Origin of the sequence: Pseudoalteromonas sp. J010 (assembly GCF_003934235.1) — a bacterium.
In the GTDB taxonomy this organism is placed as follows: Bacteria; Pseudomonadota; Gammaproteobacteria; order Enterobacterales; family Alteromonadaceae; genus Pseudoalteromonas; species Pseudoalteromonas peptidolytica.
On record NZ_RDBW01000003.1, the window covers coordinates 57,672 to 115,342 of the forward strand.

At 42.9% G+C, this 57,671-nt stretch carries 55 protein-coding genes and 1 riboswitch (2 of these 56 cut by a window edge); of the genes, 21 read left to right on the forward strand and 34 right to left on the reverse strand.

Annotated features, from left to right (window positions below):
- Positions 1–107, reverse strand: partial view of an IS982 family transposase gene (locus tag EAG18_RS02775; protein ID WP_125250885.1) — the 5' portion only. The gene continues 760 nt to the left of window position 1, outside the view; the window shows 107 of its 867 coding nt (coding positions 1–107); the start codon lies at positions 105–107; its stop codon lies beyond the left edge, outside the window.
- Positions 108–470: 363 nt separating this feature from the next.
- Between EAG18_RS02775 and EAG18_RS02780 the strand changes: the two genes are divergently transcribed.
- From EAG18_RS02780 to EAG18_RS02800, 5 genes are all read left to right on the forward strand, one after another.
- A complete protein-coding gene (locus tag EAG18_RS02780) occupies positions 471–926 on the forward strand; it encodes a hypothetical protein (RefSeq protein ID WP_275557214.1) in 456 nt (151 codons plus the stop codon).
- A gap of 222 nt (positions 927–1,148) precedes the next feature.
- Positions 1,149–1,427, forward strand: a complete 279-nt coding sequence (gene ybeD, locus EAG18_RS02785; RefSeq protein WP_099641858.1) for a DUF493 family protein YbeD — start codon at positions 1,149–1,151, stop codon at positions 1,425–1,427.
- Positions 1,428–1,446: 19 nt separating this feature from the next.
- Positions 1,447–2,100 carry a lipoyl(octanoyl) transferase LipB gene (gene lipB, locus EAG18_RS02790; protein WP_125250886.1) on the forward strand — a complete coding sequence of 218 codons (654 nt, stop codon included), beginning with the start codon at positions 1,447–1,449 and terminating at the stop codon, positions 2,098–2,100.
- Positions 2,097–3,062: a lipoyl synthase gene (lipA, locus tag EAG18_RS02795; protein ID WP_125250887.1), complete on the forward strand. Its 966-nt coding sequence runs from the start codon at positions 2,097–2,099 to the stop codon at positions 3,060–3,062. Before lipB ends, lipA begins: the two co-directional genes overlap by 4 nt.
- Before the next feature lie 176 nt (positions 3,063–3,238).
- A complete protein-coding gene (locus EAG18_RS02800) occupies positions 3,239–4,441 on the forward strand; it encodes an aromatic amino acid transport family protein (RefSeq protein WP_185745540.1) in 1,203 nt (400 codons plus the stop codon).
- A gap of 25 nt (positions 4,442–4,466) precedes the next feature.
- On the opposite strand, the gene EAG18_RS02805 is transcribed toward EAG18_RS02800, so the two are convergent.
- The 3 genes from EAG18_RS02805 to pomA form a co-directional block, all read right to left on the reverse strand.
- A complete protein-coding gene (locus EAG18_RS02805) occupies positions 4,467–4,970 on the reverse strand; it encodes a hypothetical protein (protein ID WP_125250889.1) in 504 nt (167 codons plus the stop codon).
- 511 nt (positions 4,971–5,481) lie between these two features.
- Entirely contained in the window at positions 5,482–6,411 is a 930-nt protein-coding gene (locus EAG18_RS02810; RefSeq protein ID WP_125250890.1) for a flagellar motor protein MotB, read from the reverse strand.
- A gap of 2 nt (positions 6,412–6,413) precedes the next feature.
- Positions 6,414–7,181: a flagellar motor protein PomA gene (gene pomA / locus EAG18_RS02815; RefSeq protein ID WP_125250891.1), complete on the reverse strand. Its 768-nt coding sequence runs from the start codon at positions 7,179–7,181 to the stop codon at positions 6,414–6,416.
- A gap of 234 nt (positions 7,182–7,415) precedes the next feature.
- Between pomA and xseB the strand changes: the two genes are divergently transcribed.
- From xseB to dxs, 3 genes are all read left to right on the forward strand, one after another.
- Positions 7,416–7,655, forward strand: a complete 240-nt coding sequence (gene xseB, locus EAG18_RS02820) for an exodeoxyribonuclease VII small subunit (protein ID WP_125250892.1) — start codon at positions 7,416–7,418, stop codon at positions 7,653–7,655.
- A complete protein-coding gene (ispA, locus tag EAG18_RS02825) occupies positions 7,655–8,554 on the forward strand; it encodes a (2E,6E)-farnesyl diphosphate synthase (protein WP_125250893.1) in 900 nt (299 codons plus the stop codon). The genes xseB and ispA overlap by 1 nt, the downstream gene beginning before the upstream one ends.
- 165 nt (positions 8,555–8,719) lie before the next feature.
- Positions 8,720–10,582 carry a 1-deoxy-D-xylulose-5-phosphate synthase gene (gene dxs / locus EAG18_RS02830; protein ID WP_125250894.1) on the forward strand — a complete coding sequence of 621 codons (1,863 nt, stop codon included), beginning with the start codon at positions 8,720–8,722 and terminating at the stop codon, positions 10,580–10,582.
- Between the two features lie 191 nt (positions 10,583–10,773).
- On the opposite strand, the gene EAG18_RS02835 is transcribed toward dxs, so the two are convergent.
- The 14 genes from EAG18_RS02835 to EAG18_RS02900 all read right to left on the reverse strand — a co-directional run bounded on the left by EAG18_RS02835 (position 10,774) and on the right by EAG18_RS02900 (position 26,586).
- Positions 10,774–13,854: a ligand-binding sensor domain-containing diguanylate cyclase gene (locus EAG18_RS02835; protein WP_125250895.1), complete on the reverse strand. Its 3,081-nt coding sequence runs from the start codon at positions 13,852–13,854 to the stop codon at positions 10,774–10,776.
- Positions 13,855–13,878: 24 nt separating this feature from the next.
- On the reverse strand, positions 13,879–14,361 hold the full coding sequence (locus EAG18_RS02840) for a phosphatidylglycerophosphatase A (protein WP_125250896.1): 483 nt from the start codon (positions 14,359–14,361) through the stop codon (positions 13,879–13,881).
- 8 nt (positions 14,362–14,369) lie between these two features.
- Positions 14,370–15,332, reverse strand: coding sequence for a thiamine-phosphate kinase (gene thiL / locus EAG18_RS02845; protein ID WP_125250897.1), 963 nt, complete (start codon positions 15,330–15,332; stop codon positions 14,370–14,372).
- Positions 15,333–15,375: 43 nt separating this feature from the next.
- Complete coding sequence (nusB, locus tag EAG18_RS02850) at positions 15,376–15,786, reverse strand: transcription antitermination factor NusB (protein ID WP_125250898.1); 411 nt, start codon at positions 15,784–15,786, stop codon at positions 15,376–15,378.
- Positions 15,787–15,797: 11 nt separating this feature from the next.
- Entirely contained in the window at positions 15,798–16,262 is a 465-nt protein-coding gene (gene ribE / locus EAG18_RS02855) for a 6,7-dimethyl-8-ribityllumazine synthase (RefSeq protein WP_125250899.1), read from the reverse strand.
- Positions 16,263–16,378: 116 nt separating this feature from the next.
- Complete coding sequence (gene ribBA, locus EAG18_RS02860) at positions 16,379–17,491, reverse strand: bifunctional 3,4-dihydroxy-2-butanone-4-phosphate synthase/GTP cyclohydrolase II (protein ID WP_125250900.1); 1,113 nt, start codon at positions 17,489–17,491, stop codon at positions 16,379–16,381.
- A 28-nt stretch (positions 17,492–17,519) separates the two neighbouring features.
- Positions 17,520–18,176 (reverse strand): riboflavin synthase, encoded by a 657-nt coding sequence (locus tag EAG18_RS02865; protein WP_125250901.1) that lies wholly within the window; start codon positions 18,174–18,176, stop codon positions 17,520–17,522.
- Position 18,177: 1 nt separating this feature from the next.
- Entirely contained in the window at positions 18,178–19,290 is a 1,113-nt protein-coding gene (gene ribD, locus EAG18_RS02870; RefSeq protein ID WP_125250902.1) for a bifunctional diaminohydroxyphosphoribosylaminopyrimidine deaminase/5-amino-6-(5-phosphoribosylamino)uracil reductase RibD, read from the reverse strand.
- Positions 19,287–19,736, reverse strand: coding sequence for a transcriptional regulator NrdR (gene nrdR / locus EAG18_RS02875; protein WP_010372109.1), 450 nt, complete (start codon positions 19,734–19,736; stop codon positions 19,287–19,289). Before nrdR ends, ribD begins: the two co-directional genes overlap by 4 nt.
- A gap of 85 nt (positions 19,737–19,821) precedes the next feature.
- Entirely contained in the window at positions 19,822–21,078 is a 1,257-nt protein-coding gene (glyA, locus tag EAG18_RS02880) for a serine hydroxymethyltransferase (RefSeq protein ID WP_125250903.1), read from the reverse strand.
- A 257-nt stretch (positions 21,079–21,335) separates the two neighbouring features.
- Positions 21,336–22,619, reverse strand: coding sequence for a threonine synthase (gene thrC, locus EAG18_RS02885; protein ID WP_125250904.1), 1,284 nt, complete (start codon positions 22,617–22,619; stop codon positions 21,336–21,338).
- Positions 22,619–23,557: a homoserine kinase gene (gene thrB, locus EAG18_RS02890; RefSeq protein ID WP_125250977.1), complete on the reverse strand. Its 939-nt coding sequence runs from the start codon at positions 23,555–23,557 to the stop codon at positions 22,619–22,621. Before thrB ends, thrC begins: the two co-directional genes overlap by 1 nt.
- Before the next feature lie 8 nt (positions 23,558–23,565).
- Complete coding sequence (gene thrA, locus EAG18_RS02895) at positions 23,566–25,980, reverse strand: bifunctional aspartate kinase/homoserine dehydrogenase I (protein WP_125250978.1); 2,415 nt, start codon at positions 25,978–25,980, stop codon at positions 23,566–23,568.
- A 240-nt stretch (positions 25,981–26,220) separates the two neighbouring features.
- Entirely contained in the window at positions 26,221–26,586 is a 366-nt protein-coding gene (locus tag EAG18_RS02900; protein WP_125250979.1) for a response regulator, read from the reverse strand.
- Between the two features lie 193 nt (positions 26,587–26,779).
- On the opposite strand from EAG18_RS02900, the gene EAG18_RS02905 reads away from it, so the two are divergent.
- The 3 genes from EAG18_RS02905 (at position 26,780) to EAG18_RS02920 (ending at position 31,160) form a co-directional block, all read left to right on the forward strand.
- On the forward strand, positions 26,780–28,540 hold the full coding sequence (locus EAG18_RS02905; protein ID WP_125250905.1) for a HAMP domain-containing sensor histidine kinase: 1,761 nt from the start codon (positions 26,780–26,782) through the stop codon (positions 28,538–28,540).
- A gap of 459 nt (positions 28,541–28,999) precedes the next feature.
- Complete coding sequence (gene rdgC, locus EAG18_RS02915; RefSeq protein WP_125250907.1) at positions 29,000–29,914, forward strand: recombination-associated protein RdgC; 915 nt, start codon at positions 29,000–29,002, stop codon at positions 29,912–29,914.
- A gap of 373 nt (positions 29,915–30,287) precedes the next feature.
- On the forward strand, positions 30,288–31,160 hold the full coding sequence (locus EAG18_RS02920; RefSeq protein ID WP_254879456.1) for an EamA family transporter: 873 nt from the start codon (positions 30,288–30,290) through the stop codon (positions 31,158–31,160).
- Positions 31,161–31,210: 50 nt separating this feature from the next.
- On the opposite strand, the gene EAG18_RS02925 is transcribed toward EAG18_RS02920, so the two are convergent.
- On the reverse strand, positions 31,211–32,050 hold the full coding sequence (locus EAG18_RS02925) for an HDOD domain-containing protein (RefSeq protein ID WP_125250909.1): 840 nt from the start codon (positions 32,048–32,050) through the stop codon (positions 31,211–31,213).
- Between the two features lie 668 nt (positions 32,051–32,718).
- Between EAG18_RS02925 and EAG18_RS02930 the strand changes: the two genes are divergently transcribed.
- The 3 genes from EAG18_RS02930 (at position 32,719) to EAG18_RS02935 (ending at position 35,195) form a co-directional block, all read left to right on the forward strand.
- Positions 32,719–34,419: a Zn-dependent hydrolase gene (locus EAG18_RS02930; RefSeq protein WP_125250980.1), complete on the forward strand. Its 1,701-nt coding sequence runs from the start codon at positions 32,719–32,721 to the stop codon at positions 34,417–34,419.
- A 169-nt stretch (positions 34,420–34,588) separates the two neighbouring features.
- Complete coding sequence (locus EAG18_RS22300; protein WP_275557215.1) at positions 34,589–34,738, forward strand: hypothetical protein; 150 nt, start codon at positions 34,589–34,591, stop codon at positions 34,736–34,738.
- A complete protein-coding gene (locus tag EAG18_RS02935) occupies positions 34,695–35,195 on the forward strand; it encodes a hypothetical protein (protein WP_275557216.1) in 501 nt (166 codons plus the stop codon). Before EAG18_RS22300 ends, EAG18_RS02935 begins: the two co-directional genes overlap by 44 nt.
- Before the next feature lie 128 nt (positions 35,196–35,323).
- On the opposite strand, the gene EAG18_RS02940 is transcribed toward EAG18_RS02935, so the two are convergent.
- On the reverse strand, positions 35,324–35,716 hold the full coding sequence (locus tag EAG18_RS02940) for an HIT domain-containing protein (protein WP_125250910.1): 393 nt from the start codon (positions 35,714–35,716) through the stop codon (positions 35,324–35,326).
- Positions 35,717–35,828: 112 nt separating this feature from the next.
- Between EAG18_RS02940 and EAG18_RS02945 the strand changes: the two genes are divergently transcribed.
- The 5 genes from EAG18_RS02945 (at position 35,829) to EAG18_RS02965 (ending at position 44,604) form a co-directional block, all read left to right on the forward strand.
- Positions 35,829–38,060, forward strand: coding sequence for a S9 family peptidase (locus EAG18_RS02945; RefSeq protein ID WP_125250911.1), 2,232 nt, complete (start codon positions 35,829–35,831; stop codon positions 38,058–38,060).
- A 415-nt stretch (positions 38,061–38,475) separates the two neighbouring features.
- Positions 38,476–40,116: a methyl-accepting chemotaxis protein gene (locus tag EAG18_RS02950; protein WP_125250912.1), complete on the forward strand. Its 1,641-nt coding sequence runs from the start codon at positions 38,476–38,478 to the stop codon at positions 40,114–40,116.
- A gap of 152 nt (positions 40,117–40,268) precedes the next feature.
- Positions 40,269–41,315 (forward strand): glutathione synthase, encoded by a 1,047-nt coding sequence (gshB, locus tag EAG18_RS02955; RefSeq protein WP_185745541.1) that lies wholly within the window; start codon positions 40,269–40,271, stop codon positions 41,313–41,315.
- Complete coding sequence (locus tag EAG18_RS02960) at positions 41,305–43,278, forward strand: flavohemoglobin expression-modulating QEGLA motif protein (RefSeq protein ID WP_125250913.1); 1,974 nt, start codon at positions 41,305–41,307, stop codon at positions 43,276–43,278. The genes gshB and EAG18_RS02960 overlap by 11 nt, the downstream gene beginning before the upstream one ends.
- A gap of 540 nt (positions 43,279–43,818) precedes the next feature.
- Complete coding sequence (locus EAG18_RS02965) at positions 43,819–44,604, forward strand: hypothetical protein (RefSeq protein WP_125250914.1); 786 nt, start codon at positions 43,819–43,821, stop codon at positions 44,602–44,604.
- A 96-nt stretch (positions 44,605–44,700) separates the two neighbouring features.
- Here the strand turns inward: EAG18_RS02965 and EAG18_RS02970 are convergent, their stop codons facing one another.
- Together EAG18_RS02970 and yaaA are read right to left on the reverse strand one after the other, a co-directional pair.
- The gene (locus EAG18_RS02970; RefSeq protein ID WP_125250915.1) at positions 44,701–44,979 is read right to left on the reverse strand and encodes a hypothetical protein; all 279 of its coding nucleotides are present in this window, start codon (positions 44,977–44,979) and stop codon (positions 44,701–44,703) included.
- Entirely contained in the window at positions 44,976–45,752 is a 777-nt protein-coding gene (yaaA, locus tag EAG18_RS02975; RefSeq protein WP_125250916.1) for a peroxide stress protein YaaA, read from the reverse strand. Before yaaA ends, EAG18_RS02970 begins: the two co-directional genes overlap by 4 nt.
- 262 nt (positions 45,753–46,014) lie before the next feature.
- On the opposite strand from yaaA, the gene tal reads away from it, so the two are divergent.
- Together tal and EAG18_RS02985 are read left to right on the forward strand one after the other, a co-directional pair.
- Entirely contained in the window at positions 46,015–46,965 is a 951-nt protein-coding gene (gene tal / locus EAG18_RS02980; RefSeq protein ID WP_125250917.1) for a transaldolase, read from the forward strand.
- Positions 46,966–47,378: 413 nt separating this feature from the next.
- Positions 47,379–47,570 (forward strand): DUF3545 family protein, encoded by a 192-nt coding sequence (locus tag EAG18_RS02985; protein ID WP_125250918.1) that lies wholly within the window; start codon positions 47,379–47,381, stop codon positions 47,568–47,570.
- A 39-nt stretch (positions 47,571–47,609) separates the two neighbouring features.
- On the opposite strand, the gene ung is transcribed toward EAG18_RS02985, so the two are convergent.
- The 12 genes from ung to nqrE form a co-directional block, all read right to left on the reverse strand.
- Positions 47,610–48,278 (reverse strand): uracil-DNA glycosylase, encoded by a 669-nt coding sequence (ung, locus tag EAG18_RS02990; RefSeq protein ID WP_125250919.1) that lies wholly within the window; start codon positions 48,276–48,278, stop codon positions 47,610–47,612.
- The gene (locus tag EAG18_RS02995; protein ID WP_125250920.1) at positions 48,262–49,122 is read right to left on the reverse strand and encodes a cobalamin-binding protein; all 861 of its coding nucleotides are present in this window, start codon (positions 49,120–49,122) and stop codon (positions 48,262–48,264) included. The genes ung and EAG18_RS02995 overlap by 17 nt, the downstream gene beginning before the upstream one ends.
- A complete protein-coding gene (gene cobO / locus EAG18_RS03000; protein ID WP_125250921.1) occupies positions 49,122–49,718 on the reverse strand; it encodes a cob(I)yrinic acid a,c-diamide adenosyltransferase in 597 nt (198 codons plus the stop codon). Before cobO ends, EAG18_RS02995 begins: the two co-directional genes overlap by 1 nt.
- Position 49,719: 1 nt before the next feature.
- The gene (locus EAG18_RS03005) at positions 49,720–51,192 is read right to left on the reverse strand and encodes a cobyric acid synthase (RefSeq protein WP_125250922.1); all 1,473 of its coding nucleotides are present in this window, start codon (positions 51,190–51,192) and stop codon (positions 49,720–49,722) included.
- On the reverse strand, positions 51,189–51,407 hold the full coding sequence (locus tag EAG18_RS03010) for a hypothetical protein (protein WP_125250923.1): 219 nt from the start codon (positions 51,405–51,407) through the stop codon (positions 51,189–51,191). Before EAG18_RS03010 ends, EAG18_RS03005 begins: the two co-directional genes overlap by 4 nt.
- Positions 51,400–52,425, reverse strand: coding sequence for an iron ABC transporter permease (locus tag EAG18_RS03015; RefSeq protein ID WP_125250924.1), 1,026 nt, complete (start codon positions 52,423–52,425; stop codon positions 51,400–51,402). Before EAG18_RS03015 ends, EAG18_RS03010 begins: the two co-directional genes overlap by 8 nt.
- On the reverse strand, positions 52,422–53,219 hold the full coding sequence (locus tag EAG18_RS03020) for an ABC transporter ATP-binding protein (protein WP_125250982.1): 798 nt from the start codon (positions 53,217–53,219) through the stop codon (positions 52,422–52,424). The genes EAG18_RS03015 and EAG18_RS03020 overlap by 4 nt, the downstream gene beginning before the upstream one ends.
- A 119-nt stretch (positions 53,220–53,338) precedes the next feature.
- Positions 53,339–53,491, reverse strand: a riboswitch (cobalamin riboswitch).
- A 365-nt stretch (positions 53,492–53,856) separates the two neighbouring features.
- The gene (nqrM, locus tag EAG18_RS03025; protein WP_010372193.1) at positions 53,857–54,069 is read right to left on the reverse strand and encodes a (Na+)-NQR maturation NqrM; all 213 of its coding nucleotides are present in this window, start codon (positions 54,067–54,069) and stop codon (positions 53,857–53,859) included.
- Between the two features lie 177 nt (positions 54,070–54,246).
- Positions 54,247–54,486: a DUF1496 domain-containing protein gene (locus tag EAG18_RS03030; RefSeq protein WP_275557219.1), complete on the reverse strand. Its 240-nt coding sequence runs from the start codon at positions 54,484–54,486 to the stop codon at positions 54,247–54,249.
- A gap of 355 nt (positions 54,487–54,841) precedes the next feature.
- On the reverse strand, positions 54,842–55,873 hold the full coding sequence (locus EAG18_RS03035; RefSeq protein ID WP_125250926.1) for an FAD:protein FMN transferase: 1,032 nt from the start codon (positions 55,871–55,873) through the stop codon (positions 54,842–54,844).
- A 96-nt stretch (positions 55,874–55,969) separates the two neighbouring features.
- Complete coding sequence (gene nqrF, locus EAG18_RS03040; RefSeq protein WP_125250927.1) at positions 55,970–57,196, reverse strand: NADH:ubiquinone reductase (Na(+)-transporting) subunit F; 1,227 nt, start codon at positions 57,194–57,196, stop codon at positions 55,970–55,972.
- Between the two features lie 21 nt (positions 57,197–57,217).
- Positions 57,218–57,671 carry the 3' portion of an NADH:ubiquinone reductase (Na(+)-transporting) subunit E gene (gene nqrE, locus EAG18_RS03045; protein WP_088529916.1) on the reverse strand. Its footprint extends 155 nt past the window's final position, so 454 of the gene's 609 nt are visible here — the last part of the coding sequence; its start codon lies off the right edge, out of view; its stop codon occupies positions 57,218–57,220.

Consider the following 57,671-nt stretch of genomic DNA (forward strand, 5'->3'; position numbering starts at 1 on the left):
CTTTCTCTTTTTATTTGACCTTGCTCTATCTGGTAGGCGTGCCATTGCGGCAAAAAAACTTTGCAAAAATCATCGACATCACAAAACAACTCAACTAACTTATTCATGCCTGTTCCTTACTAGGTCACTTTCTTTTTTGGTCGAAAGATCTGATCTTGGAACAGGCATATAGTTCCCTAGTTTTTAAATTCTTATCCCGAGCTGGGGTTAATTAAGTAATTACTTTGAAGCGAGAGGATCAACTCGATAACAAGAAAAAATTTAACATAGTTAGCGTCTGGTTTTCCCCTCAAGTTGAATGAGTATTAAAACCAAATGGTATGATGCGTACAGGAGCTTTTTCAATGAACTACATAGATCGTATATACCTACAGCCAAACCTACCAAGAATCAAGCTGCTTGTTGCTGTATTACTGCTTTTCTCCGCGATTTTATACCAGTCAAGTCAACTTCTATATCTTGGTTTTTATATGGCGTTAATTGTACCTGCTTGGGATTTATTATCTGTAGTGGCAAAAGAACAAGGAGCTTGTGCAAAAGTTACGCTCATAGCTTACTGTAAACAACGCTGGATACAGTTGCTGCTTATGCTAACTTTTGCTTGTATAGGTATTGCCGGATTGCACCTTAAATACCCACTACTTACGCTTTTTAATATTGCATTCAGTCTGTTATTGGCTGTTCATGTTATTAAAGTTGTGTATAAAATAAGAGAAATGTCGGTTATTGACGCGATAAAAGAGAGATTAAAAACCAAGTCGAGGTTTATTTTTTCCGTTAACCTGCTAATCATTGTGGTTATGTGTTCCATACCATTTCTAACCATGTCTTTAGGAACGTGGGCTGCTAGTTATATGGTTATTTTCAGCTGCTACATACAATACTTAAACCATATCATTAGTGAGAATATTTTTGCTGCTGATTAAAGTAGTTTACAGATCTCACAATAACCCCATTTTATGTAAGTGAACGCCCAAGGATGAGGCGTTTTTTTTTGCGCTAAAAATGATAGAATGCGGCAATATCGTAGTGCCCGTAGGGTTTCGGTGTTTTTAGATAACCGAGGAATATCGATGAGTCTTAAATTTAAGCGAATTGGTATAACTCGGCAAAAGCACATGCAAGTAGTTTGTTGTGAGGATGCCGTCATGGTAAAACCAGTAAAAAACACTAAGTTTGATGAATACTTAGAATTTCCTTGCCCATTTACATTCAAAATTATGGGTCTAGCCAATGTCAATTTGACGGATCAAATCCTAGCTAAGTTGCAAGTAATTGCACCAGGTGATTATGCACCTAAAGTAAAGCCAAGTAGTAAAGGTAATTATGAAGCGGTTTCTATTGTTGCTACCGTCACTAGCAAAGAACACATAGAACAGATTTATACCGAGATCGGTGGCATAGAAGACGTCCGTTACATACTGTAACCAGTAAGGATCCCCTATAATGGAACCACGTAAGTTAATCGTGCGTCAATTAGGCCTTCGTGAGTACGAGCCTATCTGGCATAAAATGCAATCTTTTACCGATGAGCGGGACGATAGCACGGCAGATGAACTTTGGCTGGTGGAACATGAACCTGTGTTTACCCAAGGTCAAGCTGGTAAAGAGGAGCACCTGTTAGCACCTGGAGATATTCCCGTTGTTAAAGTTGATCGAGGCGGCCAAGTCACATACCACGGCCCTGGTCAACAAATGCTCTATGTTTTACTGAACTTACGACGCTTGAAAATTGGGGTGCGAGAGCTTGTTACTTGGTTAGAACAGAGCATTATCGACTCACTTAAAGAGTACGGGATAGATGCTTACGCTAAAGCCGATGCGCCAGGCGTATATGTCAACGATAGCAAAATTGCATCATTAGGACTGAGAGTCCGCCGAGGCTGCTCATTTCATGGTCTAGCCCTTAACGTAAATATGGATTTAAGTCCATTTTTACGAATCAACCCATGTGGTTATGCTGGTATGAATATGGTGCAAAGTAGCGAAATCAATGRACCTCAAACCGTCGCTGATGCGGGGGCTGGTCTGGTAAAACACATGCTAGAGCGTATTAAAGCCGAGTATGTTGAATACACTGAAGGGTTTGAAAACGAATGAGTAAACCAGTCAAAATGGAGCCAGGGGTAAAGCTCCGCGATGCTGAAAAAATGGCATTGATCCCTGTAAAAGTCATGCCAACAGAACGCGAAGAGATGCTAAGAAAACCTGAATGGTTAAAGATCCGCTTGCCTAAATCAAGTGAGCGTATCGACGGGATTAAGCAGGCAATGCGTAAGCATGGGTTACATTCTGTATGTGAAGAAGCATCTTGCCCGAACCTGTCTGAATGCTTTAACCACGGTACAGCCACCTTTATGATTTTAGGTGCTATTTGTACTCGTCGCTGCCCTTTCTGTGATGTTGCCCATGGTCGTCCATTAAAGCCAGACGCACAAGAACCTGAAAAGCTCGCGCTGACTATCAAAGACATGAAATTAAGCTATGTCGTTATTACTTCAGTTGACAGAGATGATCTTCGTGACGGCGGCGCGCAACACTTTGCCGACTGTATACGTGAGATCCGTAAGCATAATCCAGGTATTACAATCGAAATTCTGGTGCCAGACTTTCGGGGTCGTATGGACAGAGCACTAGAAATTTTAAGTGAAACACCGCCAGATGTCTTCAACCACAACCTTGAAACTGCTCCAAGGCTATATAAATTAGCGCGTCCTGGCGCCGATTATAAGTGGTCATTAGAATTGCTACGCCGCTTCAAAGAAGCTCACCCTGAAGTGAGAACAAAATCTGGACTCATGGTTGGACTTGGCGAGGAAATCTCTGAGATAGAGGAAGTATTAAGAGACTTACGCGAGCATAATGTAGACATGTTGACGGTAGGCCAATATCTACAGCCATCAAAACACCACTTACCAGTAAAGCGTTATGTCCCGCCAGCAGAGTTTGACGGTTTAAAAGCTTATGCTGATGAGATTGGTTTTAGTCATGCCGCCTGTGGTCCATTTGTACGCTCAAGCTACCATGCAGATCAGCAAGCTGCAGGAAAAGAGGTAAAATAAATTAGCCTCTGTCGCTGCAACTCAATGCTTGCAGCGACTATCTCCTTATCATTTTACAAGTCAGACCCATACAGTCAGTCATTTCAGTTCTTATCACCATTAACAGCAAAACGGTTTCATTTCCATGCTATTCGTTATATCTTGCCTCACCAGATAATAATAATGAGAGGCTAAACGTGCTTAAGAATAAAACTTTGGGTAGCATGCTAATTGTCGCTGGCACCACCATTGGTGCGGGCATGCTAGCACTTCCTATTGCATCAGCAGGGCTAGGGTTTTCTACCGCTATCGTATTGTTAATGATAACTTGGTTACTCATGACATATACCGCATTACTCATGCTTGAGGTGCATCAATATGCAGACCAAGACGCGACATTAAACACACTGGCAAAAAGCCTACTTGGTAAAACAGGTCAATATGTCGCTAACTTCTCAATGGTGTTTTTGTTCTACGCTTTGTGTGCAGCCTATATTGCAGGGGGAGGCGCACAACTTCAAACAAAACTAGTTGGCGTACTTGGTGAGGAGATCACCCCACAATTAGGCTCTGTATTACTGGCTGTAATTATTGCCACAATAGTTACTTTAGGTACCAGCACCGTCGATAAACTCAATCAGCTACTGTTTTCAATTAAAGTCATCGTATTGGCAGGCTTATTTTTTATTCTTACCCCTTATGTGCACGGGCAGCACCTAATTGACATGCCAATTGAACAAGGTCTAATTATTGCCGCAATCCCAGTGATTTTCACTTCATTTGGATTTCATGGCTCGATCCCATCTATCGTCAAATATGTGGGTGTAGATATTCATCAATTGCGAAAAGTAATGATGTTTGGTGCATCTTTGCCACTTATTATCTATGTATTTTGGCAGTTATTAAGTCAGGGAGTCATGGGACAAGCAAGCTTAATGGCAAGTGATGGACTACCGGGGTTTGTAGCCAGTATTTCATCGATAGCACACAACGACAACGTTCAGGTATTTGTCACTGTGTTTGCCGACCTTGCACTCGCAACGTCATTTTTAGGTGTCAGCTTGGGCTTATTTGACTTTTTTGCGGATGCGTTAAAACGAAAAGATACCAAGAAAGACCGCATTAAAACGGCATTTATTACGTTTTTACCACCGCTTGGGTTTGCACTATTTTATCCTGAAGGGTTTATCATGGCACTTGGTTACGCAGCCATTGCGCTTGTGGTATTGGCGGTATTTCTACCAGTTGCTATGGTATGGAAACAGAGAAAAGTTAGAGGTAATGACGGATATCAGGTTAAAGGTGGTACGCTTGGACTAGGACTTGCCGCAATTTTCGGTGTGATGATCATCACCTCTCAGCTAATGCAAATGGCTGGCCTTATTCCTAGTTTGGGGTGAGTATTTTTCAATAGCTGGCCGAACACTATCGGCTAGCTCCTGCTTTTTCCATATCATCGCTAATGTCATGAAGCTTCCAAAACATAATTATTGGAGCAAAAGCCAAACACAAAGTCACCATATTGGTGATGGGTATGATAGTTGCGTATAAATAAGTTGAATAACTCAAATCCATTAAATGGTAATCAGTTAATCTAAACAGTTGTAAAATAGGCGCGGGTAAAACAACGAGCTGGGCTAATATACTCTGCCACATATACATTTTATCTTTTACAGCCCAATACGCAACAATCCCCATAAATAGGATGTCATTCAAGGCCCAGTATACGTAACGGATGACTTGGTGCTCATCAATAGAGCGAACAAAGTCGCTCGAGAACGTACCCACAATATAAAAAATCGCAACAAGTAGTGAATATCTAAGCGCCTTTTTATCTTTTAACACAAAGCAAAGAAAAACAGAAAGCAAAGCAATCCACACACTGTTATGTGCAAAAAATATACGAATAGGTTCCCAAGCTTCTAACATAGCTAAACGCTACTCTGGCTTCTTTTCTACAGAACCATCATCGGCGTCACCACCATCGCCGTTACCACCTGGCAATCTATAATTTTGAGGTTTTTTTATTGAAATCATTCTATTTCTCCTTTAAGTAGAACCAAACGGAACAATAGCGAATTCACGGATAAAAAGCAACGAACTGTAATGCTAAGTTAACCGAATACGAACTCTATTTAATAAGTAAAATAGCGATAAACATTTGCTTCCAAATAAGCAACTTATACAAACTGATACTCAATAAAACAAAAAGGGACGCTTTATTGTAGCCTCCCTCTTGTTATGTTTTATGTGCTTTATTAACTAGCGAGTTGGTCTGAAACCCCAGCCCCATGGACGAGAATTCTCATCACCACCTGCGCCATTATCGCCAGGGAGTCTAAAGTTTTGAGGTTTTTTTACTAGAATCATTCTATTTCTCCTTTAAGTAGAACCAGCAGGAACAATAGCGAATTCCCTGTAATTTGGCAACAAACTCTCACTAATTTTCCCTCACTCCAATGGGATCAGACTCTTTTGGTTTTCCCTGTAAAATAGAGATTTCAACGCGCCTATTGCGGCGTCTATCGAGGTCACTATCATTCGGTACTAGCGGTCTGGTATCGGCATGTCCTACGACTAACATTCTATTTTTATCAAAGCCTCGTACTTTTTCCATTACAGTCGCCACGGCTACGGCCCGAGTTGCTGACAGATCCCAATTGTTAGAGTATAGCTCATTCGTTACCCTAAAATCGTCAGTGTGACCCGATACCGTGATCTCTCCTGGCACATCCTTTAACAGCTCTGCTATTTCTTCAATTACAGGCTCAAATTTAGGCTGCAAAAATGCACTACCCGCAGGGAAAGAGCCATTCTCTTGAATGCGAATGATGATTTGTTGTCCTAAAGACTCTAGTTCGATAGCACCGTCCATGATTTGCTTTTCAAGTTGCTGCGCTATTTTTTTGACTAACTCATTTACCTGCTCTTGCTCTGCTGAAGCAATTGCTTGAGTCGATGCCATTTCTTGCGCTGTACTGGCTGATTCACCACCGCGCTTATTACCACGCTGCTCCTGCCTTCCCCCCGCAGACGCTTCGTCTCCAGCTTGGAACTCAAGCATTTGTTGTGTCATTTCGACGGTTTGCTGCTGGATTGTTTCAATTGGGGTAGGCTCTGGTTTTCCTGGTGTGAATTCCATTGCAATCACACTCGTACCTTTAGGTATATCTTTGACTTCAATTTTATTTTGCACGCCGAATGCAAACTTCATAGAGCCTGCAATTTGTTTAAATTTGAGTACATCCATCTCGGAAAAGGCGAGCAGTAATACAAAGAAGCACATGAGCAGTGACATCAAGTCAGCAAATGTTCCCATCCAAGCGGGCAAACCTGGCGGGGGACATTTACATTCGTTCTCATCAGACATGATTATTCCTCAGCTTCTGAACCACGTTTTGACTCAGGTAGATAGTTTTTCAAAATGCCTTCGATAACTTTAGGGTTTTGGCCATCTTGAATGCCTAAGATAGCATCAAGTATTAACCGTTGATTACGCTCCTCTTCGTCTTTACGTAATTCGAGTTTTACCTGTATTGGAATAGCCACTACATTCGCTAAGAATGCACCATACAGCGTTGTTAAAAGTGCAACAGCCATCGCTGGCCCTATCGCTTTCGGGTCATCCATATTTGATAACATGGCTACTAAGCCGATAAGTGTACCTATCATCCCCATTGCAGGGGCTATATCGGCAAGCGATTTGAACAGGCCAGCGCCAAGTTCATGGCGAGATGAGGTAAGTGCAATGTCTTTTTGCAAGGTGGCTCTCACAACATCAGCATCATGACCATCAACGAGCATATCCACGCCTTTGCGCATAAATTGATTTGGAATTTCAGCTTCTTCAAGCGCAAGAAAGCCGCCTTTACGCGCTGAATCAGCAAGTTCTACCGCTTTTTCAATCAGTTCTTCAGGTGTTTCAATTTTAAACATGAAGGCCTTTCCGGCCACTTTCCCAATCCCGAAAAATTGTCCAAGTGTAAAGTTAGACAATACAATGAAGATTGAACCACCAAATACGATAACGACGGACGGCGTGTTATAGAACATAGCGATCTGGCCATCACTACTTAATACCATAGACATTACAATCAGACCTATGGCACCCAGGATCCCTATTACCGTTGCTAAATCCACATGTCCTCCGAGGGAAGTTATTTGTGATAAATCACGCAGTTATTGTTGTTTGAGTTATCGGCAAGTTTTTCTACAACTTAACACTATTATATTAAAAAGTGTTTAAAATGCGAGTTTATAGCAGATCTTGCAAAGCTGATACGCTCCGTTATCAAAAACTCGCTGGATTTTTTGACCTTAGCCCTCAATCCCCCTAAAATTGCGTCACTTTTACTTTTCGAGTCAACGTGACATATGGCAGTAAAAAAACCTGATAACTTAAGCTTTGAAGAAGCAATGCAAGAGTTAGAACAAATCGTAGCAGAGATGGAAAACGGCAGTTTAGCGCTAGATCAAGCCCTCAAGCAATTTGAGCGTGGAATAAAACTTGCCAAAGCATCGAACCAAAAACTTCAGCAAGCTGAGCAACAAGTCGCAATTTTGATGGGCGAAGGTGAGCAAGCGCAATTACAGCCATTTGATAACGAAGCCTAATGTCAGCAAAATTAAAAGAACAACTACAGCATGCTAAAACGCGGGTAGAAACCAAGCTATTACGCAGCTTTGATAACCTGCTAGACACAGAAGAAAATGTCTTAGCGGCAACTCGCTACAGCGTAGAAAATGGTGGCAAGCGTTTACGGCCTTTTCTAGTCTACTGTACCGGAGAACTCTTTGGTGCAGCAGCAGCAGATCTCGATAACGCAGCTGCGGCCATAGAGTGTATTCACAGCTATTCTTTGGTACATGACGATTTACCAGCGATGGATGATGATGAGCTAAGGCGCGGTCGACCTACGTGCCATATTCAATTTGATGAAGCTACCGCAATATTAGCGGGCGATGCGCTACAGACGCTAGCTTTTGAGCTGCTAAGTACACCAAACTTTACCGTCAGCCCACAGTCCCAGTTACAGATGATAAGTGCCCTAGCAAAAGCTTCAGGATTACAAGGGATGGTGGGCGGTCAAGCGCTAGACATTGCCGCAACCGACCGCACCGTAACACTCACAGAGCTTGAGCGTATACATAAGCTCAAAACAGGTGCGCTTTTAAGTTGCGCAATTGAATTAGGTATGTTGTGCACACAACCAGAGCGCCTCACTGATGAAACGCGTCAAGCAATGCGAACTTACGGTCAAGCCATTGGACTTGCATTCCAAGTGCGGGATGACATCCTAGATGTCGAAGGCGATACGGCTGTACTTGGCAAACCTCAAGGCTCAGATGTAGAACATAATAAATCGACTTATCCAGCATTACTTGGTTTAACGCAGGCCAAAGAAAAAGCCGAACAGTTAATACATGAGGCGCTCAACGCGCTAGAAACGATCGATGGTGATACAGAAGTGCTTGCCGATTTAGCAAAATACATCATAGATCGAGAACATTAAGTGTGCGTATAACCTGTATACGCCAAGCTAAGAAAATGTTCACAAGTACTTTGTAAAAACTGGCTAACATAATATTATGACCAGTTAGTAAAGCATTTTAATAATTATGAAGTGAGCTGCGTAACGAACTTACGCTGAGATTCACTTAGGACTCTGATAAATAACATGAAACTTGATAGTAGCAAGTATCCTTTACTCGCGTTAATTGACGAGCCAAGTCAGCTTCGTCAATTACCCCAGCACAAGTTAACCGCCTTTAGTGATGAGCTTCGCGAATATTTGCTGAACTCAGTCTCTCAAAGTAGCGGTCATTTTGCATCTGGCCTAGGCACTGTAGAGCTTACCGTGGCCTTGCATTATGTATATAACACACCAAATGATAGATTGGTGTGGGATGTAGGTCATCAAGCATATCCTCATAAACTACTGACAGGTAGAAGAGAGAGGATGCACACTATTCGTCAAAAAGACGGGTTACACCCTTTCCCGTATCGGGAAGAAAGTGAATACGATACTTTTAGCGTTGGTCACTCAAGCACCTCTATTTCTGCTGCACTTGGTATGGCGATTGCCGCCGAAAAAGAAGGGATTGGGCGTAAAACCGTCGCTGTAATTGGTGATGGCGCGATGACCGCAGGAATGGCATTTGAAGCCATGAACCACGCAGGTGATGTCAACCCTGACATGCTCGTTATTCTCAATGACAACGAGATGTCGATCTCCGAGAATGTAGGTGCACTGAATAACCATTTCGCTAAAATTCTATCTGGAAGTTTTTATACCAATATTCGTGAAGGCAGTAAAAAACTGCTGTCTGGCGTCCCCCCGGTCAAAGAGCTAGCAGGTCGTATGGAAGAGCACCTGAAGGGTATGATAATCCCAGGCACCTTCTTTGAAGAGTTAGGTTTTAACTACATTGGTCCAATTGACGGGCATGACGTAGATACCCTAGTAGATACGCTGCGCAATATGCGCAACTTAAAAGGACCTCAGCTACTTCACGTTAAGACCCAAAAAGGAAAAGGCTATAAACCAGCAGAAGCCGACCCTATCGGTTATCATGCAGTGCCTAAGTTTGACCCTAGCGTACACAGCTTACCTAAATCAAAACCAAGCGCACCGACCTTCTCAAAGGTATTTGGTGATTGGCTATGTGATATGGCAGCACAAGACAATAAACTGATGGCAATCACACCTGCAATGCGTGAAGGCTCAGGTATGGTCCGTTTTTCAAAAGAATATCCAGCTCAGTATTTTGACGTTGCTATTGCTGAACAGCATGCAGTTACATTGGCAGCAGGCTTTGCATGTGAAGACTTAAACCCAGTTGTGGCAATTTATTCAAGCTTCCTACAACGGGCGTATGATCAGCTTATTCATGATGTTGCTTTACAGAATCTACCTGTACTATTTGCAATTGATCGCGCTGGCGTTGTTGGCGCTGATGGTGAAACACATCAAGGCGCTTACGATCTCAGCTTTTTACGTTGTATTCCAAATATGGTGATCATGGCACCAAGCGACCTAAATGAATGCCGTCAAATGCTCTATACCGGTCACCGCCTTAATCAACCAGCAGCGGTCAGATACCCAAGAGGAAGTGCAGGCAGTGCTGAAATTGCAACTGAAATGACCGAGCTAGAAATTGGTAAAGGCAAACTAGTCAGAACAGGTGAAAAGCTTGCCATTTTAAGCTTTGGAACGTTACTTGAGAGCGCTGCAGTGGTTGCTGAGCAGCTTAACGCGACTTTGGTTGATATGCGCTTTGTTAAGCCATTAGATACTGAGTTAATTGAGGAGTTAGTGGTCACTCACGAACGTTTTGTGACGCTTGAAGATAACGCTATTGCTGGTGGTGCAGGCTCGGCCGTTAGTGAGTATTTGGCAGCTCAAGGACACTTGAAGCCAATTAAATTACTTGGTTTACCTGACGAGTTCATTAAGCATGGTTCACAAGCTGAAATCCACGCTGAGCTTGGTCTGAGTAGCGAGGGTATTGCCCAACAAATTAACGACTGGCTTAAATAAACAGCCAGAGGCTACTTCTCAAATTTATGCGTTAATAGCCTATTGCAAACAAATTTAACGCGATAATAAAAAAGGCTTCTATCAAGAAGCCTTTTTTGATCTTATACCAATTACCTTAATTAAGTGGTCTATTTTGAGGCGAGAAAAGCAGTAATAAAGGCGTAAATCATCCTTAACGTAAGGGTTAAGGGTTATCTCATCCACACATTTACTTCAGCCAGTCCATTGCTTTGCAATAACTGTAATTGTGACTCGATATTTGCACTTTGCTCAAACTCGAACGCATCAAGCTGTTCATCAAAAATAATTGTTGCAGCGCCATCACCACCACGCTGTTTAACCTGATGTAAGGCAATATCGGCCAGATTCACCGATGATTCCCAACCAATCACTTTGCCGCCGAGTAACGGCAATGGATAGTACGACCACCCCATAGACACGGTCAGATTAGTGGTTTTACCGTTAGGTAAGCGATATTCTGTCTCAGCAATTGCTTTACACAAGTCACTCACATACTCTTCAATATAATCCCTGCTGAAGTCTCGCAGCAGCAATAAAAATTCATCTCCACTCCAACGTACAACATAATCAGATCCTTGAGTCCGAGTATTAAGTAACGTGGCCAACTGCTGCAAGCAACTATCACCACCAATTGGGCCGTAGGAGTCATTGATTTTACTGAAGTCATCAATGTTCATAATCATCAACACTAGGCTTTTATTCTGCGCCTGTAGTGACTGAGCATTACGTTGATAATGCTCTACATCTTTTGGTAGCTGATCAAACAAGAAGCGGCGGCTTCGCAGCCCTGTTAATTCATCAGAGTGACTCACCAACTTCAGCTGTGTATTCACTTGATTGAGTTTTTCATTCGCTTTTCTAAGCTCCGTGGTACGCTCAGCGATGAGACTTTCTAACGCCGCCTGCTTTCTTCTTTCCTGTGCTCTGAACACCCAGAAAATTAAATAAAACATGAAGATAAAGGCACATGTAATAAATAGCCTAAAGTAAATTGTCTCATCAAAACGACGCGGTAGTGTAACCGGTAACGCCAGTGTTTTTGCTTGCTCCCAGTCTTGCCCTTGACGTTTCGCTTCTAAAATAAACGTAAAGTTTCCTGGTGGTAAATTAGTATAAATTGCTTCTCGACGAGACTGCGCATCACGCCACTGATTATCATGCCCTTCAAGCATATATCTAAACTCGATGCTTTGCGGTGCATAGAAATCAATGGCCGTATAGTTAATCGTCAAATCTCTTTCTGACGTATCGAGTGAAATAACCTGATTCAATGAATCAGCACTAAACACTCTATCGTGGGTTGTGAGCGATTCCAAACGAGGCTGTAATCCTCCCCCTCCGAATAGCTGTACATTTTTAGGGATCTCTACCACACCTTGCAAACTTGGATAAAAAATCGCAGATTCAGTTTCCACAACCGCATCATGCCCAAGCCCAGAGCAGCACTGACTCGGCCTACCATCAAGCTGCTTGTCAAACGGACTTATTACTTGCTCAACTTGCAAACTCTCTATCACATGAGAAAACTGTGCCACAGGCATCCTGTAAACACCTTTCATCGTACTTACCCAAATTAGTTTATTGAGTTTGTCAAAATGTAACGAAAAAATGGAGCCGTATGGCAGGCCGTTGGAGGCATCTAATTGATACCAATCTCCAGCCGATGTTCGATAAAATAGCCCATCATTTAGTGAGCCAACTAACGTCGTCACAGTGTCTAGGTGCAAAATACTCGTGACATAAGCTGAATCGAGAGACGTTTGTGAGCCTATTTTTTCAATGCCCTTGTCATTGTACCTGTAAGCCCCTTTGTTAGTACCAAGAAAGCCATACCTTGGAAAATCTTCAACAAAAGTCACAAACTGGCTGCCTAAGAAGGCATTGTACGCAAAGGGTGTAATACCTTTATAATCGAGTCTATACAATCCTCGCCCCGTACCAAACCACATGCCACCTCGGTTTGAAGGGCTGAGCGAAAAAACAGGATTCTGTCTCAGCTCTCGCTCATTAATTTTTTGCAAAGTACCATTTTCGTATAGTAGTGCACCGCGATCGGTGCCCAAAATTAACCTGTCGCCAATAAATTCTAAGTCATGAATCACCGAGCGGTTTAATTGGGCACTGGTTAATACCGGTTGATAGCTATCTTTTAAACTGATAATTCCCAACCCCTCACGGCTAGCCACCCATAATTTTCCGTTAGGCCCTTGAGTAATGGCGGAAATAGCTTGGTTAGTTTTTAAGCCTATATGATGACGCTCAACTTTCCCCGCATGGGCAAGCCATAACCCTTCATTTAGACTAGCAAGCCAGATATTATTATCTTTGTCCAAAAAGATGTCGGCAAACCAAATACTTTGATCTAACTGAATGGGTTCTACAGCCTGCCACACACCATTATTTTGGCGGTACAATAAACGCCCATAGGTAGAAACCCACAGCCCACCTTCCTTATCATTAAGAAACTTATAGACCGCATTGTTTCCTACTTCTTGATAGCGCCGAAGTACTTCATCAAAATCAAGAAAGTAAGCTCCCAACTCTGAGGCTAAATAGAGCTTGCCATCGACCCAAGCTAAATCGTGGATAATCGTTTGAGCCAGTTGCTCTGGCATAGAGACCTTACTGGCCAGTTCAAGCCTTACGCCATCGCCGTTTCGATTACTAGATTCACTGATTTTTAGTAAGTGACGTTCGTTCACTAACCAAATGCCATCAGGAACTAATGCCATTTTGGTAACTGAGCCAACAATCTGATTGATCTGAGTTACATCTAATGTACTTTGCTCGATATGATTTGCTGCAAGCGTAAGCTTTTTGGCGGATACATAGTACAACCCATTTGCTGCAATCCAAATACCACCATCTTTATCTTGTAATATATCTCTTACTGGGCCTTGTAGGTCAAAGCGTCTGGCTTCCAACGTTTTTGGATTAAGTCGAAGTAAGCCACGGCGGGTGCCAACCCAAAGCATACCAAAACGATCAACGATGAGCTTATTGATGGCATTACTATTTAAAAAGTCAGCATTTTGGGTGTTAAAATTTTGAAATTGGTGACCGTCAAAGCGACTCAAGCCAAATTGTGTACCAAGCCAGATGTAACCTTGATCATCCTGAACCACACTTTTGACACTCTGTGATGGCAATCCACTTTGGATATTCCACTGTTTAACGACGTAATCATCAATTGCCGCATGAGTCATAAACGGTAACAGCAAAGTGAAAATGAAAAACAATAGCCTTATCATCTTTATTCCATCACATCAGTATTATTAGACTAAGATGCCAGTTTTAAACAAAGCTTGCACGCAAATCAATGAAAAAACACCAGCTAATACATCATCTAACATAATTCCAGACCCACCATGTAAGCGTTTATCTAGCCATCTTATTGGTCCGGGCTTAAAAATATCGAAAAAGCGGAACAATATAAAACCAACAACTAAAGATTGCCAGCTTATCGCCGCACCAATCATAGTGATATAGAAACCTGCGACTTCATCCCAAACGATTGCGGGATGATCATGTACATTAACATCGGTTGCAGTTTTGCCRCATAGCCAAATACCAAGCAAAGTCATCACTATTGCCACCAAGCACTGCAACCAAACAGGTGCACTTTGGGTAAGCAAAATAAATGGTAATGCGGCAAAAGTCCCTACCGTGCCGGGCGCTTTTTTTGCCAGCCCTAACCCAAAGCCTAACGCCAAAAATTGGTGTGGCTTCTTTAAATTAAATTTGTACTGCTTAGCCAAACCTACTCCTAGCTAAAGTGCTCAAAACCTTGGCCACTTAATTGATAAGGTTGACCTTTATTAACCAATTGAACTTCACCATTATGCGCCGTAATTTGGCCAATACAAACAGGTTCAACACCATATTGTTTTAGCCGAGTTTCAACTGCATTTTTATTGTTATCATTAACGGTAAATAATAACTCATAATCATCTCCAAAACTGAGCGCTAACCGCAGTCGAGCAGCTTCATCTAGACTAGCACGTAAAGCATTCGACATTGGGACTTTATCTACGTGAATTTTGGCACCGACTAATGAGGCCTTTAAAATATGCTGTAAATCAGCCAATAAGCCGTCGGAGATATCTATTGCTGATGTCGCCAAACCACGCAACACTTGTCCTGCGGCCACACGTGGGGCTGGATAATGAAACTTATCAAGTGCTGCTTTATAATGCAGAGGATCCAGCATCAACTCCTGTTTGCGAGCTTCGATCGCTAAACCCGCATCGCCCAACGATCCGGTGACATATATCCAATCACCAACACGCGCGCTCGAGCGTTTTAAGGCTTTACCATTTGGCACTATCCCTTTTGCACACACAGTAATAGTCAGCGGCCCTTGTGTCGTGTCGCCACCGATTACTTGTACATTGTAGTACTCTGCAATTTCATGCATGCCTTCTGTAAAAGCTTCTAGCCACTCCATATCAGCTGTCGGTAATGTCAGCCCCAAAGAGAGCCAGGTTGGTTCCGCTCCCATTGCTGCCAAATCACTAAGATTCACTGCAATGACCCGATGTCCTAATGCTCTTGGAGGAATGTCTTCAAAGAAATGAACGCCAGAAACCAGCGTATCAGTAGTCACTGCTAGTTGGTGACCAGTAGGTACAGATACCAGTGCACAGTCGTCTCCAATGCCAAGTTCCACATCTCGACGAATAATACCACGTCCCTTAAAATAACGATTGATTAGCTCAAATTCTTTCATACACAAAAAAGCCGGCCTAAGCCGGCTATTCCTATCGTAAAACTTATTTACGAATAAACTTAACCGCTTTGTCCAGCACACCATTGACAAACTTGTGGCTCTCTTCTGCGCCAAACATTTTTGCCAACTCTATGCCTTCATTGATCGCCACTTTATATGGTACATCTTCACGGAACTTAAGTTCATAAGCACTAACACGTAGCACAGCCAACTCAACCATATCTAATTCTTCAAGTGGACGTGCTAAATGTGGTTTGACAGCTTCATCAAGCTGCTTTTGATTAACCACTACGCCACGAGCCAAGTCTTTAAAGTACTCAACATCCACTTTAGATACGTCATTTTCGATCAACATCTGCTGTTCGATGTCGGCAATTGGGTTACCACTTAACTGCCAAGAATAAATAGCTTGTAAAGCAAGTACACGTGCTTTGCGTCTAGCTGCTGGTTTCACTGAGATTCCTCTTAAATTTGCTCTAGCACGTTCACCATTTCTAGTGCACCAAGGGCAGCTTCACCGCCTTTGTTACCCATTTTAGTGCCCGCGCGCTCTATAGCTTGCTCAATGCTCTCAGTAGTTAACACCCCAAAAGCAACTGGAATATCATAATCTAATGAAACACAAGCCAAACCTTTGTTTGACTCATTCGCCACTAAATCGAAGTGTGGCGTACCACCACGGATGATCACACCTAAGGCAATGATTGCATCATGCTCTTTTTTCATTGCTATGCGCTTTGCTGCTAGTGGTAGTTCAACCGCTCCCGGTACATACACTACCGTGATGTCCTCATCACTAACACCACCAGTACGCTTTAACTCATCTACCGCACCCTCAAGTAGGCTGCTACCAATGAAATCATTAAAACGTGAAATGACAATGGCAAATTTTTTGCCAGGAGCGTACTTATTACCTTCGATTACTTTCATTAGATGTTCCTAATCTGTATGAGCAATTGCCAAATTGAGGCGCATGATAGCACAGTAATATGGTAATCGCCTACTATCTGACTATAGGCGATTACAATCAATTTGGCTTTTTGGAATTAATTTGGTTCGACGTATTCAACGACTTCTAAATGGAAGCCTGATAGAGCATGGTACTTTTTCGGTAGACTCATTAGGCGCATCTTCTGAATACCTAAATCAGCCAAGATTTGAGAGCCAATACCAACGGTACGTGATGTGCCTTGGAATTTACGATAATTAACTTGCTCTCCAGCATCTTCTGCGGCAAAAGCTTTCACCAAGGCTTCCATATCTTCGCTGCGCTCTTGTTTACCAAGGATCACTAGAACCCCATCATTTTCAGCGATATGCTTCATAGCGCTTTGCAGCGTCCAACTTCTATCCGCGCTGCGATCAGAATGGAGAATATCGTTAAACGTGCTTTGTAGATGCACACGTACCAAGTTTGCATCTTCCGTTTTAATGTCACCTTTGACCATTGCATAATGAAGTTGATTATCAATAGTATCTTTGTAAGTTACTAAATTAAACTCACCAAATTCAGTAGGTAATCGACATTCCGCCACTTTTTCAATGGTAGTTTCATTTAAGTTACGATATTCAATTAAGTCTGCAATTGTACCGATTTTTATATCGTGCTCTTTGGCGAATACTTCTAGTTGTGGGCGACGTGCCATGGTGCCGTCTGGATTTAGAATTTCAACAATCACAGAGGCAGGCTCCAGTCCTGCCAAACGCGCTAAATCACATCCAGCTTCAGTATGACCTGCGCGCGTTAAAACGCCGCCTGGCTGCGCCATAATTGGGAAGATATGACCTGGCTGTACAATATCCTCAGGTACTGCACCTTTAGCGACCGCAGCTTGCACGGTACGAGCACGATCAGCAGCGGAAATACCCGTTGTTACGCCCTTCGCAGCCTCAATAGACAAAGTAAAGTTGGTAGAAAACTGAGCACCGTTAGTTTTCACCATCAATGGTAAGTTAAGCTGCTCACAACGCTCTTGCGTCATGGTCAAACAGATTAGCCCACGACCATACGTTGCCATGAAATTAATTGCATCTGGTGTAATGTGCTCTGCTGCAACGATCAGATCACCTTCATTTTCTCGGTCTTCATCATCCATCAAAATAACCATTTTACCGGCTTTAATATCGGCGATGATTTCCTCAGCACTATTCAAACTCATAGTTTTCCCATTTTTACTTTGTCTGTGGCTACTTTATAAAGCCAGCTTTCGCCAATAGACTTGTTGTGAGAGTGGTCTCGCTGGCAGCGCTTGGCTCCCCCTGAATTAGTCTTTCGAGGTAGCGGGCGATTTGATCGACTTCAAGATTTAATTCTGAGCCAACTTGAAACCCTGCAATCGTAGTTTCTTGCGCCGTATGCGGCACAATCGTTAATTTAAATCGATTTTGTTCAACTGCGTTAACGGTCAAGCTAATACCATCAATGGCAACAGAACCTTTATAAGGTATATATTTCATTAGTGATGCGGGTGCAGATAACCAATAGTCGGTCGCTCTAGCATTCGGGGTTATCTCTACCACTTTAGCTATCCCATCAACATGGCCGGACACTAAATGGCCGCCCAAACGCGATGTCGGTTGTAACGCCTTTTCAAGGTTGACCGTTTGCCCTTTTTTATATTCGGCAAAGCGCGTCAAACTTAAGGTTTCGTTAGAAACATCAGCTTTAAATCCATCTTGAAACTTCTCAGTTACAGTAAGGCAAACACCATTGGTTGCAATACTGTCCCCTAAGTTTACATCACTCATATCAAGTGACGATGAGCTCACTCGGACAACTAAATCACCACCCTTTGGCTGCAATTGAGTTAGTGTCCCTGTCGCTTCAATAATGCCTGTAAACATGTTACTTCTCTTTAGTCGCAGTAATTTTAAGGTCAGGCCCCACTGGCCTCACATCGTCAAATACCAATTCAGGTATTTGCGCCATAGACTGTAACGGCACGGTATTAAACAACCCGCTCCCTGAGCCAATGATTTTTGGTGCTAAATAGACAATATACTCATCAATCAGCCCCTGCTCGTGCATCACACCGGCAAGGGTTGCTCCGGCTTCTAACCACACATAATTATGTTGTTTTTCAGCCAATGTGCTAAGCACCGCTCGTAGGTCGAGTTTGCCATTAATTTCAGGTACGACTACTTGTTCTACGAAATAAGGCCAATCTTTTGAATTATCAATAGTACGGCGAAAAATAATCACAGGAGATGTAATGCTAAATAGTGCAAGGTCAGGAGTCAGTCGATTTTGAGAATCAATGATTGCGCGTACAGGTTGACGTAACTCTGATTGCGGGTAATCGCAGTCTTCTAACAGTGCCTCACGCACATTCAGCCTTGCGTTATCGACAATTACAGTATCGGCTCCGCTCAGGACAACACAACTTTGCGCGCGATGATGCTGCACATCCAAGCGTGCTGCGTCAGAGGTGATCCACTTGCTTTGACCATTATTTAATGCTGTTTTGCCGTCAACAGAGGCTGCAAGCTTACAGGTTACGAACGGCAATCCCTGTTCCATTCGTTTCAAAAAGCCATTATTTAGCGCTCTAGCTTGTGGTTCTAGCAAACCAAAGGCCGTTTCAATACCCGCGGCTTCTAGCATTGCCAATCCACGCCCTGCAACTTGCGGGTTAGGGTCAACCATAGCTGCAACCACTCTGCTGACGCCTGCGTCAATCAGACCTTTTGCACACGGCGGCGTTCTACCATAATGACTACAAGGTTCGAGTGTTACATAAGCTGTGGCACCAGCAGCCTCAGCTCCAGCTTGCTTAAGCGCATGCACCTCAGCATGACCTTCACCTGCTTTTAAATGCGCGCCTTCACCAACGATTTCACCGTCTTTTACGATCACACAACCAACGTTGGGGTTTGGGGTTGTGGTGTATTTACCGCGCTTTGCGAGCGTGATAGCTCGGCTCATATATTCATGATCTTGTGATTTGAACTGGCTCAATCCCCCAACCTCGCAATCTCTTCACCAAACTCACGAATATCCTCAAACGAGCGATACACTGAGGCAAATCGCACGTAAGCCACTTTATCAAGCTTTTTGAGGGCTTCCATAATACATTCACCAATCATGTCACTTGGAACTTCACGCTCGCCTGTACCACGAATTTGAGATTTAATCTGATGTACTACTTCTTCTATTTGTTCTGTACTAACAGGGCGCTTTTCCAGCGCTCGGTGCATGCCATTAAGCAGTTTGTCTTCGTTGAACGGCTCTCTGGTGCCATCTTGTTTTATTACTCTTGGCATCAGAAGTTCCGCGCCTTCAAAAGTAGTAAAGCGTTCGTGGCATAAAATACACTCACGGCGACGACGGACTTGATGGCCGGAAGCAACCAATCGTGAATCTATCACTTTGGTATCTTTGGCTGTACAAAATGGACAATGCATAGACGCTCTCGTTGAGTTAAAAACAAAAAAGGCCGCTTGAATGCGGCCTTAATCATAACAAAAAACTGCTTTTTTGTGAGCGAAATTATGCGTAAACAGGTAATTTAGCGCAAATTGCTTTTACTTTTTCTTTCACTTGTGCTTGTACAGACTCATCATTGATGTTGTCTAGTACGTCACAGATCCAGCCAGCAAGCTCTTTCGATTCAGCTTCTTTAAAGCCACGACGAGTGATCGCAGGAGAACCGATACGAAGACCTGAAGTAACAAACGGTGAACGAGGGTCGTTTGGTACAGAGTTCTTATTTACTGTGATGTTTGCACGGCCAAGCGCAGCATCTGCATCTTTACCTGTGATGTCTTTGTCAATCAGGTCAAGTAGGAACAGGTGGTTTTCAGTTTTGCCAGAAACCACTTTATAACCACGCTCCTGAAGTACCGCAACCATCGCTTGTGCATTTTTAACCACTTGCTCTTGGTAAGACTTGAACTCTGGCTGTAGTGCTTCTTTGAACGCAACTGCTTTCGCAGCGATAACGTGGCACAGAGGACCACCTTGGCCACCAGGGAATACGGCAGAGTTTAGTTTTTTGTAGATTTCTTCATCATCACAAGCAGAGATGATAAGACCACCACGAGGGCCCGCTAGCGTTTTGTGCGTTGTTGTTGTTACAACGTGTGCATGAGGCACTGGGCTTGGGTAAATACCAGCAGCAACGAGACCTGCAACATGCGCCATATCAACAAGTAGGTAAGCGCCTACTTTGTCAGCGATTTCGCGGAACTTAGCCCAGTCAACGATACCTGAATACGCAGAGAAACCGCCGATGATCATTTTTGGTTTGTGCTCAAGTGCTAATGCTTCAACCTGAGCGTAATCAATTTCGCCAGTTTCTTCGTTTAGACCGTACTGAATAGCATTGTACGTTTTACCAGAGAAGTTTACATGAGAACCGTGTGTTAAGTGGCCACCATGAGCAAGACTCATACCTAGCACTGTATCATGTGGCTGAAGTAGCGCTTGGAACACAGCCGCATTTGCTTGTGAGCCAGCATGAGGCTGAACGTTTGCGTAAGTCGAACCAAATAGTTCGTTGGCACGGTCAATGGCAAGTTGCTCAACCACGTCAACGTGCTCACAACCACCATAGTAACGCTTACCTGGGTAACCTTCAGCATACTTGTTTGTTAGCTGAGAACCCTGGGCTTCAAGTACGCGTGGGCTACAATAGTTCTCAGAAGCGATAAGCTCGATGTGCTCTTCTTGACGTGAAGTTTCTGCTTCAATCGCTGCAGACAATTCTGGGTCAAAATCTGCAATATTCATGTTACGTTCTAACATGGTTTCTCCTAGGTAAACGTAAGGGTATTTTTAAAGACAAACTAGCGCCGGTAAGTGGCCAGTATGTCTATGAAATCAGCATGGGTATATTTAATCAGGGATTGAATTTATTTCACACCCCTATCGCGATGATATTTTTTTATTTAAACATTAATATTTTAAATGAGACAACCTAAGTTGCATTTGAAAAGCTAATATAGTTACGAAATTGAACATACCTAAGTGAGCTATTTACCCACTTAGGTCCCCGTTCTGATCTAGTTCAACTTTGCCAATATCGCCGCCTTCAAGGCGTTATAATCGGCACTAAGTGATTCAGCTAAACACGGTTTTTTCAGCGCATCAGCCAACGGCTTTGGCATATCAAGCTTATGATTTAAAACATCTTCTACAGACTCTTTGAATTTTGCTGGATGTGCAGTTGCAAGGAAAATCCCGGTTTCATCCGCTTGAGAGTCCAGCGCCAATCCCTCGTAAGCTATCGCTGTATGCGGTTCAGCCAAATAGCCTTTGTCATGTAATTCTTGCATGACTGTTTGAGTGCGCACTTCCAACACTGAACGTGAATAAAAGTCATGTTTGTTAAAATCACCTCTTTCCAACATGATTTCAACTCGAGGCCAGTTATTAGGTTTGCTCACGTCCATCGCATTAGAGAGTGACTCCAACGTGTCGTTTGGTTGCCACTCACCTGATGTAACATAACGAGGCACAGTATCATTCTGGTTTGTCGTCGCACTTAGCTTGGCGATCGGTAATCCTATTGCTGCCGCTATCATCGCTGCGCAAACATTACCAAAGTTACCACTTGGCACTGAAACATGCACTTTATCACGCTGCGACTTAGGTAATTGTGCTAGTGCTTCAAAGTAATAACACACTTGCGCCACTAAACGGCTGATGTTGATTGAGTTTGCCGAATTAAGACCAAGTTTTTGCTTCACCTCGTCATCAAGAAATGCAGACTTCACCATCGCTTGGCAGTCATCAAAGCTACCATCTACAGCATAGCAATGAATGTTTTTCCCAAGTGTTGTAAACAGCTTTTGCTGAGCAAGTGAAATTTTGCCATGGGGATACAGGATCACTACATCAACGTTTTCTTTTTCGTAAAAGGCATGGGCAACGGCAGCACCTGTATCACCACTTGTCGCTGTGAGGATAGTTACACGTTCACCTTGATTAAACATGCTGATACATTCAGCCATAAAGCGACCGCCAAAGTCTTTAAACGCTAACGTTGGACCATGAAATAACTCTAAGCAATGCTGGTTGTCAGCAACCTCCACAAGCTTAGCTGGAAAGTTAAATGCGCGCTTTACCATGGCATCTAGTGTGTCTTGTGGTAATTCATCTCCGATAAGGTGGTGAAGTACTCTGGCACTGCGCTCAGCAAAAGGTAGTGCAAGTAATGCGTCAATATCCGCAATACGCTCAAAAGATGGTGGAAAGAAAACACCCTGATTGCGACCTAGGCCAATTTTGACCGCTTCGACGAATGAGACGACCTGCTGCTCGTCCTTTAAATTTACTAACTTCATTATTTCTGATCCTTTAATTCTCTTGTACCTTGCGTATCTAGTCGGCAAATATGGCTAAACCCTGCATCATTAATATAGTGTTGCTGCAACCATTGCTGTACGGCATTTGCCTGTTGCTCAGACTTACAAATTGCAAATAATGTAGGTCCTGCTCCGGAAATACTCACCAGCTCGGCTCCTAGGGCTGGTAGCGCCTTTTTCGCTTCGCTAAACCCGGCAATGAGTGGCGCTCTCGCTTCCTCGGCAATACTGTCTTTCATCATCGACAGTGCGTTATCAAATTGCCCTGACTGCATCAGTAAACAAAAACCAGATAGTCGCTGGGCAAATTCCACCGTATCATGCAATGAAAACTGCTGCGGTAGTGCTTGTCTTGCTTTTGCTGTGTTTAGTGCAAAACCTGGATAAGCAATGACATAAAACCAATTTTCATCATACGCAACACTGATTGCTTTGCTCGGAATGCAGTCCGCAGTCAGTTGCAGTCCACCAAGGTAGCATGGCGTGATGTTGTCGTAGTGACGACCGCCACTGACCTTAGCTTCAAAGTCGGCCATCAGTTCAATAAGCGCCTCTTGGCTTAATTGCGTATCGGCAAAATCATTAAGCGCAGCAAAAGCAGCAACTACAGAGCATGCGCTTGAACCTAACCCAGAACCAACAGGAAGACCTTTATATAAAGTCATGGCAACCGCTGGCATGTTTGGTGCTACATGCTGCTTGAAGTGCAGTAAACACTGAAACGCCAAATTGTCTTTGGGATCGGCTGAGAGCTTTTCAGCATATGGGCCAATACAATTGAACGTATCATGCTCTGCAGCTTCAACGCTGACCTGATCACCCAGTAAACTGCCATCAATGGGTTCAAGTGCGGCGCCTAGTGCGTCAAAGCCAACACAAAAATTTCCCATAGATGCAGGTGCATAAAATGTTTTCATCATTACCCCTACCTCGACAGCGTTTTTAGAATATCTGTAAACACGCCAGCAGAGGTCACTTCCGCACCGGCGCCATACCCTCTGATCACAAAAGGTTTTGGCTGATAGTACTGGCTTAAGATTGCGAGTGCGTTTTCACCATCACGAATATCATACAAAGCGTGCTCCTTATCTACGGCTTCAATACCAACGCGGCATTTGCCATCAACAATTGAACCAACATAGCGTAGCACTTGGCCTTGTGCTTTTGCCGCTGCTATACGGGCTGAAAAAGCGTCATCTAATTGAGGTAATTGCGCCATAAATTCATCAACACAGGTACCCTCTGCAAACCCTTCAGGCAACACTGACTCAACTTCAATATCGTCCAGTTCCAATGGCAATCCCGATTCGCGGGCAATGATGAGCAGCTTACGCGCGACATCCGTTCCAGATAAATCATCGCGTGGATCAGGCTCTGTAAAGCCATTTTGTTTGGCTTTCTCTGTTGCTTCCGATAGCGATAAACCATCTGATAATACGCCGAAAATATATGACAGCGAGCCAGACAAAATACCACTGAATGACAGCAGTTCATCTCCTGCGCCAAACAGCAATTTAAGGTTGTCTAGTACAGGTAGACCTGCTCCAACGTTAGTTTCATATAAAAAGTGACGGCGCTTAGCTTGTGCAGCTTGTTGCAGCGACTGATAATACTCATAACTGCCTGTATTTGCTTTTTTGTTAGCCGCAACGACATGAAACCCAGCATTTAGAAAGTTTAAATAGTTGTCTGCGACAAATTGGGCAGCACTACAATCGACAATCACAGGGTTTATTAAATGGTTTTGCTTAACAAACTGGCTAACGTGTTGTAAATCAAAACCCGACTCAGCTTTTTCAAGTGCCAGTTCCCAGTTATCAAATGGCACACCTTCAGAGTCTAAATAACATTTACTCGAGTTGGCAATACCATAGAGATTCAAGCGAATATTACGCTTTTCGAGCCATGCTTGCTGTTTATGAAATTGCTTCATTAATTCTTGACCCACTAAACCACAGCCAATCAAGAAAACATCAATGGAAGGTACGTGCGTGAAGAAGTTTTCGTGACACACCTTTACTGCATCTTGGCACAGCTCACCATCAACCACCGCCGAAATTGAACTTTCTGTTGAGTCCTGCGCGATGGCGACAATATTCACCTGGGCTTGAGCGAGCGAAGCAAAGAATTTGGCAGCAAGACCTTTGTGCGCTCTCATGTTGTCGCCAACCAAAGTAACGATAGCAAGATTACGCTGCACTTCAATTGGGTCGATTAACCCAGCTTGGGTTTCAAGCTCAAATGCCTGTTCCAGCGCAGCCAGCGCGAGACTTAGGTCTTGCTCATGGACACAAAAACTAATACTAAATTCACAAGAAGATTGTGTAATCAGTACGATAGAGACATTGTCTGCTGCCAGTGCAGAAAAAACCCGGGCAGCCATGCCTACCTTGCCTTTCATTCCAGGCCCTGCCACAGTTAACATAGCCAGTTTGTCTAGACTCGAAAGCGCTTTTACTGGAGCCTCGCCACCACCTTGTGCACAAATCAGTGAGCCGGGCACTTCTGGGTCATGAGTATTTTTAATTTCGCACGGCACATCCGCTTTGGCGCAAGGTAAAATGGTTTTTGGGTGCAGCACTTTAGCGCCAAAATAAGACAATTCCATAGCTTCTTTATAAGACAGCACATCAACTTTAGTTGCCTTTTTAATAAGACGAGGATCGGCACTATAAACACCATCAACATCAGTCCAGATTTGGCAGATTTCGGCTTCAAGACAAGCTGCTGCAACTGCCGCAGAATAGTCAGAACCATTACGACCAAGCGTTGTCAGCTCACCCGCTTCATTACTGCCTGTGAAACCCGCCATAATATAAAAACGCGATGCGTTGGCACGAACCATCTCTGCAAAACATAATTTACTCAACCTAAGGTCAACTTCCGCATCAAGGTATCCGCCTTGTGTTTTTACGCACGCTTCAGCACTTAACGAAACCGCATCGGATTGCAGCATGGTATCCATTAGCGCGACACTTATCCGCTCACCAAAGCTAATGACATAAGCTCTGGCTTGACTTGGGCAGTGCCCCAGTAGCTTTGCACCATCTAGTTTATTCTTCAGTAATTCAAAGTCAGGCCAACCCGAAACACTACCGTACACAGCTTGTACTTCATCGTGTAAGCCTTGGCTACGAGATGCAAATGACTGCCATTGAGTGTCAAATTCAACTCCTTGCCCTGCTAATTCAGCAAGCTCAACTAATTGATCTGTCATGCCACCAGGGGCGGAAAGCACGACGAGTGCTTGTTGTTGCCCATGATCTTTAATGAGCTGTCTTACTCTTTGTAAACAGGCAAAATCTTTGAGGGAAGACCCTCCAAACTTTAGTACTCGCATCATTTTTCCTCATTCCAAAAACAAAAAAGGCCTGTGTTCTTAGTGAACACAGGCCTTTTTTAAACTCGCACTGACCTATGCCACTATCCAGTTAGGATGGTGGTTGTAATAATGGTCGTAGTGATGATATTCGTTTTCATAAAATTAGATTGCCTGAAGTGTAGTCATACTGTCAATACGAAATAGCAAAATAGATTATGCAAATTTCTAATAGTGACATTTGTAATCTGCATAGATAAGTTATCTTATCCCAAATTTATGCAATAGTTCCAAAAGCTGTTCAGCTTTGGCTGGCTTTTCTAGAAACCCCAGCGCGCCCAAACTTGCAACTCTTTCTTTCATTTGCGCCTGAATATCGGCTGAAATTACCACTACATAACATTCAATTTTATTGGTTTTTATTGCTTCAAGCACACCAATGCCGTCTAATATTGGCATGGTCAGATCAAGACACAACAAATCGATTTGTTGTGCTTGCAGTATCTCCATTGCTTGTTGGCCATCCTTTGCTTGGTGCAACACGATATCTAAATTGCTCTGCAAGTGTTTTATTACTTGCTTTCGGGCTACAGCCGAATCATCGCAAACTAAGACGGAATAACTCATAAAGTGGCCAGTCTTGTACTTAATAAAACGGTCATTGGATAACACTAACTTATAACACATTAAACTTTGCTTAGTAAGGCGCTAAAAAACATATTTAATTAAGATATTTATTTATTTTTAACCATTTATTGGCTAACTTTAAAGGCAGATTATACAAAGGCGATGAACTAACCGTAGGAGCTCAGCTTAATTCATGCTGCAAAAAAGCCTCTCAAAAAAATTGCTCACTAATGTGTTGTCGGTTTACTTCCTTCTAACCTTTGTCGTCACATGCGGTCAAGTGATTGCTGAATACGTCAACACAAAAGACTATATTCGTAATGAGCTGACGATGTTACAAAAAACATTCAGTAGGAGCCTGACTCGCGCTATTTGGGAACTCAACACCAAACAGACAGTCACCACAGCTGAAGGCTTGCTAGCAATTCCGATGATTGAAGGGATCATTGTACGTGATGACAGTGGTGAAATTATTTCTCAGCTTGGACGTTCGCTGGATATTCACGAGCTTTACAGTCAACAGCTTGTTCAAGAAGAAGCAATAATTGAGGACACACCATCAGGTCTATTCGGTTACACCTTTCCGCTGATATTCGAGTTTTCAGGTCGCGCTACTCAGGTTGGAGATGTGACGTTATTTTCAAGCCGAGAAGTCGTGCTTAGTAGGATCATGATATCGATTTACTTCTTAATCGGTAACGCCATGATTAAAACCACCTTTTTGATTATTTTGTTCTTAATTGCATTTCGAAAGCTGCTGACTGAGCCGCTGAGTGAACTTACCGAACAGATAGAAGAGTTCGAAATAGACAATGTTGATGGCCATAGAATAGACATTGGAACGAAGGAGCGTAACGAATTAAAGATAATGGAAGAAGCGTTTAACAAGTTGATCGATAAAATTTCTGAATACCGTAAAAAATTAGACCAAACACAAAAAGAGCTCATCATTAGTAATGAAAAGCTAGATCAACACAACATCCAGCTTGAACAAGAGGTCGCGCGTAAAACTTCTAATCTCAGCCAAGCGATGATGGATTTACAACAACAAAAATACGAGTTAGAAAAACAAAAGCTAACACTGACCGAAGAAATTGATCTTAGAAAGCAAACAGAAGAAGAGCTGTTAACGAAACAAAAAGAGCTCGAAAAATATGTTGATGAGCTAAACATGGCGCAAGAGCGCTTAGTGGGTTCGGAAAAAATGGCCGCGCTTGGTGGACTTGTCGCGGGTATTACTCACGACATCAACACCCCAGTGGGAATAGGCGTTACTGCCACCTCGTTTCTACAAGAGCGATTGGATCAGCTAGAGTCTGCTTATAATGCCAAGACCCTTTCTCCTAAAGCATTAGAGGAATTTATTAGCGAAGCAAAACAGAGCGCTAGCCTGCTTACCACCAATTTAGATAGGGCATCTGAGCTCGTTGCAAGCTTTAAACAAATTGCCGTTGACCAAGCCAGTGAAGCGATAAGAACAATTAATATGAAGCAATACCTTGGTGAGGTTATTCGTTCTTTGCACCCAAAACTGAAAAAAACACATCACCAGGTCAATATAGAATGTCCAGAGGACATGACGCTTAACTTACCAGCTGGCGCAATTAGCCAAATTTTTACTAACCTTATTATGAATTCGCTGATCCATGGCTTTGAGAATCAAGATAAAGGTAATATCGATATAAAAATCACCGAAGATAATGGTGCTGTTAATATTGTTTATCAAGATGATGGTAAGGGCGTGACAAAAGCACAACTTGAGCGCCTGTTTGACCCATTTTTCACTACCAAACGTGATCAAGGCGGTAGCGGATTGGGCACGCATATTACCTTAAACTTGGTGAAACAAACCTTGAATGGCGATATTGAAGTAACAAGCGAAGAAGGAAGAGGCTTGACTTACTATATTAGCTTTCCCAAAGATCTTCAAAAACCAATGGCTATGTTCCACTAGCCATTGGTTTTTGGCCCTTACCAAGCAGATACAACAGTTGAACGGCTGCCACCAGTTTTGTTTTTTTAGAGCCTCGTAGAAAAGTACACTATCCCCTTGTACAAATACCAAACAAACCAACGTAAAAACAAGATTTTAAGGTAAATTATTTCGACTTATACCAATTACCTTAATGTAAGTGGTCTATTTTGAGGCGAGAGAATTTTGTAGATAACCCCGCTACCGCATCCTGCTATCGTCACGGTACCCACATCCATGTAGGCAAGGCAAAAACTTCTTATTTAGTTGTTCTAAATAAGAAATTTTTAACGCTGTTAGCGTCAGATTTACTCCTTCAAATTGAGCAAGTATTAAGTCAAATTAGTATTATATGAATTGATTAGCCAATATCTTCTGGAATACAAGCTTACGCCTTTTTGCTATGATGAGCGCAATTTAATTCCAAATGAGCTTAATTCTATGTGGTTCAGTAACTTAATCTGCTATAAATTCAAACAAGATGTCAACTACACACAAGAGGACTTTGAAAAAGCGCTAGAGCAGGATATTTTCCGCCCATGTGGCAGCCAAGATATGACAACTTTTGGCTGGACAAAAGCTTTTGGTAAACATGGCCAGATGCTTTCGCATTTTTCACAAGACAGCATTTTAGTCTGTGCCAAGCGTGAAGAAAAAGTGCTACCAGCAGCCGTTGTCAATGAAATGGTTGCAGAAAAAATTGAGCAAATAGAACAGCAAGAAAATCGTCCAGTAAAGAAAAAAGAAAAAGACGACATCAAAGAAAATATTCTTGCTACGTTATTACCTCAAGCGTTCAAAAAATCTAGCTTACAGTTTGCTTTTATCGACCAAAAATCAGGTTGGGTCATTGTAAATAGCGCCAGCTTCAACAAAGCAGAAGAGCTACTTGCTCTGCTACGTAAGTCTCTAGGCACACTCCCTGTTGTACCAGCGTTTGCGAACTATGATTTAGACTTACAGCTAACACACTGGCTAACCGAATTTACCGCGCCCGAAGGCTTTGCAATAGGCACCGATGCTGAGTTGCAAGAGCCTGACGACAACGGCGCTCAAGTCAAGTTAAAACAACATGACCTTTCATCAGATGAAATCAAAACGCATTTAGAAAACGGTAAACGTGTAACTAAACTCGCATTAGATTGGCGTGAGCGTGTGAAATTCGTCTTACAAAACGACGGTACATTAAAACGTTTAAGCTATGCAGAGGCACTTAAAGACCAAAATGCGGATATTCCAAAAGAAGATCTAGCCGTTAAACTGGATGCTGACTTTATTTTGGTATCAGAAGAAATCAAAGAGTTGTTAGAAGACCTAACCAAAGGTCTTGGTGACGACGAAGGCCTAGAGTCTTAATTTTAGAGCCTTCATCTAGAGCTTGTTGAGCTTTGGATACGAAAAATTGATAGCGGATATGGCTATCAATTTTTCTTTATCCAGTTCAATACTCTATCTTCACAAGGTTACTTTGCGCCAATAGCGAACGGACGGCACGCACTCAAGTGCAAGCGTTTTGTTACTGGCTGGCCACCTTATTTGCACTAACCAACGCATTTGTAGCGCTTTATTTACTCTTCAATGGCATGATAGGAGCTCGGCTTTGGCAGTAACGCTTTGCTAACCTGAATTTCAGGCCTTGAAGACAATTTACATCAGTAGTCCGATACCCGAAGCAGTAATAAGTACAATTAAACGGAGTTTGACGCGCGTGAATGTAAAAAGCATTTCATTGGCTTTAATAGTAGTGATAATTTGGGGGCTTAACTTTTCGGTCATTAAATTTGGCCTAGCAGAGCTGCCTCCTATTTTATTCTCAGGCTTGCGTTTTTTGGTAGTCGCGATCCCTGCAGTATTCTTTATTCCTTTTCCTAAAACGTCGATATGGAACGTACTCAGTGTTGGGCTATTTTTAGGTGTGCTTAAGTTTAGCTTGCTGTTTATTGCGATGGAATCAAATGCGTCAGCTGGCATTGCTTCTTTGCTGCTTCAAGCCCAAGTCATTTTCACGATTTTGCTAAGTGTTTTGTTGTTAAAGGAAACCATGAATCGCTTTCAAGTGGTGGGGATCAGCATCGCAACGTTTGGGTTTAGTTTGTTTTTTATCAACTCGTCTGGGTCAACGACAATATTGGGCGCGGTGCTCATTCTGTTCGCGGCATTATTTTGGTCGTTTTCAAACCTCATCATGAAGCGCCTGCAAAACGTTAATTTACTCCATTTTATTGTTTGGGTAAGTCTAGTGCCGCCATTGCCACTTTTTACATTGTCTTATTTTATTGAAACAGACTCTCCATTGACCTTACTACTGAACACCACAACACAGTCTTGGTTATCCATTGCCTATGTGGGTTATATCTCAACACTGATTGCATTCGCAATATGGGGTTGGCTACTTAAAAATCACAAGGCTGCAGCAGTAACGCCTTTTGCCTTATTAATCCCTATTGTCGGCATTATTGGTTCAGCCTTATTACTTAATGAGCAGTTGATGCTAATGGAAGCTATTGGGGGTGGTTTTATTTTATGTGGCTTGACGATTTCTGTTACAGGTGCTCGGATAAGCAAAATATTTAGCAAGCCCCGAGCCGATGTTTTGCCCTAAACGCCAAAGACCTCGATAGAGGCCTTTGTATTCACGAGAAGCAAAAGGAGCTAAGCAAACATTGTTTTGACGTCTTCGAGCACACTTAAATAAGTGTCATCGGCAAACATACTCACTTCCTTAATTATTCCTTTTTCTTCATATTGTTTTAATGCTGCAGACTTATCAGACACCTGTAAAATACCTTCTACGATTGCACCCACACGAATAAAGTCGACATAACAGACATGTTCTGGTCGGTAATTTGGATTTGCCCAGCTTTCTGCGACTTCAACGAACTCGTCGGTAAATTCCCACTCACGCATTATCGCTCCCCCAATTTTGCCGCCTAATTTCTGGATGGCATGGGCCAAAAAGCTTGGATTGGCAAACACTTCGGGGTGACGCTCGGCCTCTGTCAAAATAGGCAAAACACCGATATTAAACACCAAAGAAGCTAACGTGATTGTATCTCTGTTGAGCGAGGTGTGCTTATTGACGCGAAGATAAAAATCCATCGTTGTTATCGCTTGACAAGCGACTTTTAACGTCTTCTGCCAAGCTTTGTCCATGTATGTTTTTATGAGCTTATTATTAGAGACAAATAGCTGCTCCATGGCCATCGCAGTTGCAATATTCTTGATTTGTCTTAGACCAATTCGCGTTACCGCTTGGTTTAAGGTATTGACCTTAACCGAACGCCCCATAAAAGCGCTGTTAGCAACTTTAATCATACGCGCAGCGAGGGCTGGGTCATGAGAAATAACGTCTGACATCTGCATCAGGTTAATTTCAGGGTCGTCTGCCGCTTGCCTTACACGCACTGCGATTTCAGGTAATGTCGGCAATACCAAGGTATCGTTATTGATCCTATCAGTTAGAATCGTGAGCAAAGCATTTTCTGTAGACATGAAACCAAATCCCTTAATAACTGAATAAAAGACCCGACTGCAAACGTAAGTTTATAATAAAAGTAGGCACTGCGCTTGCTGGTGGTCACACTGCTGATTTTTAGTATCTATGACATAAGTATTGTCTAACTTTCGGATAAAGTTAAGAAAATCTAGGAAAATAATATTTTATTTATATACCCCCAATAATTAGCAAGTTAGAATTCAAGGTATACCGTACTTTGCGGCTAGCTTTAACATAAAAATATTGGAAAAAGCCCACATCTGGGCGTAAATGGTAACCCTTCACATTAACTGCGACTTGAATACCACATATCAATTTAGGTTAACTAGGCACAGCAATACAAAATCGTGTAGGGTAATCTCAACATAATCAGGATCTGTTTATCTTTTAAGTTTGTTTTTGGAGTAGTTTGATTGGTATTTATACAAGGCAGAGTCTGCGTAGCATAGTTACTCTATGTCAGTCAGACGATAAAGACTTTGTAGAAATGCCAACCAAACGCTGCTCTAAGGGTTCACCTAAGTGCGACTTGCTCATTGTTGCTCTACTTTTGCCTAGCTCACTGGGCTGAAAGCCGAGCGTCGCGATCAAAACATACTCAGGAAAACAAAAGTCAAACAGCAAAGGTCAACAGACCCAAGAACACAGACAACAAGGGAGCATTATGAAACACTCTACGATTTCAGTTGCAATCGCGCTTGCAACAGGTCTCACCCTCACTGGCTGCTCTGAGCCATCAACCTCTTCTGAAAAACCTAGTGCACAAACTGAGCAAGCCCAAGCTGATAACAAACAATCAGGCTACAAGCTTGTGAATGCGTCTCAAGACCGACTAAATATTTATACCCCAGTAACGCTAGAAACAGACCTAGGTCACCTAAGTGATAACCAGAAAAAAATGCTGGCTTTACTTATCGACGCTTCCGTTATTATGGATAATTTATTTTGGCAGCAAGCATTTGGCGAAGACAAAACAACCTTCCTAGGCAAAATCTCAGATGAAAAAGTGCGCCAGTTCGCCGACATCAACTATGGGCCTTGGGATCGTTTGAACGGCGACCAAGTTTTTCTTTCTGGTTTTGAAGATAAAGCACTTGGCGCGGAGTTTTACCCAAGCGACATCACTAAGGATGAGCTAAACAATGCTGAAGTAAAAGACAAAACAGGACTTTATTCTCTTATTCGACGCGATGAAAGTGGAAAGCTATACAGTATCCCCTATTCTTCAGCCTACAAAGCCGAGCTAGACCAAGCTGCGGCGCTATTACGCCAAGCAAGTAAACTGGCACAAGACAAAGAGTTTGCACATTACTTAAACCTACGTGCAGATGCCTTGGTGAACAACAGCTATCAAGCATCTGATTTTGCGTGGATGGACATGAAAAATAATCCAATTGATGTGGTAATCGGCCCGATCGAAACCTATGAAGATCAACTATTTGGCTACCGCACTGCTTTTGAATCTTACGTTCTGGTTAAAGACTTGGCGTGGAGTGAACGCCTCGCTAAGTTTGCCGCTTTCTTACCTGAGCTTCAAACTGGCTTACCTGTTGAGGATAAGTACAAGCAAGAAGTGCCAGGCTCTGATGCCGACCTAAACGCATATGACGTCATTTATTATGCCGGTCATTCAAACGCAGGTAGTAAAACCATTGCGATTAACCTGCCAAATGACGAGGAAGTACAACTACAAAAAGGTACCCGCCGCCTACAACTTAAAAACGCAATGCGTGCAAAATTCGACAAGATTTTAGTGCCAATCGCAGATCAACTTATCGTCCCTGAGCAACGTAAGCACATCACCTTTGATGCTTTCTTTGCTAATACCATGTTTCATGAGGTGGCACATGGCCTAGGCATTAAAAATACTATTACGGGTAAAGGTACTGTTCGTCAGTCACTACAAGAACACGCCAGTGCGCTTGAAGAAGGTAAAGCCGATATCCTAGGCCTATACATGGTTGAGCAACTACTTAAAAAAGGCGAGATCACCGAAGGTACGCTTGAGGATTATTACATCACCTTTATGGCGGGGATCTTCCGCTCAGTACGCTTTGGTGCATCTAGTGCACACGGTAAGGCGAATATGATCCGATTTAACTTCTTTAAGCAAGAAGGCGCATTCTCTAAAAACACGGACGGCTTATATCAAGTGAATATGGAGAAGATGGGCGCAGCGATGGAGAAACTGTCTAACCTTATCCTAACGCTACAAGGTGATGGTGACTATCAAAAAGTCGATCAACTAATCGCAACGCACGGCGATATCAAAGCGGAACTACAAAAAGACCTAGATAAGCTCTCTGAAGCGAGCATTCCTGTTGATGTTACCTTTAAGCAAGGTAAACAAGTGCTTGGACTCTAGTACGAGCTAGAACACCATGCCATAGTGACTGAAGCGACAAGCTGAAAGCCTATGGCATGACTTACCGCATCAGACAACTGGTTGAATAAAAGTCGCGAAATCACCTAAGGTAAATCAAAAACAGGGCCGATACATATTAAACATTGTGTTGAAACAAAAAGGAGTTTTTATGACAATGAATTTTCGTACCCACTATGACTCACTGATTTTCACACCAGTGAAGTCTGCGGCCACACCAGTGAAAACACCACCTGAAGCAGACAACCCCAAGAGAGATGACTTACAACAACAGCCCGACGAATCCGGTGTATATTGGTGATACGCGTAACAGCTCACCACACAGTGCGCTGCTAAATCCCGATGACTTCGACTTTGATAACATGTCGATTAACAAATTTACTGACATTGTCGATGCTATTCGAACTTTAGAATCGGATATGGCTCACGCTAGCGGATATTCAGGTAGCTTGCGTGACACTTTTTGGGATGATGTGATGGGTGTTAAAGGAGCACTGGATAATGCTAACTTTTCAGAGCTTGATTACCGCGCTGATGATAAGATAAAGATCAGCGATTTTTTTGCCGAAAGTGTAGAGAGAACCGCCAAGATGGAGCAAGAAAATTATCGCGCATTTCATGGTTCACATGGCATCGCCCAGCAAAAACAACAAACAGTAGCCAAAATCACTTCCGAACCCTTCCTTCGAGAGTACCAAGAAAAAGCGGTAGCATTTTTAAAAACTCGTGAAACCCAACTAATTGATAGGCAGGCTTGAGTGACCTGCGCAATATTGAGTACCTATTGAATTAATTCTTTCGGTATTCGTAACGTACACCACCGCAAGTGGTAACCTCGCCTCCATGATTCATTAACGCTACGGGGTAGCTATCACGGAGTAAATATCTACACAAAATTTGCTTTTATTTTTGCAATTTCTTTATCTTCATAAGGCTTTGCAGAAAACAGCCCCCAAACAGGTTTCGGCCAAGCAATATCAGTTTTAAATCGTGCGATGTGGTGCACATGTAATTGCGGCACCATATTACCAAGGGCTGCTACATTCAATTTATCTGGCGTAAAGGTATCTTGTAGCAAACGACTTAGCTTGGCTGATTCTTGCCAAAACTGGATTTGCTGTGGCTCAGGTAAGTCAATAATTTCTTTTGCCTCTGCTACTCTTGGCACTAAGATAAACCAAGGGTATTGGGAGTCATTCATCAACAATACAGTACAAAGCGGCCATTCTGCTATTAGAATACAGTCTCGCTGTAATTCTTTCGCTAATTCAAACATCATCGTGCACCTATTTAAATCCGATTTACTCGGCACTCTATCCGAATTTGTTGATATTGCAAAGCAGCTTCATTACCATCCGCAAAGACTTTAAAAATACAACAAGGTGGCTACCGTGCATTCTCGCATTAAACACTACACAATAGCCCTTCCGTTAGCACTTGCATCTGTTGCCGCTAACGCAGAGCAGCTAACTCTTGAGCGACTTTTTGACGACCCGTCTCTTTCAGGTAAAGCGCCTGTAAAGCTACAATTTTCTCCTGACGGCTCTCGTGTTACGTATCTTCAAGGTAAAAAAGAAGATTACAACCGCTACGACCTTTGGGAATATAATCTAAAAGACAATACTAACCGTCTATTGGTAGACTCAGCTGCGCTGTTTTCTGGCCCAGAAAACCTCTCTGATGAAGAGAAAGCACGTCGTGAGCGCCAACGTATTTTTGGACGCGGTATTTTAGAATACAAATGGTCAAAAGATGGCAAAGCGCTGCTTTTTCCACTTAATGGTGACTTGTACTATTATGAAATTGCTTCAGGTAAGAGTAAAAAGCTAACAGAAACTGAGGCATTCGAAACCGATGCTCGCTTCTCACCAAAAGGTAACTTTGTTTCTTTTATTCGTGAGCAAAACCTTTATGCCATCGATCTTAAATCAGGCAAAGAAATTCAATTAACCAAAGATGGCGGTGGCGTAATTAAAAACGGCATGGCTGAGTTCGTTGCTCAAGAAGAAATGAGCCGTATGACGGGCTACTGGTGGTCGGGTGATGAGCAACAAGTAGCTTTTACTCGCATAGATGAAAGCCCAGTGCAAGAAGCTATCCGCAACGAAATCTACGCCGAAGAAGTTAAGCTATTCAATCAACGTTATCCATATACGGGTACTGCAAATGTTGAAATTGAACTGGGTGTTGTAAAAATCAATAACCAAAAAGTAGATTGGATAGATTTAGGCGACGATAAAGACATTTACATCGCCCGCGCAAATTGGTTAAAAGATAACAAAACATTGTCATATCAGTGGCAAAATCGCTCGCAGCAAAAACTAGAACTGCGCTTTTACGATACCAAAAGCAAAAAACAGCAAGTTGCCCTAACCGAAACCAGTGATACTTGGATTAACCTGCATTTTGACCTTGAGTTCTTAAAGGACAAAAAACACTTTGTGTGGGCTTCTGAGCGCGATGGTTTTAAACACCTTTACCTATACAGAACCAATGGCCAACTTGTACGCCAAATCACTAAAGGCGACTGGATTGTTGAAAGCCTTCAAGGCGTTGATGAGAAAAAGGGTATCGTATACTTCTCAGGTCGCAAAGACACGCCGCTTGAGAGCCACCTATACAGCGTACCACTTTTCAAAGAAGGCGATGCAAAACGTATTACCGAAAAAGGTAGCTTCCATAAAGTAGTACTTGCAAAAGATAACCGTACTTTTATTGATAAAGCGTCTTCAGTCAATCGTCCACCAGCTGTTGCACTGCGCAAAGTAAACGGCGAATTTGTCACTTGGCTTGAAGAAAATGCTTTAGACAACCAGCACCCGCTTACACCCTACTTGAGCAATCTAGCCACGCCAGAGTACGGCACACTGAAAGCTGAAGATGGTCAAACCATGTATTACCGTTTATTTAAGCCAGCAAAGCTTGAAAGTGGTAAGAAATACCCGGTGATTGTAAACGTTTACGGTGGCCCTCACGCGCAGCGCGTGACCAACAGCTGGCGTAGTAAAAACTTGTACTTCCAATATCTAGCACAGCAGGGTTATGTAATTTTCCAGCTTGATAACCGCGGCTCCTACAACCGAGGTAAAAAGTTTGAAGACCCTATCTACAAACACTTAGGAGAAGTAGAAGTAGCCGACCAAATTAAAGGCGTTGAATTCTTACGTACACTGGACTACGTAGACCCTGAGCGTATCGGTATTTATGGCCACAGCTATGGTGGTTATATGGCGCTGATGACAATGTTTAAAGCAGGCGACTACTTTAAAGCCGGTGTTTCTGGTGCGCCAGTAACTGATTGGGCACTGTATGACACCCATTACACTGAGCGTTACCTGGGTCATCCAGATACAAATGCCAAGGGCTATGAACAAAGTGCTGTCTTCCCTTATGCCGATGGCCTAAAAGGCCCGCTGATGATCTATCACGGTATGGCCGACGATAACGTACTGTTTACCCATGCAACTAAGTTATTTAAGCAGTTGCAGGACGAAGTTAAGCCATTTGAAATGATGACTTACCCGGGTTCTAAACACAGTTTACGGGGCAAAAAAGTACAAACCCACTTACACCAAACCATTACTGACTTCTTCAACCGTCACTTTGACGTTGACCCTAAGTAAACACTTAATCACGCCCAGCCTCACTGGCTGGGCGTGCTGACACTCTCAAAGTAATTTGTCTCTACTCCTTTAGTCTAATTGTTTATTCTTATGGACTAAGAAAAACTACAATTATTATGCAAGCGCGATTTACGCCAATTATCTTGCTTATTGCCTGTGCAACCAAAGCCTAGACAAGGAATGACTAGCCAACTTTTTAGGCTATTTCTACATTTATCTTTTATCTAGTTACAAGCCTTTGGGGTATCTAGGCTAAGCAATTTAACTGTTTTGAAGTAAGTCACTTTTAACATAGCGAGCATCAGACTTGCGCTCTTGGAGCACCTGAGCTGTAAGCCCCACGCACGTTTTGTGACTTAAGTACGTATTCGCGCCTAGATTCTTTCGACAATAAGAACGACATAAGGATCACATTATGTCCAAGCAGTTTTTAAGACATCTCACCATTTTTCAGCGGCTCGCATTATTAATCATTGTGGTTATCATCGGTGTTATTTTGCAAAGTGTTGTCAGTTTAACCCAGCAGTATGAAGCGTTGGAAAAACAACAATATAACAAAACCCAAAGTCTCGTAGAAAACGCGTACAGTTTAGTTGCTTACTTTCATCAACAGTACGCTTCAGGTGCGATAACCGAAACGCAGGCTAAACTAAATGCACTGGATGCCGTTGCAGCATTGCGCTATGAGGAAGACAACTATTTTTGGATTAATGATTACCAACCCAAAATGGTGATGCACCCGTTTAAACCCGAGCTTAATGGCAAAGACTTAAGCCAATCTAAAGACCCTAATGGTAAGCGTCTTTTTGTTGAAATGGTGAATGTTGCAAAAGCCAGTGGTTCAGGATTTGTGCCTTATTTATGGCCAAAACCAGGCAAACAAGCTCCGGTAGAAAAGATCTCGTATGTTAAGGCATTTACACCATGGGGGTGGATCGTAGGCTCCGGCGTATACCTTGATACCATAGATGCAGAGTTTGCAAATATTCGTAATCTCCTGTTAATTGAGTTAGCGCTCCTCATCATTTTATTATTCCCTTTCAGCGCCATAATTAGCAAAAGTATTATTGACCCTATCAATCAAGCAAAGGACATGATGAAAGGTATCGCTCAAGGAGAAGGAGACCTTACCCGAACATTAAATGAAAGTGGTAAGGATGAAATAACCGCTTTGGCAAAATATTTTAACCTTTATACCGAAAAAATGCGCCACTCCATTGCCACAGTAGCGCACAATGCAAAAGAAGTAGAAACACTTGCCAACCAAGTAAAGTCAGCAGGTGAAGAAAACTTAGCGTTCATTGAGTCACAAAATGACAACAGCCGACAAGTTGCTACCGCTGCTGAGCAAATGACCATGCAAGTGCGAGAAATTAGCAACAATGCAGACACAGCTGAGCACTCAGCAACGGATGCCCGCAATTATAGTCAAAAAGGTAAGCATACAATTTCCCAAACCATTGCCGCCATTAAAAAGCTATCAGAGCAGATCCAATCCGTTAGTGTAACAACCTCTAGCTTAGATCAAGAAAGTCAGCATATTGGCTCTGTACTGGATGTGATCCGAGGCATTGCTGAGCAAACCAATTTACTTGCATTAAATGCAGCCATAGAAGCCGCGCGAGCAGGCGAACAAGGGCGCGGATTTGCTGTTGTCGCTGATGAAGTGCGCACGCTGGCAAGCCGTACAGGGCAAAGCACGGATGAGATCCACAACATGATTGAACGTCTGCAAAAAGAAGCACAGCAAGCCGTCGCAGCAGTAAAAGTTAGTCAGCAGATCTCAGAGCAAACCGTAGAGCAAGTGCAATTAGCCGATACCGCCTTAACAGAAATTGAAAAACTGATTGATGATATTTCTGATATGAATACGCATATTGCCAAAGCCACTGATGAACAAAGCCTTGCCGCACAAGAAGTCAATGAGCGGATTGCTCAACTTTCAGACTCAACTCATCACTCTCTTGATACCACTCATTCGTTGAATAAAACCAGTGAGCAATTAACCCGTGCCAGTCATGAACTCAGTGACATCGTTGCACGCTTTAAAGTATAAGACCAAGCCGGCAGAGCATCACCAGCACGCTCTGCCTCATACCGCCTATAGATGATTGATACTGTTTATCTTGTCGATRAAAATAATCCGTGAGCGTTGGGGCTATTTTACCGCTATATTGCCAATTTATTTGCTTGAGTCAAAAATAGCCCGTGAAAATTTGCTTTATTATGTACCCTTGGGAGCGAGTCGAAGCTGAAAACGACAGTACGCTAAGACTTATCCACGAAGCCGTATCGCGCGGACATGTGGTCGCTATAACCACGGTTAACAACCTTACTATTCGCGAAAGTGTTGCCAGTGCTTTTTGCGATGTCTTCGTCGCCGGACAAAAAGTACCGGATAATTTTGTCAGTTTTTACAATAAAGCCTGCTTTAAAAAAGTACAGCTTCCTCTCGCAGGCTTTGACGCTATATTTATGCGTGCAAACCCACCGCTTGATACCTTAGCGATGAACTTCTTAGACTCTGTTCGAGATGATACCTTTATAGTTAATGACATTGATGGCCTGCGTATTGCCAATAACAAGCTTTATACCGCTTCATTCCAAGGCATCGCAAGGGAGTTTATCCCCAACACTCACGTATCTAAAAATAAAGAGTATTTAGAGCGYATATTCTCTGAGTCAGAGCAAGAGAAAATGATCTTAAAGCCGCTTGATGGCTTTGGTGGTCGCGGCGTTATCGTTGTTGAAAAACGAGCAAAACAAAGCTTTAGCTCTCTCCTTGAGTTTTATATCGGAGGTGATGAATCTGGTAAGGGCAGCAACTACGTCATTCTACAAGACTATGTCGAAGGTGCTGATGAGGGTGACGTACGTATCTTAATGCTCAACGGCGAGCCGATTGGCGCCATGAAGCGAGTCCCCGCAGCGAACGAAGTACGTGCCAACGTACATGCTGGCGGCAAAGTGGTGAAGCACAAACTCACCAACCAAGAAAAGTCTTTATGTAAGCATATAGGTCCTAAGCTTGTGCGTGATGGTTTGTACTTTGTTGGTATTGACGTAATAGGCGGCAAGCTTATCGAAGTAAATGTACTTTCTCCAGGTGGGATCACCCGTATTAACCGCTTAAACCGCTGTAAGCTACAAGTGCAAGTCATCGATTTCGTAGAAAGTGTGGTGCATGCTAAAGAACTCGTAACACACCGCAAAAACCAATTCCGCCAAGTAATAGAAGATGCCCATGCTATCTGAACAAGCCATTATTGCAGCCTTAGAGACGGGCAAACCCATCAGTGGACAATTTGCTGAAGGCGCATTTCATCTCGAAGTGAGAGAATACGTACCCTATATTGCTACCGCTGTACACGCAGGCCATCGTACCCGTGCTAGCCTAAAAGGCTTGTTCGCCATTAGCGATGCTGATCGTTTACAAGAGGAAGACCCTTTTACCGATGGTATGATTGAGTCGTTACCTATCACGCTGATTGCCCGTGATTCACGTTATGAGTACGACTTAAACCGCACCCCAGAACTGGCAATATACAAAGAGGCATGGGGTAAGCAAGTGTGGACAACCTCCCTCCCAAATGCTGAAGTAGACATCAGTTTATCCAAACATGCAGCCTATTACCGAGTACTCAGTGCCCTAGTAACCACACTGGAGCGTAAGTTTGGTGCTTGTTTAGTCTTTGATGTACATAGTTATAACTATCAAATTCGCAGCTATTCATATGCACCGACTTTTAACCTTGGGACTGCACAACTAGACACACTACGTTTTCGCTCGGTATTAGATGAGCTGAAAAAACAGCTCGGACTGAAAAAGCTCGCAGGTCAACAAGTAGACTGTGGTGAGAATACGGTATTTCAAGGGCATGGTTATCAAGCGCAGTATATTACTAGTTACTTTGACAACACTTTAGTAGTGCCGCTGGAAGTAAAAAAAGTCTTTATGGACGAGAACAGCGGAGAGTTATTCCCTGTTGTATTTGCAAAATTACAGCGCAATATACACGTTGCGCTGAGTAAAACCGCAAAAACATTTGCCAAAAATCACTGTTATAAACCGCTTAGAAAAACCAAATCAACGTCGCAGCTCGACCCTGCGCTTATCAATGTTGACTCAGCACTGTATCGAATTGCTAAAAACCTCGAAACACTGCATTACGTAAACCCGAGTAACATTGCGCAAGAGAAGCGTCGCTTTTTCTCTAAGCGTCATTATCAACCGGCATTTAAATATCGACCACTGAAAATAGACCCATATGAGTTTAAAGAGCAATTATATCGACTGCCAGTTAGCAAAATTCAAGACCCAATAGTCAAAGACTTATACCGCAAAGTTATCGACAGTTACGCCACTAAAATCGAACTGATCACTCAAATCGGCCGTGAAGCCTTTTTGTATAACTCACTGCGATATTATGGTGAACCAGACCATAACGATATTAATAATGCAAACTTCTTATTGCATGCCCGAGAAACCGAAGCACTGCCGAAAAAAGACATCACCGCAGAGCAAGCACTTGTGCGGTTTAATCAAGCTATTGAGACCATGGGTCTGCCTTGCAAAGTGGCTATTTCGAGTAAACTCGTTGCCAAGGCGATGGTTGATAACAGTAAGCGGCTTTTACTTGTTAATAGCAGTGCAATGCTATCTGAGCTTGACATCAATGCCTTAATTGAACATGAAATTGGCGTTCATTTACTCACAACGTTAAATGCCGATGCTCAGCAACTCAAAGTTTTGCACTTGGGTTTACCAGGTAATACCTATACGCAAGAAGGCCTTGCCATTTATCGCGAGTATCAATCCGGGCAAATCAACTTAACGCGATTAAAGGTATTAGCATTACGGGTAATTGCAGTAAATATGTTACTCAAAGGCGATAAGTTCTATCAAGTATATGAATTTTTGGCTGATTCAGGTGTGCTTAACGTCAATGAAGCATTTGCTCTTACCACCCGTATTTTCCGTGGTGGTGGCTTTACGAAAGATCATCTTTACTTAAAAGGTTTCAAAGATATAGTTCACCTTGCTCATCAGCGTAGTTTAAACAACTTATACTTAGGTAAAACAGGTATCGCCCATTTAGATGCGCTGGATGCGTTGGTAGAACAAGGCGTGTTCACTCGCCCTAAATATCTACCAGACACAAGCCGAGATCCAGAACCTGATGCAATCTTGCGCTACTTAATCTCATCGATAAAGTAACCAAGGGTCTGCTTACCTTTGAAATTTGTTTTTGCCACAGCTTGACTGGTAATTTTATAAAGTAGAGCCTACGTAGCGTCGTTATGCTACAAGGATCAGGCAATACAGTAGAAATGCCAATCAAGCGCTGCCCTTTGGCTTTACCTGAATGCGCTTTATTCATTGTTACTCAACTTTTGTTTAGATTACTGGGGGGCAAGTCGAGCGCCGCGACCAAAACGCCAAGGAGAACAAAAATCACATAGCAAAGGTCAACGGGCTTTAGCTTGTAGTAATACCAATTTGACTTAATACTTGCTCAATTTGAAGGAGTAAATCTGACGCTAACAGCGTTAAAAATTTCTTATTTATAACAACTAAATAGCAAAATTTTTGCCTTGCCTACAGGACGTAGGTACCTCGGCGTGAGCAGGACGCGGAAGCGGTGTTATCGACAAGATTTTCTCGCCTCAAAATAGACCACTTAATTAAGAAAGTTGGTATAAACTGATCCATTGTAGTTATACTTATATTATCTATAACAACCTCAATGGCGTTCTTTTGGATCAACAGGATATTGATATACTCTCACACGCTTTAGCAAATTTAAGACTTCAAGCAGACATTAATCTGGCACCTAAATTTCCTCATTTTGCTGGTAAACCTTATCCACTGGGGCGTTGCCTAGAGATCCGCGATGAAATGTTTACACTCATTACAGCTGAGCTTAAGTCAAACACTCAACGTTTAGCCATACTCAAAAATTACATGCGCACAGAACGTACTGAGCTAAAAAAAGTGTGGGGGTCATTACGCGATGAGTATTTCCAAAATGCCATACTAGTTGGTGATTGGTATATTGACACTGCAAATGATACTGTAAATGCCAATAAGCCAAGGGTAGAAATTAAGCCAATTTCTCAGTCAGGTTTTACTGCCATCTCGCACTTTGAACAGTTTGTAAAAATTGCCAGGTCTTACTGGCAAGTTGATATATATAGAAACACTGCTTTTCCTGCTATTGCCCCATATTTACCGCTGATCTGTGTAAATGAACAAGGTGCTACATGGTTAGCAGCTGCCAATGATGACATGATAAAGGTCGCAACCGAGAGCCAGTTTTTGTTATCTGAAGATATTCTTAAGCAGCTACCAGAGCCCACTGAATCGATAGTCTCTCGCTGGCAAAACACCCTACTCACGCTGCATGAGCCCGACGAGTTGCTATTAAAAACGGGAAGTCCGCAAGCATACTGCAAAAAGTACAGAGATACCGAGAAAGCAGCGGATATTGTTTTTAGAGATAAGGTTGTTCGCGCTTACATGAGCCTACCAAAAGGAGCATAATTAGCCTTGCTCTATTCTAGTCAAACTGACGTTAACTAGGTTAAGCGCTTTGAGAGTCACCCTGAATGTCAGGGGGACTCTCATACGATAGGACTTTTAGAATGACACTGGATAAGTAGGGTTTTCGCTCGAAATCTCCCATGTATCCTCATTAGGCCTATCAACATTGCACTGGTTTTGTTGTACAAAGCAACGATCCTGGCAGGCTTGGACTTGCATAGGATCAGAGTAGTCTTGATGACAACGCTGGGCACACGAACGTGAGTCACTGTCGCAATCAACAGGGACATTACTCACTTTGGTTGTAAAATTGCCACTGCATCCACTAATAAAAACCGCAGTAAACACGGTTGCTAACATCATTTTTATTGTCATTGTTCAGCTCTCAAAAATACCGGCTCTTGTACTTTTTGCGTCGCTTCTTCGCTAAAATAGTACCCTGCATGATTAAACGCTTTTAAGCTGTCCAAGTCCGACACCTTATTTTCAATCATATACCTAGCCATCATGCCTCGTGCTTTCTTCGCATAAAAACTAATGACTTTGTATTGACCATTTTTACAGTCTTTAAAGACAGGAGTAATAATCTCTCCATTAAAGGCTTTTTTATCAACTGCTTTAAAGTACTCATTAGAAGCTAAGTTCACCAAGTAGCGTGTTTGTGCTGATGCCAATACCTCATTTAACTGCTCAGCAATAACACTACCCCAAAATTCATAGAGATTTTTGCCACGAGAATTACTTAACTTTGTCCCCATTTCTAAACGATAAGCTTGCATCAAGTCAAGTGGTTTTAAAATGCCGTATAACCCCGACAAAATACGTAAATGACTTTGCGCGTAATCTAAATCGGCTTCATTTAAGCTTTGTGCTTCTAAACCAACATACACATCACCATTAAAGGCAAAGATAGCTTGCTTAGCATTACTCTCATTAAAAGGAGGTGACCATTCGGCAAACCTCGCTGCATTTAGTCCCGCTAGCTTATCACTGATTTTCATCAAGCTTGAGATCTGCTGCGGTGTCAGGTCACGACAAACATCGATTAATAATTCACTATGCGCTAGCAACTCTGGCTGCGTATATGTGTTAATTGGCGCTGGAGTTTCGTAGTCTAGGTTTTTCGCTGGAGAGATAACGGTGATCATAGTTTGCCTATTGACTTAGCTATTAATTAATGTCAATTTCAACACTATCCCTACGTAACTTCAAGTGTTTGTCCACTTTGTACGAGGGCTTAAGCTATTCGTGGCTTCGCTTTACAACTCGACCTTATATAACAATAACCTTAAATCATAAGAGTGATATGTCACCTAATACGGACATATGACCTATCCAGCTATTTAATGGTGTTGCAACATAAGGCGTCTAATATCACTTCGCTGTTATCAAAATTGGAATGAGGAACACATGACTTCAGCATTAGATAGGCTAAAACAACATTCATCAATCGTCGCTGACACCGGTGACATTGAAGCTATCCGCAAGCTACAGCCTGAGGATGCAACAACAAACCCTTCTCTTTTACTTAAAGCGGCTGAGACGCCTGCTTATCAGCCTTATCTAACAGAAGCTTGGGATTATGCCAAAGCCAATGAAAGTGATGCTGACAAGCAGCTAGAGCTTGCTTGTGACTATTTTGCTGTGGTGATTGGTAAAGAAATCGCCAACTCTGTGCCAGGCTATATCTCAACCGAAGTAGACGCACGTTTATCTTTTGATACCGAAGCGACTATCGCAAAAGCCAAAACACTACTAAGCCTGTATGAAGCACAAGGCGTGAGCAAAGACAAAATCTTGATCAAAATAGCGTCAACTTGGGAAGGCATCAAAGCTGCTGAAGCCCTTGAAAAAGAGGGGATTAAGTGCAACTTGACACTATTATTTAGTGAAGCACAAGCGCGTGCATGTGCCGATGCTAATGTGTTCCTAATCTCACCATTTGTCGGTCGCATTTTGGATTGGCATGTCGCCAATGGCCTGGAAAAGCCAACAGACCCACTACAAGATCCTGGCGTACAATCTGTTCGTAGTATTTTTGAGTTTTATAAGCAACATGGTTATAAAACCGTAGTTATGGGCGCAAGCTTCAGAAATACTGGAGAAATCTTAGCCCTAACGGGTTGTGATAAGTTAACGATTAGCCCAGCTYTACTAGAAGAGCTTGCTGCAATGCCAGCAAACGACGAGTACTTGCTTGCAGCTGACTTTGAGCCACAGGAAAAACCAGCCGCACTAACAGAAAATGAATTCCGCTGGTTGCATAATCAAGATGCAATGGCGACTGAAAAGCTCGCTGAAGGCATTCGCTCATTTGCAGATGCGCAAGAAACCCTTGTAGCTCGCTTTAAGGCTCTATAACGCATTTAGCAAACTAAATTCAGCATCAAAACGTCGCATTATGCGGCGTTTTTTATAACTTTAAATCCTCCTTCACACTCTGCGTTAAGAGCCTCCTCTACGCCTTCTTTGACTTTCATCAAACTGTCACTTGCTTTTAACCCAAAAGACACAATTGTGTTTTATTTTTGTTCCGACTGTGGTATATCAATATCACTTGAAGTGAAAATTGATACCGCTACATTCTGGTTTTGGTATAAAAAGCGAGCAACATGGGGTTGCTTGTAGCGTACTTTAACTATCAGACTTTTAACGGTTCCTCCTCTGAGGCTTACCATATAGTGTGAAAAATCAACGGTGTCATTGCAGTTGTCGTGCTCATCGAAGCCAAAACAAGTGCCACTTTAGGTTGTTTTTATCAATAGGAGATTTTCATGGATACCCTAGACGAGTTATTAGAATTATTAGAAAGTCCAGAGGCTAAGAAAAAAACTTCATCTAAGGGCAAAAAACGAAAATGGCGCGAGATTGAAGCGCTTAAAGATAAACAGCGACTACGCAAAGAACTACAGGAACTAGATATTTTCGCAGACAGTGTTGATTTAGACGAATTTGATTTAAGCTAAAAAGAGCGCCCTTCATGGCGCTCTTTTTGGTTTTTATTATTATAGTTCAGCCAGTCGCCAATCGATTGGCTGCTTCCCCATTTGTGTCAGCAGTTGATTTGTTTTACTGAAGTGGCTACAGCCAAAAAAACCACGATGTGCAGAGAGCGGTGAGGGATGAGGTGCGTGTAAAACATGGTGACGATTTTTGTCTATGTTTTTACCTTTCTTTTGAGCATGTGAGCCCCAAAGTAAAAAAATGATCCCTTCACTGTTGGCATTGAGTTTCTCGATCACTACATCGGTAAAGCGCTCCCACCCGAGGCTTTTGTGCGAGTGAGCTTGTCCTTGTTCTACTGTCAAAACCGTATTTAACAGCAGTACCCCCTGTTTCGCCCAGTCAATTAGATAACCATGATTGGGGACGGTAAAACCCTCAATATCTTGCAGCAACTCTTTATACATATTATTTAATGACGGTGGTGGCTTGATACCCGGCAGTACAGAAAAACATAAACCGTGAGCTTGGTTGGGGCCATGGTAAGGATCTTGCCCAAGAATTACCACTTTAACTTGGCCAAATGGAGTGACTTTAAACGCCTCAAATACTTGCTCTTGCGGCGGAAATACGTTGACACCTTGTGCCCGACGCTCTGCCACGTACTCCATGGTTTGTTTAAAGTACCCTTGTTGTTTTTCTTGACCTAGTACGTCACTCCACGTTGTCATGTTCTACCTTCATCGTTTTATAATGCGCTCGAGAGACGTTAAGTTTACCACATAAATCCGATATTCCCTCGAGCATACGATAGCTATAACGATGGAGCAGATCAGCATCAACAGATATGTATTGCTTGTGCTTTACCGCAGGGACAGAAGGCCATTGCTGCCATTTAATCGACTCTCTGTCTTGCTCACTCTTTTCCTCAGGGATCACAATCACTTGTGGTGATTTCAACAAAACATTCTCAATGCTAATTTGCGGATAGTCTGTGGTGGCGTCGGCAAAAACATTTTTCACATTACACACGTTAAAGACTTGCTGTAACCAACTTTTCCCCCCCACGGTCATCAGCGGTGATGGCCACAATTGATAAAATACAGCTAAGCTAGCGCTTTGTTCATACTGAGCTTTTAGTTCATCTAAACGCTTATTAAACAAATCAGCCTGTTGTTGTGCTTGAGATCCAAGCCCTGTAATTTTACCAAGGCGTAGCAACTCATCGGGTAATTTATCTAAATATTTTGCTTCACTATAGATCACATCAACACCAAAGCTTTCGAGCTTTTCAAGCATGGGAACGTGACTTGCGTTTTTCCATGCAATGATAAGATCAGGCTTAAGTGCCAAAATTTTTTCAACCGAAATGCCCTGATAATCGCCTATCTGAGGCAGTTGCTTGGCTGCTTCTGGATAATCCGCATAGGCGACCGTGCCTACAATCCGCTCCCCAGCGCCTATTGCATAAAGATTTTCGACAATATGAGGTGCAAGGGCGATGATCCGCTCTGCAGGCTTAGCGCTAACACTAAAGGCAAAAGCTAAAACAATAGAAAAAGTGAGCTTTAGCATCAGTAGTCAAACCCCTTTTGCGCTTTAATACCTGCGTCAAAGGCATGCTTCACATTGCGCACTTCACTTACAGTATCTGCAAGCTCGGTCAGACGTCGATGTGCTCCGCGTCCAGTTACAATCACTGACTGCATAGTTGGGCGATTTTCTAGCGCCGTTATGACTTCATCCAAATCTAGATAATCATAGCTCAACATATAGGTAATTTCATCGAGCAATATCAAGTCGATGCTTTCATCTTGTAGCCATACTTTTGCTTGCTGCCATGTCGCCTGCGCGGCAGCAGTATCGGTTTCACGGTTTTGCGTTTCCCATGTGAAGCCCGTTTTCATGACCGCAAATGGCACACCGACTTTTTCGAGCAAGTTGCGCTCTCCACACTCCCAAGTTCCTTTGATAAACTGCACAACCGCAGCGTTCATACCATGACCGACACAACGCGCAACGGTGCCAAAACCAGATGTTGACTTACCTTTACCGTTACCTGTGATCACTTGCAAAATGCCCTGCTCTTGCTGGGCAGCAGCGATTTTTTCATCGACTTGTTGTTTTACTTTTTGCTGTCGTTGCTGATGCTTATCTTGTTGTCCGCTCATGTTATTCCTCAATTATTTTCATCAATTTTTGCCAATCTAAATGTGCTTCACAGCTGTCGGCAAGACGCGTAATTTGCAGCTCTCTGTGCTTCGCTAAATCAATCGCGGCAGTGCCTGCTTGCTTACTACCTGCCCAAGACAAGATAGCCTGTGTCGCGGCGACCGTATCAAATAAACCATGTAAATAGGTGCCTGCAATTTGATTATCTCGAGAGATAAAACCATCTTTCACACTGTTATTTGGATGTGTGTTAAATAGTAGGAATGGTACCTCTAGTGCCGCTCCAGAAGAAATCCCGGCATGGATCTCGTATCCACACATTTCAGCACTTTGCTCACCCAGCTGGCAAATGCCAGACACTTGCGTCAGTACTTTTTGCTCTGAGAGCGTAGTCTCAAAGTCAGCTAGACCAAGTCCAGCGACTTCACCAAGTGTAGATTCCACCGCATTTGGATCTCTAATGAACTTACCTAACATTTGCAAACCGCCACACACACCTAGCACCTTACCACCGTACCTCAGGTGCCGTTTGATTTCTTCCGCCCAACCCTGTTTGCGTAAGAAAGCTAAATCGCTCAACACATTTTTACTACCAGGCAGTATGATTAAATCACAAGGGCCGATAGATTCTTGATAGCGCACATAACGCAAATCCACTTCAGGGTTTAAGCGCAAGGTGTCAAAGTCGGTGTGATTGCTAATATGAGGAAATAGTAAAACCCTAACGCTTAACGATCCCCGTTCACAGATATTGTCTACCGTCACCGCATCTTCTGCATCGAGCGCTAAGCCATGCAAATAGGGCAATACCCCAAGTACAGGCTTACCCGTTTTTTGCTCGAGCCAGTCAAGTCCTGATTGCAATAACGCAATATCACCACGGAAGCGATTGATCACAAACCCTTTAACCAAGCTTTGTTCATAGTCACTTAATAGCGCAAGTGTGCCAACCAAATGTGCGAATACCCCGCCTTTGTCGATATCAGCGATAATGATCACGGGACACGCCACCTCACAGGCAAACCCCATATTGGCAATGTCATTTTCACGCAGATTGATCTCAGCTGGACTTCCCGCCCCTTCCACTATGCACAGCTCAAATTGGTCGCTGAGGCGCTGATGTGAGGAAAGTACAGCCTCCATCGCTACCTTTTTGTAATCATGATAAGCAGCTGCTTCCATATTACTAATGGCTTTCCCGTGAATAATAACTTGTGCACCAGTGTCTGAATTTGGCTTAAGTAAAATAGGATTAAAGTCTGTGGATAGTGGGACTTTTGCAGCCTCAGCTTGGAGTGCTTGTGCCCGACCAATTTCACCGCCGCAAGGTGTGACAGCACTATTTAGTGCCATATTTTGCGGCTTAAAAGGCGCAACCAATAACCCCTTTCGCTGTAGCACACGGCAAAGTCCTGCAACCAGTGTACTTTTACCCGCATCCGACGTAGTGCCCTGCACCATTAAGGTCTTCATGCTCCTTCACCTCTTAAGCATTGTGATACGCCTGCAATAATAAACAGAGCTGGGAGTGTTATCGCTAAATGCGCCAACTGTAACTGGTTTTGTCTTGGTGACAGGATCTGCACAGTCAAGGATTTAAGTTTACCAAAGGCGCCTAACGGTTTGGCTTTTAAGTCAATAAGCTGTTGAATAAGCAAATTTATAAGAGTGGCTAACGGTTTAACCACGACTTCCTCCTATTCCAGCAGAGCGGCGATTTTTGACAATAAGCAATGCTAAAAAGAACACGCTGCCAATGGCGGCGGTGATCACCCCCACGGGAAGTTCCTGATTATCAATAAGCGTGCGCGACAATACATCCACCCAGAGCATTAAAAGTGCGCCACAAAGCGCGGTGGCAACCACTCCACTGACCTTTGCCTGCGAGATAAAAAAGCGCACGATGTGTGGGATCATTAAACCAACAAATCCGACTCCGCCACACGCAGCGACAAGTACTGCGGTGAGCAAAGAACTTAACAACAACATACCTATTCGTACTAGTCCTACGTTCACACCGAGCGTAGTGGCACTCTCATCTCCGAGTAACAGCGCATTGAGCGGGCGGCGCATGATTAAAAGCGTAATAAAACTCAGTATTACCACCAAGCACACAAACCAAAGCCATTGCCAGCTAGCCCTTGCAAACGAGCCAAGATTCCAAAATAAGATTGCACTAATCGCTTGTGGGTCACTCCAATAAAGCAGCAAACTGGTAAATGCACTGAATAGAAAAGAAAGTGCAACGCCGGCTAACAACATGGTTTCCACTTGCTGCAGTGCATTACGCTTTGCCACGAATAACAGCAACAAAATTGATAGCACGCTTCCAATAAATGCAGCCCCAGACATTGCGAAGCCAGACTGCGCACCGAATAACGTGATAAGTACCACTACACCAAACGATGCACCTGAAGAAATCCCAAATAAATAAGGATCGGCAAGTGGATTGCGCGTTACGGTTTGCAATATAAGCCCGGCGATTGCCAATCCCGCTCCCGCACTCATTGCCAAAAGCGTTCTTGGTAAGCGAAGTTCAACCACTACACGCTGTTGAATTACATTGGGATCAAAATTAATAATCGCTTGAATAACAAGATGCCAAGATAAATCAATTGCACCTATCTTTAGTGCCATCAGCATACTGAAGCAACACAAACTCAACAGTAACAGTGAGCTCAACCAGACTCGCTTTGCTGCTATCATAGCTGATACCCATAATGAAAGCGTATATGCGGTATCTCACTATTATTTGGCGGGTGGCGGACAGTAGAAACCTCCGCACACACTCCAAAAACTTGGCTTAATAGCGCTTCATTAATGACTTCAAGTGGCGCACCATCTGCAACAAGCTCGCCATTGCTCAATATTAATAACCGATCACACAAAGCGCTGGCTAAATTTAAATCATGAAAAGACGCGATGATAGTTACACCAAGCTGTTTGGCTAGCTCCATAATTTGAATTTGATATTTAATATCCAAATGGCTGGTGGGTTCATCCATTATCAATACTTGCGGCGCTTGGACCATAGCACGAGCGATCATCGCCCTTTGCTTCTCTCCACCTGATAACGAACTGTAACATTGCTCACACTTGTGACTTAATCCAACCTGCTCAATGGCCCGGAATATAGTTTGTTTTTCAGCAGCAGTGATGGTTGCTAGCAATGATTTGTTAGGGGTTAATCCCATCAACACCATATCAAATAGTGGTAGATTAAACTCAACGGGAATATCTTGTAGCACCACCGCGACATTTCTTGCGTAGGCCTTGCGCCCATAGCCGTTAAGAGGATTGCCATTGAAGAGTAACTGCCCTGAGCTTGGCGATATGTATTGATATAATGTGCGCAGCAAGGTCGACTTTCCAGCTCCATTCGGCCCGAGCAAACCAATAAATTCGCCTGGATTAATCGTAAAGCTAAGCGCTTTCAAGATAGCTTTGCCACCAAGCTGTACGCTAAGTTTATCAACTTGAAACTGCGGTGTGACTGCCATAGCACCTCTGATTGGGCATGGCAAAGAAGTCGCTTGTAGCATAGGCGACTGCTTTGACTTAAGTCTGCCCGCTTAAGTAAACAACCTGAACTTTGGATAATCTTGCTCTTATCCAAAGTTCAGATTAAATAAATAGACCTTGGTATCTGACTTATGCAAGAGATACACTCCAGCACTTACAGTTGCGGGGACAGTTGAGGACTCACACCTCATTCCCAATATCTGCCTATTACAAAATGTGCATTATTATGAAGTCTAGACGTCTAAAATACAACTTTTGCCCGAGCGCTTTAATTGATGTTGTAAAATACATCGACTTTAATGACACCTACATAAGGAACACTTATCCTCGACTGATACTTATTACCTTAATTAAGTGGTCTATGTTGACGCGAGAAAATATTGTCGATAACACCGCTCCCGCGTGCTGCTCACGCCGACGTACCAGCGCCCTTTAGGCAAGGTGAATTTATGCGCCTATAGCTGGCTATTGGAAATGAATGCAACGCAGTTAGCGTCAGATTTACTCCTTCAAATTGAGCAAGTATTAAGGCTAATTGGTATTAAAATGAATATGTTGCCCAAAAAGCAAAAACGCAAGCTAGGCCTGCGTTTTTAGTGAATATCATTCTGTGGCTCAAAGGATCTGGTTTTCTTTCCACATCTCTTCTTTTGCCAACCGCTTTTTGCGTTTATCACATGGATCGTCGCAATCACAGATTTTGTCAATGCCCATTGAACCTAAACCACCACAGCTACTAGCCATTGATTTCTTTTGTACGATAACGCCTACTGCCATCGCAACAGCGATAAGCATGAGTAAACCGAAAGTAAGGAGGAATAAAGACATTATCTAGCCCCTTTTTATTGCTACATGATATGAGTGACGACGCACAAATTATACGCTTTCACGACGCCACTCACAATTAAATTATGGATATTAGGGCAAGTTTATAGCTATCGCTTTTACATCAAAGCAGGTATTCAGGCACTAAAAAGCCGCTTGCGCGGCTTTTAATTTTATCAATTATTGATCTATCCAAATCAAATTGCCTTCAGGGCCAACTGCACACACTTTCATGGTTGAGTCTTGTTCCATGACTGCACCTTTCGAGTATTCTAAGTCAGCATAATAGCAATATTGTTTACTATCATACGTTTTTACGACATCTTTTTTGCTGCTGTCTGGCTCAACATGTGTACCTTCATTTGCCAACGCGAAACTTGGCATAGCAATCAGTGTAACCCCCAGTAATACTATTTTCATCACAGCCATGTACCTCTTTGATACAGTGTAAAGTTTTAAAGGGTGTTCGATATTTATACTACACCCTTTTTATCAATTTAACACCTGAAGTTAACCCTTTCATATAAAGCAGTAAATAAAGCAGTAAATCACCCCAGAATAATTATTATACCAATTTTATTAATTAAGTGGTCTATTTTGAGGCGAGAAAATCTTGTCGATAACACCGCTTCCGCGTCCTGCTCACGCCGAGGTACCTACGTCCTGTAGGCAAGGCAAAAATTTTGCTATTTAGTTGTTCTAAATAAAAAATTTTTAACGCTGTTAGCGTCAGACTTACTCCTTCAAATTGAGCAAGTATTAAGTCAAATTGGTATTAGTTCAGATAAGGCTTGAACTCGTCACTTGCATACGTCTTTATCCCCTCTGCACTCTTATACATAAGATAAACAGGCAGCTGATGTTGCTGAGCATAAGCTTTGGCACGCTCTGTTCCCATCACCGTTAACGCTGTCGCTAGACCATCAGCAACCATTGCAGAAGGATGTAGCACTGTCACCGATACCAGCTCATGCTTTACAGGGCGACCAGTCATAGGATCARTTAGGTGAGTAAAAGTTTCGCCATCCATTTCATAAAAAATACGATAATCTCCCGAGGTCGCAATACCATTTTTGCCAGGCTCGATTACACGATGAATTTGACGTTGACCAACAGGCGCATCTGGCTTTTCTATCGCAATACGCCAATTACCGTCCGGCTTCTTACCTGATACACGCAGCTCTCCACCAATTTCCACCATATAATCGTGAATATCGTGACTTTCAATGACTGTCGCGACTTTATCAATACCATAACCCTTAGCCGTGGCAGAAAAAGATAGTTCTAGTCCTGAGATAGTCTTTGCTAACCCGGCATCGGTAAGGGCAAGCTTATCTATACCAATGCGTGAGCGCATATCATCAAGTGCCAGCTGTGATGGACGTTTAGTTGGCCTTTTATCTGGCCCAAATCCCCATAAGTCAATCAAGGGCCCCATAGTTACATCTAATGTTTCCGTGGATTGTCCTAACCGAATTGATTCTTCGATCACAGTGCGGAAGTCTTCGCTAATTGGCATCACAGTATTAGCTGGTAACGCATTAAATTGATTTATCTCAGAGTCAGGAATATAAGTCGACATAGACTGATTTACCGCTTTTAGCGCTTGCTCTACTTCATCGTGCAGCTGTGCTTGAGAAAGGCTGTTTTGGCCCGGAAATACCTTGATATTATAGGTAGTTCCCATTGTTTTACCCGATAACACGATTTCAGTTGGCGGTTGCTGTTTTTCTTGGCAGGCGCTTAGAAAAAAGAAAAAAAACGAAACTATAAAAATTTTAGAGATTAAATTACCACTTATCTTCATCACAATTCCCTGAATTTAATAAAAAAGCCCTCAAACAAAATAGGTTGTTTGAGGGCTTATATTTTATCTTAAGTTCATTATCAGACTAAAACCTAATTAACCACCGAAGTCATCAAGTAGGATGTTCTCGTCTTCAACACCTAAGTCTTTAAGCATGTTGATAACCGCCGCATTCATCATCGGAGGACCACACATGTAGAACTCACAATCTTCTGGTGCTTCATGATCTTTCAAGTAGTTTTCAAGAAGTACATTGTGGATGAAGCCTGTATATCCGTCCCAGTTATCCTCTGGTTGAGGATCTGAAAGTGCTACATGCCATTCAAAGTTGTCGTTGTCAGCAGATAAGCCGTCAAAGTCTTCTACGTAGAACATTTCACGCTTAGAGCGCGCACCGTACCAGAAAGAAATCTTACGCTTAGAGTTGATACGCTTAAGCTGGTCGAAGATATGTGAACGCATTGGAGCCATACCAGCACCACCACCTACGAATACCATTTCTGCATCAGTTTCTTTTGCAAAGAACTCACCGAATGGGCCAGAAATCATAACCTTATCACCTTCTTTAAGTGACCAAATGTACGAAGACATTTTACCACATGGTAGCGTAAGGTTATTTGGTGGCGGAGTAGCGATACGCACGTTAAGCATAATAATACCAAACTCTTCTGGGTAGTTTGCCATTGAGTATGCACGGATCGTTTCTTCGTCAACTTTAGACTCTAGATTGAAAAAGCCAAAACGCTCCCAATCTGCACGGTATTCTTCTGGAATATCGTAGTCTGCATATTTAACGTGGTGAGCAGGGGCTTCAATTTGGATATAACCACCCGCACGGAAAGGTACAACTTCACCTTCAGGAATAGCTAGCTTTAGTTCCTTGATGAAAGTTGCTTTGTTATCGTTAGAGATAACAGTACATTCCCACTTTTTAACACCGAAGATCGAGTCTTCAACTTCGATTTCCATGTCATTTTTAACATTAACCTGACACGCTAATCGGCAACCTTCACGCGCTTCACCTTTAGAAATATGGTCAAGCTCGGTAGGTAGGATATCGCCACCACCTTCTTTAATGTGTACTCGACACTGACCACATGAGCCACCGCCACCACACGCAGATGATACGAAAATCCCCGCGTTTGCAAGCGCACCTAGAAGCTTACCGCCCGCTGGGGTTTTAATCGCTTTTTCAGGATCGCCGTTTATATCAATTGTCACGTCACCGCTTGCTACAAGCTTAGACTTCGCTGCAATGATGATAAGCACCAACATCACAACGATAGCGATGAACATGCTTACGCCTAATACAATAGTTTCCATCGTATAGTTTCCTCGCTACCCTTACAGTGAAATACCAGAGAATGACATGAAGCCAAAGCCCATCAGACCTACAGTAACAAAGGTAATACCTAAGCCACGTAAACCATCTGGTACATCTGCGTATTTCATTTTCTCACGAATACCCGCTAACAACACAATAGCAAGCGCCCAACCCACACCAGAACCTAGACCATAAACTACTGATTCACCAAAGTTTAGGTTACGTTCAACCATGAATGATACTGCACCGAAAATCGCGCAGTTTACTGTGATCAATGGTAAGAAGATACCAAGCGCGTTGTATAGTGCAGGGAAAAACTTGTCCAGAGTCATTTCTAGAATTTGAACAAGTGCTGCGATAACACCGATGAACGTCAAGAAGCGTAAGAAGCTTAGGTCTACCTCAGGGAAGCCTAACCATTCAAGAGCGCCTGGTGCTAGTACAGCGTGATAAACTAAGTTGTTCACTGGTACT

Coding starts and splice junctions, on each gene's coding strand:
- EAG18_RS02780 (WP_275557214.1), top strand. CDS start 471: ATGGCGTTAATTGTACCTGCTTGGGATTTATTATCTGTAGTGGCAAAA.
- ybeD (WP_099641858.1), top strand. CDS start 1,149: ATGGTAAAACCAGTAAAAAACACTAAGTTTGATGAATACTTAGAATTT.
- lipA (WP_125250887.1), top strand. CDS start 2,097: ATGAGTAAACCAGTCAAAATGGAGCCAGGGGTAAAGCTCCGCGATGCT.
- EAG18_RS02805 (WP_125250889.1), bottom strand. CDS start 4,970: ATGTTAGAAGCTTGGGAACCTATTCGTATATTTTTTGCACATAACAGT.
- EAG18_RS02810 (WP_125250890.1), bottom strand. CDS start 6,411: ATGTCTGATGAGAACGAATGTAAATGTCCCCCGCCAGGTTTGCCCGCT.
- xseB (WP_125250892.1), top strand. CDS start 7,416: ATGGCAGTAAAAAAACCTGATAACTTAAGCTTTGAAGAAGCAATGCAA.
- ispA (WP_125250893.1), top strand. CDS start 7,655: ATGTCAGCAAAATTAAAAGAACAACTACAGCATGCTAAAACGCGGGTA.
- dxs (WP_125250894.1), top strand. CDS start 8,720: ATGAAACTTGATAGTAGCAAGTATCCTTTACTCGCGTTAATTGACGAG.
- EAG18_RS02835 (WP_125250895.1), bottom strand. CDS start 13,854: ATGATAAGGCTATTGTTTTTCATTTTCACTTTGCTGTTACCGTTTATG.
- thiL (WP_125250897.1), bottom strand. CDS start 15,332: ATGAAAGAATTTGAGCTAATCAATCGTTATTTTAAGGGACGTGGTATT.
- ribE (WP_125250899.1), bottom strand. CDS start 16,262: ATGAAAGTAATCGAAGGTAATAAGTACGCTCCTGGCAAAAAATTTGCC.
- ribBA (WP_125250900.1), bottom strand. CDS start 17,491: ATGAGTTTGAATAGTGCTGAGGAAATCATCGCCGATATTAAAGCCGGT.
- EAG18_RS02865 (WP_125250901.1), bottom strand. CDS start 18,176: ATGTTTACAGGCATTATTGAAGCGACAGGGACACTAACTCAATTGCAG.
- nrdR (WP_010372109.1), bottom strand. CDS start 19,736: ATGCATTGTCCATTTTGTACAGCCAAAGATACCAAAGTGATAGATTCA.
- glyA (WP_125250903.1), bottom strand. CDS start 21,078: ATGTTAGAACGTAACATGAATATTGCAGATTTTGACCCAGAATTGTCT.
- thrC (WP_125250904.1), bottom strand. CDS start 22,619: ATGAAGTTAGTAAATTTAAAGGACGAGCAGCAGGTCGTCTCATTCGTC.
- thrB (WP_125250977.1), bottom strand. CDS start 23,557: ATGAAAACATTTTATGCACCTGCATCTATGGGAAATTTTTGTGTTGGC.
- thrA (WP_125250978.1), bottom strand. CDS start 25,980: ATGCGAGTACTAAAGTTTGGAGGGTCTTCCCTCAAAGATTTTGCCTGT.
- EAG18_RS02900 (WP_125250979.1), bottom strand. CDS start 26,586: ATGAGTTATTCCGTCTTAGTTTGCGATGATTCGGCTGTAGCCCGAAAG.
- EAG18_RS02905 (WP_125250905.1), top strand. CDS start 26,780: ATGCTGCAAAAAAGCCTCTCAAAAAAATTGCTCACTAATGTGTTGTCG.
- rdgC (WP_125250907.1), top strand. CDS start 29,000: ATGTGGTTCAGTAACTTAATCTGCTATAAATTCAAACAAGATGTCAAC.
- EAG18_RS02925 (WP_125250909.1), bottom strand. CDS start 32,050: ATGTCTACAGAAAATGCTTTGCTCACGATTCTAACTGATAGGATCAAT.
- EAG18_RS02930 (WP_125250980.1), top strand. CDS start 32,719: ATGAAACACTCTACGATTTCAGTTGCAATCGCGCTTGCAACAGGTCTC.
- EAG18_RS22300 (WP_275557215.1), top strand. CDS start 34,589: ATGACAATGAATTTTCGTACCCACTATGACTCACTGATTTTCACACCA.
- EAG18_RS02935 (WP_275557216.1), top strand. CDS start 34,695: ATGACTTACAACAACAGCCCGACGAATCCGGTGTATATTGGTGATACG.
- EAG18_RS02940 (WP_125250910.1), bottom strand. CDS start 35,716: ATGATGTTTGAATTAGCGAAAGAATTACAGCGAGACTGTATTCTAATA.
- EAG18_RS02950 (WP_125250912.1), top strand. CDS start 38,476: ATGTCCAAGCAGTTTTTAAGACATCTCACCATTTTTCAGCGGCTCGCA.
- EAG18_RS02960 (WP_125250913.1), top strand. CDS start 41,305: ATGCTATCTGAACAAGCCATTATTGCAGCCTTAGAGACGGGCAAACCC.
- EAG18_RS02970 (WP_125250915.1), bottom strand. CDS start 44,979: ATGACAATAAAAATGATGTTAGCAACCGTGTTTACTGCGGTTTTTATT.
- yaaA (WP_125250916.1), bottom strand. CDS start 45,752: ATGATCACCGTTATCTCTCCAGCGAAAAACCTAGACTACGAAACTCCA.
- EAG18_RS02985 (WP_125250918.1), top strand. CDS start 47,379: ATGGATACCCTAGACGAGTTATTAGAATTATTAGAAAGTCCAGAGGCT.
- ung (WP_125250919.1), bottom strand. CDS start 48,278: ATGACAACGTGGAGTGACGTACTAGGTCAAGAAAAACAACAAGGGTAC.
- EAG18_RS02995 (WP_125250920.1), bottom strand. CDS start 49,122: ATGCTAAAGCTCACTTTTTCTATTGTTTTAGCTTTTGCCTTTAGTGTT.
- cobO (WP_125250921.1), bottom strand. CDS start 49,718: ATGAGCGGACAACAAGATAAGCATCAGCAACGACAGCAAAAAGTAAAA.
- EAG18_RS03005 (WP_125250922.1), bottom strand. CDS start 51,192: ATGAAGACCTTAATGGTGCAGGGCACTACGTCGGATGCGGGTAAAAGT.
- EAG18_RS03015 (WP_125250924.1), bottom strand. CDS start 52,425: ATGATAGCAGCAAAGCGAGTCTGGTTGAGCTCACTGTTACTGTTGAGT.
- EAG18_RS03020 (WP_125250982.1), bottom strand. CDS start 53,219: ATGGCAGTCACACCGCAGTTTCAAGTTGATAAACTTAGCGTACAGCTT.
- nqrM (WP_010372193.1), bottom strand. CDS start 54,069: ATGTCTTTATTCCTCCTTACTTTCGGTTTACTCATGCTTATCGCTGTT.
- EAG18_RS03030 (WP_275557219.1), bottom strand. CDS start 54,486: ATGAAAATAGTATTACTGGGGGTTACACTGATTGCTATGCCAAGTTTC.
- nqrF (WP_125250927.1), bottom strand. CDS start 57,196: ATGGAAACTATTGTATTAGGCGTAAGCATGTTCATCGCTATCGTTGTG.